General features: G+C 28.0%; 43 protein-coding genes, 2 pseudogenes and 1 riboswitch. Of the genes and pseudogenes, 36 read left to right on the forward strand and 9 right to left on the reverse strand.

What is annotated here, in order from left to right:
- Nucleotides 1-144: 144 nt before the first annotated feature.
- The 6 genes from CLPUN_RS16985 (at nt 145) to CLPUN_RS17010 (ending at nt 7,806) form a co-directional block, all read left to right on the forward strand.
- Nucleotides 145-1,755 (forward strand): response regulator, encoded by a 1,611-nt coding sequence (locus tag CLPUN_RS16985; protein ID WP_077848432.1) that lies wholly within the window; start codon nt 145-147, stop codon nt 1,753-1,755.
- A gap of 11 nt (nt 1,756-1,766) precedes the next feature.
- Complete coding sequence (locus tag CLPUN_RS16990; RefSeq protein WP_077848433.1) at nt 1,767-3,575, forward strand: sensor histidine kinase; 1,809 nt, start codon at nt 1,767-1,769, stop codon at nt 3,573-3,575.
- Nucleotides 3,575-4,555 carry a substrate-binding domain-containing protein gene (locus CLPUN_RS16995; RefSeq protein ID WP_077848434.1) on the forward strand — a complete coding sequence of 327 codons (981 nt, stop codon included), beginning with the start codon at nt 3,575-3,577 and terminating at the stop codon, nt 4,553-4,555. Before CLPUN_RS16990 ends, CLPUN_RS16995 begins: the two co-directional genes overlap by 1 nt.
- 79 nt (nt 4,556-4,634) lie before the next feature.
- A complete protein-coding gene (locus CLPUN_RS17000) occupies nt 4,635-5,687 on the forward strand; it encodes a galactose ABC transporter substrate-binding protein (protein WP_077848435.1) in 1,053 nt (350 codons plus the stop codon).
- Between the two features lie 354 nt (nt 5,688-6,041).
- On the forward strand, nt 6,042-7,091 hold the full coding sequence (locus CLPUN_RS17005; RefSeq protein ID WP_077848436.1) for a galactose ABC transporter substrate-binding protein: 1,050 nt from the start codon (nt 6,042-6,044) through the stop codon (nt 7,089-7,091).
- A 151-nt stretch (nt 7,092-7,242) separates the two neighbouring features.
- Nucleotides 7,243-7,806 (forward strand): beta-class carbonic anhydrase, encoded by a 564-nt coding sequence (locus CLPUN_RS17010; protein WP_077848437.1) that lies wholly within the window; start codon nt 7,243-7,245, stop codon nt 7,804-7,806.
- Between the two features lie 262 nt (nt 7,807-8,068).
- Here CLPUN_RS17010 and CLPUN_RS17015 read toward each other — a convergent pair whose 3' ends face one another.
- Nucleotides 8,069-8,818 (reverse strand): TIGR03915 family putative DNA repair protein, encoded by a 750-nt coding sequence (locus CLPUN_RS17015; RefSeq protein ID WP_077848438.1) that lies wholly within the window; start codon nt 8,816-8,818, stop codon nt 8,069-8,071.
- A 95-nt stretch (nt 8,819-8,913) separates the two neighbouring features.
- Entirely contained in the window at nt 8,914-10,341 is a 1,428-nt protein-coding gene (locus tag CLPUN_RS17020; protein ID WP_077848439.1) for a putative DNA modification/repair radical SAM protein, read from the reverse strand.
- A 256-nt stretch (nt 10,342-10,597) separates the two neighbouring features.
- On the opposite strand from CLPUN_RS17020, the gene CLPUN_RS17025 reads away from it, so the two are divergent.
- The 12 genes and pseudogenes from CLPUN_RS17025 (at nt 10,598) to CLPUN_RS17075 (ending at nt 19,000) form a co-directional block, all read left to right on the forward strand.
- A complete protein-coding gene (locus CLPUN_RS17025; protein ID WP_077848440.1) occupies nt 10,598-11,302 on the forward strand; it encodes a lantibiotic protection ABC transporter ATP-binding protein in 705 nt (234 codons plus the stop codon).
- A gap of 2 nt (nt 11,303-11,304) precedes the next feature.
- Nucleotides 11,305-12,054, forward strand: a complete 750-nt coding sequence (locus CLPUN_RS17030; RefSeq protein WP_077848441.1) for a lantibiotic immunity ABC transporter MutE/EpiE family permease subunit — start codon at nt 11,305-11,307, stop codon at nt 12,052-12,054.
- Between the two features lies 1 nt (nt 12,055).
- Complete coding sequence (locus CLPUN_RS17035; RefSeq protein WP_077848442.1) at nt 12,056-12,838, forward strand: lantibiotic immunity ABC transporter MutG family permease subunit; 783 nt, start codon at nt 12,056-12,058, stop codon at nt 12,836-12,838.
- Between the two features lie 70 nt (nt 12,839-12,908).
- Entirely contained in the window at nt 12,909-13,568 is a 660-nt protein-coding gene (locus CLPUN_RS17040) for a response regulator transcription factor (RefSeq protein WP_077848443.1), read from the forward strand.
- Nucleotides 13,559-14,929, forward strand: a complete 1,371-nt coding sequence (locus CLPUN_RS17045) for a sensor histidine kinase (RefSeq protein ID WP_077848444.1) — start codon at nt 13,559-13,561, stop codon at nt 14,927-14,929. Before CLPUN_RS17040 ends, CLPUN_RS17045 begins: the two co-directional genes overlap by 10 nt.
- A 109-nt stretch (nt 14,930-15,038) precedes the next feature.
- Nucleotides 15,039-15,560, forward strand: coding sequence for a dCTP deaminase (gene dcd / locus CLPUN_RS17050; RefSeq protein ID WP_077848445.1), 522 nt, complete (start codon nt 15,039-15,041; stop codon nt 15,558-15,560).
- 264 nt (nt 15,561-15,824) lie between these two features.
- Nucleotides 15,825-15,943 (forward strand): annotated as a pseudogene (locus tag CLPUN_RS28805) (glycoside hydrolase family protein); the annotation flags it as partial.
- A gap of 114 nt (nt 15,944-16,057) precedes the next feature.
- On the forward strand, nt 16,058-16,318 hold the full coding sequence (locus CLPUN_RS17055; RefSeq protein ID WP_077848474.1) for a hypothetical protein: 261 nt from the start codon (nt 16,058-16,060) through the stop codon (nt 16,316-16,318).
- Between the two features lie 278 nt (nt 16,319-16,596).
- A riboswitch (cyclic di-GMP riboswitch) is annotated at nt 16,597-16,681 on the forward strand.
- Nucleotides 16,682-16,716: 35 nt separating this feature from the next.
- Nucleotides 16,717-17,082 carry a response regulator gene (locus CLPUN_RS17060; RefSeq protein ID WP_077848446.1) on the forward strand — a complete coding sequence of 122 codons (366 nt, stop codon included), beginning with the start codon at nt 16,717-16,719 and terminating at the stop codon, nt 17,080-17,082.
- A 109-nt stretch (nt 17,083-17,191) separates the two neighbouring features.
- Nucleotides 17,192-17,419 (forward strand): YciI family protein, encoded by a 228-nt coding sequence (locus CLPUN_RS28810; protein ID WP_278281668.1) that lies wholly within the window; start codon nt 17,192-17,194, stop codon nt 17,417-17,419.
- An 88-nt stretch (nt 17,420-17,507) separates the two neighbouring features.
- Entirely contained in the window at nt 17,508-17,900 is a 393-nt protein-coding gene (locus CLPUN_RS17070; protein ID WP_077848447.1) for a VOC family protein, read from the forward strand.
- Between the two features lie 326 nt (nt 17,901-18,226).
- The gene (locus CLPUN_RS17075) at nt 18,227-19,000 is read left to right on the forward strand and encodes a radical SAM protein (RefSeq protein ID WP_077848448.1); all 774 of its coding nucleotides are present in this window, start codon (nt 18,227-18,229) and stop codon (nt 18,998-19,000) included.
- A 190-nt stretch (nt 19,001-19,190) separates the two neighbouring features.
- Here CLPUN_RS17075 and CLPUN_RS17080 read toward each other — a convergent pair whose 3' ends face one another.
- The 5 genes from CLPUN_RS17080 to CLPUN_RS17100 all read right to left on the reverse strand — a co-directional run bounded on the left by CLPUN_RS17080 (nt 19,191) and on the right by CLPUN_RS17100 (nt 25,023).
- Nucleotides 19,191-20,213, reverse strand: coding sequence for a LacI family DNA-binding transcriptional regulator (locus CLPUN_RS17080; RefSeq protein WP_077848449.1), 1,023 nt, complete (start codon nt 20,211-20,213; stop codon nt 19,191-19,193).
- A 12-nt stretch (nt 20,214-20,225) separates the two neighbouring features.
- Nucleotides 20,226-21,722 (reverse strand): UDP-glucose--hexose-1-phosphate uridylyltransferase, encoded by a 1,497-nt coding sequence (gene galT, locus CLPUN_RS17085; RefSeq protein WP_077848450.1) that lies wholly within the window; start codon nt 21,720-21,722, stop codon nt 20,226-20,228.
- 12 nt (nt 21,723-21,734) lie between these two features.
- Entirely contained in the window at nt 21,735-22,730 is a 996-nt protein-coding gene (gene galE, locus CLPUN_RS17090) for a UDP-glucose 4-epimerase GalE (protein WP_077848453.1), read from the reverse strand.
- A 167-nt stretch (nt 22,731-22,897) separates the two neighbouring features.
- Entirely contained in the window at nt 22,898-24,067 is a 1,170-nt protein-coding gene (locus tag CLPUN_RS17095) for a galactokinase (RefSeq protein ID WP_077848454.1), read from the reverse strand.
- Between the two features lie 503 nt (nt 24,068-24,570).
- On the reverse strand, nt 24,571-25,023 hold the full coding sequence (locus CLPUN_RS17100; protein WP_077848455.1) for an RNA-binding protein: 453 nt from the start codon (nt 25,021-25,023) through the stop codon (nt 24,571-24,573).
- Nucleotides 25,024-25,386: 363 nt separating this feature from the next.
- Between CLPUN_RS17100 and CLPUN_RS17105 the strand changes: the two genes are divergently transcribed.
- On the forward strand, nt 25,387-26,178 hold the full coding sequence (locus CLPUN_RS17105; RefSeq protein ID WP_077848456.1) for a hypothetical protein: 792 nt from the start codon (nt 25,387-25,389) through the stop codon (nt 26,176-26,178).
- Nucleotides 26,179-26,272: 94 nt separating this feature from the next.
- Here the strand turns inward: CLPUN_RS17105 and CLPUN_RS17110 are convergent, their stop codons facing one another.
- Both CLPUN_RS17110 and CLPUN_RS28180 read right to left on the reverse strand, forming a co-directional pair.
- Nucleotides 26,273-26,521 (reverse strand): spore coat protein, encoded by a 249-nt coding sequence (locus CLPUN_RS17110; RefSeq protein ID WP_077848457.1) that lies wholly within the window; start codon nt 26,519-26,521, stop codon nt 26,273-26,275.
- 19 nt (nt 26,522-26,540) lie between these two features.
- Complete coding sequence (locus CLPUN_RS28180; protein WP_198944361.1) at nt 26,541-26,714, reverse strand: hypothetical protein; 174 nt, start codon at nt 26,712-26,714, stop codon at nt 26,541-26,543.
- A 169-nt stretch (nt 26,715-26,883) separates the two neighbouring features.
- Between CLPUN_RS28180 and CLPUN_RS17115 the strand changes: the two genes are divergently transcribed.
- The 17 genes and pseudogenes from CLPUN_RS17115 to CLPUN_RS17195 all read left to right on the forward strand — a co-directional run.
- Nucleotides 26,884-27,072 carry a hypothetical protein gene (locus tag CLPUN_RS17115; protein WP_077848458.1) on the forward strand — a complete coding sequence of 63 codons (189 nt, stop codon included), beginning with the start codon at nt 26,884-26,886 and terminating at the stop codon, nt 27,070-27,072.
- A gap of 186 nt (nt 27,073-27,258) precedes the next feature.
- Nucleotides 27,259-27,951: a hypothetical protein gene (locus CLPUN_RS17120; RefSeq protein ID WP_077848459.1), complete on the forward strand. Its 693-nt coding sequence runs from the start codon at nt 27,259-27,261 to the stop codon at nt 27,949-27,951.
- Nucleotides 27,952-28,203: 252 nt separating this feature from the next.
- Complete coding sequence (gene speD, locus CLPUN_RS17125) at nt 28,204-29,022, forward strand: adenosylmethionine decarboxylase (protein ID WP_198944362.1); 819 nt, start codon at nt 28,204-28,206, stop codon at nt 29,020-29,022.
- A 17-nt stretch (nt 29,023-29,039) separates the two neighbouring features.
- Complete coding sequence (locus CLPUN_RS17130) at nt 29,040-30,503, forward strand: aminotransferase class I/II-fold pyridoxal phosphate-dependent enzyme (RefSeq protein WP_077848461.1); 1,464 nt, start codon at nt 29,040-29,042, stop codon at nt 30,501-30,503.
- The gene (gene speE / locus CLPUN_RS17135; RefSeq protein WP_077848462.1) at nt 30,504-31,358 is read left to right on the forward strand and encodes a polyamine aminopropyltransferase; all 855 of its coding nucleotides are present in this window, start codon (nt 30,504-30,506) and stop codon (nt 31,356-31,358) included.
- A 94-nt stretch (nt 31,359-31,452) separates the two neighbouring features.
- Nucleotides 31,453-32,655, forward strand: coding sequence for a saccharopine dehydrogenase family protein (locus CLPUN_RS17140; protein ID WP_077848463.1), 1,203 nt, complete (start codon nt 31,453-31,455; stop codon nt 32,653-32,655).
- Between the two features lie 301 nt (nt 32,656-32,956).
- Nucleotides 32,957-34,099: a carboxynorspermidine decarboxylase gene (gene nspC / locus CLPUN_RS17145; protein WP_077848464.1), complete on the forward strand. Its 1,143-nt coding sequence runs from the start codon at nt 32,957-32,959 to the stop codon at nt 34,097-34,099.
- 510 nt (nt 34,100-34,609) lie between these two features.
- Nucleotides 34,610-36,784, forward strand: a complete 2,175-nt coding sequence (locus CLPUN_RS17150; RefSeq protein ID WP_077848465.1) for a transcriptional regulator — start codon at nt 34,610-34,612, stop codon at nt 36,782-36,784.
- A gap of 66 nt (nt 36,785-36,850) precedes the next feature.
- The gene (locus tag CLPUN_RS17155) at nt 36,851-37,276 is read left to right on the forward strand and encodes a membrane-associated protease 1 (protein WP_077848466.1); all 426 of its coding nucleotides are present in this window, start codon (nt 36,851-36,853) and stop codon (nt 37,274-37,276) included.
- A 28-nt stretch (nt 37,277-37,304) separates the two neighbouring features.
- Nucleotides 37,305-37,730 (forward strand): membrane-associated protease 1, encoded by a 426-nt coding sequence (locus tag CLPUN_RS17160; protein ID WP_077848467.1) that lies wholly within the window; start codon nt 37,305-37,307, stop codon nt 37,728-37,730.
- A 105-nt stretch (nt 37,731-37,835) separates the two neighbouring features.
- Nucleotides 37,836-38,279 (forward strand): DnaJ domain-containing protein, encoded by a 444-nt coding sequence (locus CLPUN_RS17165; protein WP_077848468.1) that lies wholly within the window; start codon nt 37,836-37,838, stop codon nt 38,277-38,279.
- Between the two features lie 14 nt (nt 38,280-38,293).
- Complete coding sequence (locus tag CLPUN_RS17170; protein WP_077848469.1) at nt 38,294-38,863, forward strand: FHA domain-containing protein; 570 nt, start codon at nt 38,294-38,296, stop codon at nt 38,861-38,863.
- 159 nt (nt 38,864-39,022) lie between these two features.
- Nucleotides 39,023-39,523 carry an FHA domain-containing protein gene (locus CLPUN_RS17175; protein ID WP_077848470.1) on the forward strand — a complete coding sequence of 167 codons (501 nt, stop codon included), beginning with the start codon at nt 39,023-39,025 and terminating at the stop codon, nt 39,521-39,523.
- Between the two features lie 11 nt (nt 39,524-39,534).
- Nucleotides 39,535-40,416, forward strand: coding sequence for a PP2C family protein-serine/threonine phosphatase (locus tag CLPUN_RS17180; protein WP_077848471.1), 882 nt, complete (start codon nt 39,535-39,537; stop codon nt 40,414-40,416).
- 21 nt (nt 40,417-40,437) lie between these two features.
- Complete coding sequence (locus tag CLPUN_RS17185) at nt 40,438-42,291, forward strand: PP2C family protein-serine/threonine phosphatase (protein WP_077848472.1); 1,854 nt, start codon at nt 40,438-40,440, stop codon at nt 42,289-42,291.
- Nucleotides 42,292-42,317: 26 nt separating this feature from the next.
- A complete protein-coding gene (locus tag CLPUN_RS17190) occupies nt 42,318-43,604 on the forward strand; it encodes a normocyte-binding protein (RefSeq protein ID WP_077848473.1) in 1,287 nt (428 codons plus the stop codon).
- Nucleotides 43,601-43,799: pseudogene (locus CLPUN_RS17195) on the forward strand (hypothetical protein); the annotation flags it as partial. The gene CLPUN_RS17190 and the pseudogene CLPUN_RS17195, both read left to right, overlap by 4 nt.

The raw sequence follows: 43,799 nt of genomic DNA on the forward strand, positions 1-43,799 counted from the left end.
TTATATATACATTCTAATAAATAAACTACATACACTTGGCTAACATTCATCTAAGGTACATGAGAGTTTAATGTATTAAATTAATTAGAACTTATATATAATAGAATTTATAGATTTAAAAAATTCATCTTTAGGAGGTACCTAATGAATTTATATAGAATTATGGTTGTTGATGATGAAGAAGAAATAAGGCTCGGAATTATTAAGAAAATTGATTGGGAGTCTAATGGTTTTATTGTAGTTGGTGATGCAGAAAATGGTCAAGATGCACTGGAAAAAGCAGAAAAGCTTCAGCCAGATGTTATAATGACAGATATTAAAATGCCATTTATGGACGGATTGGAATTAGGGGAAAAACTTGCAGAATTAATGCCATCTACAAAAATTATTGTATTTTCAGGTTGTGATGATTTTGAGTATGCTCATAAAGCAATTAAGATAAATGTTATTGAGTATGTCTTGAAACCGATTAACTCAATTGAACTTATAGAAGTGTTAAGGAGATTAAAAGAACAATTAGATAAGGAATATGATGAAAAACGAAATTTACAAACCCTTTATAAACATTATGTTGAAAGTTTGCCTGTAATTAGAGAACAATTTTTAGTTGGAGCAATTGAGGGAAGAATAAGTGAAAGTCAGTGGGAAGAACAAGCAGAAAAATTAGATATAGATTTTAAAGCGGGCTATTTATCAGTAGCGCTAATTCATGCAGATGGAACATTAACGTTAGAAGAAAATATTCTTTCAATTCAAAAGGAATCAGCATTAGTATCTATTTCGATAAAAAAAATAGTAGATGAAAATATGGAGAAGTATTGTAAATTTATTAGTTTTCTATATTCTGATATGGTTGTAATTATAGGAAATTTTGAAAAGAAGGAAGATATATTATCATTTATTAAAGGAACTAATGAAGTATGTAAAATTTATGAACGCATTATGGGAGTAACTATAACATCAGGTGTTGGATATACTTGTGATAGTCCTGTAAATATACGTTTTTCCTACAGAAGTGCTCAAAATGCTTTAGATTATAGCTTTATACTTGGGACGGGGAAAGCCATCTATATTGATGATGTTGAACCGGATCATTCTATTCAGCTTCAATTTGATGAGCAGGAAGAACGTGCAATGTTAAATGCTATTAAAATTTCATCAGAAGAAGAAATAACAGAAGCAATAGATAAATTATTTAGAAAAATTGAAGATCTGCTTTTGCCATTCAATAAGTATAGAATTTATCTTATGGAAATTATGACTTCACTTTTGAAACTTGTACAAACATATAATTTAAATATAGATGAAATTTTTGGGGAAAATTTTAATTGTTATAGCTATTTAGAAACGTTTGATTCTATCAATGATGTAAAAGCTTGGTTTATAAGGAAGTCTATTAAAATAAATAGTTTTATAAAAAGAGAACGTATAAATTCTTCTATGTTGCTTGTTGAAAAAGCGAAGCAATACATAAAAGAAAATTATAAGGACTATGATATTTCAGTAGAAAAGCTCTGTTCAAAATTACATGTAAGTCCAACATACTTTTCTACACTTTTTAAGCGTGAAACAGAAATGAATTTTGTAAATTATTTAACGTCAATACGTTTAGAAGAAGCAGTAAAGCTTTTAAATACAACTGATGATAAAACATATATAATAGCAGAAAAAGTTGGATATCCAGAAGCTAACTATTTTAGTTATGTATTTAAAAGAAAATTTGGAGTATCTCCATCAAAGTATAGAAAGAATTGAGCTGATATACTGTGAAAGATTTAATAAAACTTAGAATACAAAAACTGATAAAAAGATGTAAAGATACAAGTATACAGCATATAATATCAGTTTCATTTACTGTAATTTCAGTTATTGGAATGGTTATTGTAGGAGGTGCTTTGTATTTTCGTTTCATAAATTCTACTGAATTTATGGTATCAGAAAATAATAGAGCCATGTTAGAACAAGTAAATTTAAATTTAGATAATTATTTGCGTAATATGATGAAGGTCTCTGATACTACCTATTATAGCGTTATTAAGAAAAAAGATTTAGCAACAGAAAATATAAATAAAGAAATGGATTTGTTATATGAAACTAATAAAGATTCACTTATCAGCATATGCGTATTTTCAGAGCTAGGTGAAGTAATATCAGCATCTCCAGTTGGTCAGTTAAAAAGTTCAGTTAATCCAAGAGATAGTGAATGGTTTACAAAAGCATTAATTAGAAAAGAAAATCTTCATTTTTCAACACCTCATGTTCAAAATTTATTTGTAGATCCAAGCTATAAATATAAATGGGTAGTATCCTTAAGTCGTGCTGTGGAGCTTACAAATAATAAAAAAATAACTTCAGGCGTATTATTAGTAGATATAAATTTTAGTGGGATTGAGCAAATTTGTAAGAGTGTAAATGTTGGAAAATCAGGTTATGTTTATCTGGTTGATAGAGAAGGGGAGGTTATATATCATCCAAGGCAACAATTAATTTATTCGAATTTAATAGAAGAAAATAATAAGGAACAAGCAACTTATGAAGATGGAAATCATATGGAGACTTTTCAAGATGAAAAAAGACTAGTTACAGTTAAAACAGTTGGTTATACAGGGTGGAAGATTGTTGGAATTACGCCAATGTCAGATATAACCTCTGATTATCAACAAATTAGTCTTTTTGCAGTATTTATTATGTTTTTTGCAGTTTTTATACTTGTATTTCTTAATATGTTTGTTTCTTCACGAATAGCTAATCCAATAAAATCATTAGAAAAAAGTGTAAAGAAACTTGAAAATGGTGTAAAAGATGTTGATATTTCAATTAGTGGATCATATGAAATTCAACATTTAGGAAAAGCAATTCGTTCTATGGTTACTCAAATGCATACACTTATGGATAATATAATGATAGAGCAGGAATCAAAAAGAAAAAGTGAACTTGATGCCCTTCAAGCACAAATTAATCCACATTTTTTATATAATACTCTCGATTCTATTATATGGATGATTGAAAATGAAAATTATGATGGAGCTATTATTATGGTAACAGCACTCGCAAGACTTTTTAGAATCAGTTTAAGTAAAGGAAAAAATATAATAACTGTAAGAGATGAAATTGAACATGCACGTAATTATTTAACTATTCAAAATATACGCTATAAAAATAAATTTACATATGATATTGAAGTGGATCAAAAGACTCTTAATTTTGCTAGTATTAAATTAATTATTCAGCCTTTAATTGAAAATGCCATTTATCATGGCATGGAATTTATGGGTGGAGATGGTGAAATTTTAGTTAAAACCTATATAAAAGAAGAAGATTTATATATTGATGTTGTAGATAATGGACTTGGTATGTTACAAGAAGTTGCAGACACTCTTTTAACAAATGAAGCAAAAATTGAAAAAAAGAGTTCAGGTATAGGTTTAAAAAATGTTCATGAAAGAATACAATTATATTTCGGAAAAGCTTATGGTCTAAAAATTTATAGTGAACCGGATGAAGGGACAACAATTAGTATTCATATGCCATGTGTTGATTTTTATGACCTAAAGAAAAAGGAGGGAATAAGATAGTGAGGAGAAAGAGAAAACAAACAATCGTGATCCTGTTATTGCTTGTAGTACTGTCTTTTCTACTTCTTTTAAGTGATACATTAGACCATGAAAAGGATAAGGGAATATATAATATTTCAATTATTACTACAGGGAAAAATAGTGAAGGATTAATGATAATGAAGCAAGGCATAGATCAAGCGTCTTCAGAAATGAATGTAAATGTAAGTTTTGTTACTTTATCAGAAGATAATAATTATATTGAACAAACTGAACTTATTGCCCGGGAAATCAAAAATAGAGCAGATGCTATTATTATATCTCCAGTAGATTATGATAAAATGGCCGAACCTATAGAAAATGCAATGAAAAATATACCTGTTATATTAATTGAATCAACAGTTAAATCCGAGCATGTATTACCAAGTATTTCATGTAACAATTATAAACTTGGAATAAGTTTAGCTGAGGAAATGGTGAGCAATGGTAAAATTAAATCTAATATTGCAATTATAAAGAACAATTTAGAATGTAGCAGCATAAAGGAGCGGTATGATGGTTTTATGAGTGTTATGGATAAAACTGAAAATAATTATATATTATGGGAAGAAGTGGATGATAAGCAAGTTACTCATAATAATGAAGCAAAAAAATTACTAGAGGAAAATAATGTTGATGCAGTAGTAACTTTTGATTCAGATATGTTAGAAGGAGTTGCTCAAGCTAAAAGAGATTTAAGTAGTATTAATAAAGATAAAGCATATATTGAAATTTATGGAACAGGAAGTACAAGCAGAATAATTTCCTTTCTGGAGGACAAGGTAATAAGTGCAACTGCTATTCAAAATGAATTTAACATTGGATATTTAGCAGTAAAGACGGCAATATATAAAATTAATGGTAAAAATATTAATAATAGTACTATTTCATCAACTGTTATTAATACAAAAAATATGTATTCAGAGGAAAATCAAAAATTATTGTTCCCATTTGTTAGATAGAAGGATTGAAAAAATACCAGTTCATTTTTAGTTTATATTCGTTTACGACTAATAAAATCACATTAAGGGGTGAGGTTTAGTGAGAGTAGTTAAGAAACCACTAATATTGTTAATGATGGTTTCAATTTGCACTTCATTATCAGCGTGTGCTGTTAATACTAAAAAGTATACTAGCGGTATTAAAGAGATCAAAGTAGGAATGACATTATACAAACAAGAGGATGTATTTGTTTCTTCAATTACTAAAAATCTTGAAGAGATAGCCAAGGAAAAAGAAAGTGAAGGGAAATATAAAATAACTATTAATATTTTGGATGCAAAGGGAAACTTGAACAATCAAAATAATCAAGTAGATAAATTTATAGCACAGGATTATGATATTATATGTGTAAATTTAGTTGATCGTACTGCAGCATCAGTGATTATTGATAAAGCAAAAGTAGCTAACAAACCTGTAATTTTCTTTAATAGAGAGCCTGTTGAAGAAGATATGGAACGATGGAATAGATTATATTATGTTGGTGCGCAAGCAGACCTATCAGGAAAAATGCAGGCTGATATTATTATAAACGCTTATAAAAAAGATAAGAGGAAAGTAGATAAAAATGGAGATGGAAAGATTCAGTATGTTATGTTGGAAGGGGAACAAGGACATCAAGATGCTTCAATAAGAACAGAATATTGTATTAAAACTATAGCTGAAAATGGAATTGAATTAGAAAAATTAGCTGATGATACTGCAAATTGGGAAGGAGCTCAGGCAACTACCAAAATGACCAATTGGATTAAGAATTTTGGAGATAAAATTGAAGTGGTATTTAGCAATAATGATGCTATGGCTCTTGGTGCAGTTCAAGCTTTAGACAATTTAAATATTACTGAAAATAGACCTTTAGTTGTGGGAATAGATGGATTACCAGATGCTTTATCTGCAGTGAAAAATGGTTCTATGGTAGGAACTGTTATAAATGATTCTAAAGCACAGGCAAGTTCAATTTTTAATATTGCATATGAATTGGCTACTAATGGAAATGTAAATTCAATTAAGGTATTAGAAAAGAGGAAATATATAAGAACTTCCCATGCTAGAGTTACAAATGATAATATAGATTTATTTTTAGAAAATAAATAATATATGTTTTAATAAATAAATTGCAAACGGTTAATTGATAGATATGGTTTTAATACATAAAAACAAGTCAAAATGTGATTTTTATTTTTAGATAATAAAGATAGTTTACCTAAATTATTTCTAGGAAACATGCTGATAGTGCTAAAAATATACATTATATTGGCTTGTTCTTTTTTGATTCATTTCTAATAAATTTTTATGTTTATTTTAAATTTGTTACCATCTATTAGTATAAACCATTAGATTAAAAACCATAATAAAATTATAAAATATTTTAAGTCAAAATATTTATATATAAACATTTTTAATAGATGTAAGTGTAGATCCGATGAGGTTTAAAACGGGAGGCTTAAAATGAAGAATTTAAAAAAATTGTCAGCAATTATTTTTATAATTATTATGAGTTTAACAATATTGAGTTGTAATAAAAATACTATTTATACTAATCAGCGTGTAGTCGAAGGAGAACCAATTAAGGTAAGTGTATTATTATATAGATTTGATGATGCTTATATTTCTCTAGTGCGTCAAAGTTTAGAAAAAATTCAAAAGGAAAATAAAGGTAAGGTTGAATTTACTTTTTATGATGGGAAAAATGATCAATTAATTCAAAATCAAACTGTTGATACATTACTTGAAAAAAATAATACTGATCTTTTATTAGTAAATTTAGTAGAAACTAATAGTACACAAGATGTTATAAATAAAGTTAAAGAGAGGAATATTCCAGTGATTTTGTTTAATAGAGAACCAGTTTCTATAGAAGCTATTAAATCATATAATAAATCTTGCTATGTAGGAACAGAGGCAGCAGAAGCTGGTGGAATTCAAGGAAAAGTTATTACGAATGCATGGAATAGCAACAAGCCATCTATAGATAAAAATAATGATGGAATATTACAATATATTATGTTAATGGGTGAAAGTGATAATCTTGATGCTGTTACAAGAACAAAATATTCTATATTATCAATTAATAATTCAGGAATAAAAACACAAGAACTTGCTTTAAAGGTTTGTAATTGGAATAAAGACGAAGCTAAGAATGCTACAAAAGCATTATTTTCACAACTTGGAAATAAAGTTGAAGCAATAATTGCGAATAATGATTCTATGGCAATAGGAGCAATTGAAGCATTACAAGAGTACGGTTATAATAAAGGAAATAAAACTCAAACAATAACAGTAGTTGGAGTGGATGCAATACCAGAAGCACAAAAATTAATAAAGGAAGGGATTATGACAGGTTCTGTACTTCAAGATTCTGATGCTTTAGCTAAAGCACTTTATCAAATTGGAACTAATTTAGTTTATAACAGAAATCCTCTTTATGATACACAGTATAAATTTGATGCTACAGGAGTTTCCATCCGTCTTCCTTATGAAGAGTATATACCTCAATAATTATTTTTGGATAAAATGTAAAAGAATTAACTTTACAATATCATAAAGTTAAATTAGTATATTAGTTAATAAAATATAATTTTCAATAAAGATTCTTCTTTTTTGGGATTATTTTTTGCAATAATTAAAAATTTAAGGATGTGGGGCTAAAATGAGTAAATTAGAACAAATAATTGCGTATAACAAAAACTTTATAAATAATAAAGAATATGAAGAATACGTAACAACTAAAATACCGAAAAAGAAAATGGTAATATTATCGTGCATGGATACTAGATTAACAGAGTTATTACCTAAAGCAATGAACATAAAAAATGGAGATGCAAAAATAATAAAAGATGCAGGTGCAACTGTTATTCATCCTTTTGGTGGGGTAATGAGAAGTATACTAGTTGCAGTGTATGAATTTGGGGCAGAAGATGTTTTTGTAGTAGGACATCATGGATGTGGTATGAGTAATTTAGATACAAAAAGTCTTGTTAATAAAATGATAGATAGTGGGATAAAGGAAGAAACTTTATCAACACTAGAAAAAGCAGGAATTAACGTTGAAAGATGGCTTCATGGATTTGAATCTGTAGAGGAATCTATAAGAGAAAGTGTAAAAATGATAAAGGAGCATCCTTTATTTCCTAAGGATATAAAAGTTCATGGTCTTATTATGAGCCCAGAAACAGGAGAAGTAGAAATAATAGTAAATGGGGATATGAAATAAATAAGTATAAATAAATTTTATACTTAAAAGGAACTATATTTAATAATGATTTTTTTATAATTATTAAATATAGTTATTTTATTTTCTGAGTGTTTTGATATGAGTTTGTTAAAAAAGTGGTGTAATTTTACTGTAGAAAATTTCAAATTTTGCACTGTATACTAAGTAATATGTAGCTTAGCAAGTAAATTACCTTGATTCGAAATAATCTATAATATAAAAATAATGGATCTAATCTTAATTAGTAAAATAATTTACATAATTAATTAAAGCTCGAAGTTTCAAGTATATGTTTCCAATATCTTTTGGGCATCATTCTAGATTGTAATTTTGGATTTCTCCGCTCTTCAATAGTAGTAGATTTAAAAAAGGTCTTCCAAAGGTCAGAATACTCATCGCTATGAGATTTGAGTTTTTCATAAGTTTCTTTATCCATATAAATAATCTCATAGGAAAGTCTATTATATATTAAAGCTTTTTCTCTAGAAATATCATGAATAATAAAATATTCTTTAGAAAATCTATCTTTAAAATGATCACCAAGAAGTTCTAAAATATCATTATCAGGTTCAATAGAGGAATATAAAAATTTTTGATCAATATAATTAAATCTAATAAAACCATTAAATCTATGACATTCAAACGAAATTCTTTTATTAATATCATCAACAAGTCTCACTTCATTGATATTTAAAAAACTATGAACATCATGTCCCAGCTTAAAAGCTATTTTCAAATATTTAAAGATAATAATAGCTTTATCTTTATCATCACTTAAAAAAACCATATATATTTTTTTTAATGCAAACAAATCTATTTTATTTATAATAGCATTTTTTACTTTTTTAAACTTATCATTTTCAGTTGAGATTTCAATTATTTCTCCAAGTAAAAGAGGAATATTAGCATCATTAATTCCATAAATAGAGGTAGGTGGCTCTTTGGAATAAAAACCATCGTATATAGCAGTTAATAATCCTTCAAAAGTATTATCATATATAAATAATTTCATAATTATATCAATCCTTTCTTGATAAGTAGAGACATAAAAGTGAGAGCCCAAAAGGTGAATGTGCAAATTTTATATTTAAAAATATTTCCAATGAATTAAAATTCGCCATGTATAGAAGTAAATCTATCATTTAATCTTAATAAATTTGTTTCAGGCATTATAATATTTGAATATTTCTCTTTTTTATTAGAATAAATCATACTTGGATAAGAAATATTTTCTTTAGGTATTATAATGCCAGATGCTGTAGTTTTTTCTTCTATTGATGAGGTGTCAAAAAATGATATTTGATTAGGATTTATCCCCTTGTTTTTAGGGAGATTTTGCTCTAAAAGCTTATTTTTTATTTTATTATCATCAAAGGAAACATCACCATAATATCTGCCACTGCAAGTAATAAAATACTTAGCCCTTTTAAGTACCACCCTTAAATTTTTCAAATCCTCAAAAGTTAAGTTATGAACACGTCGAGTTTTTAAAATCTTTTTAGCAGAAGTGACACCAATACCAGGTATGCGTAATAATTTTTCATAAGACGCTTTGTTAATTTCAATAGGAAAATCGTTTAAATTTGATAACGCCCAATAGGTTTTAGGATCGAAATTTAAATCAAAATTATCATCATCATTTTTTAAAAGTTCATCAGCTTTAAAGCCATAATATCTAAGGAGCCAATCAGCTTGGTAAAGTCTATGTTCGCGAATCATAGGTGGATGTATTATATCAGGAAGCAGTTTATTATCTTTAATAACAGGAACATAAGCAGAGTAGTAAACTCTTCTAAGGCTAAATTTGTTATAAAGTGCTTCTGAAAGTTTAAGTATTTTTCCATCACTTTCAGGAGTAGCACCAACAATTAATTGAGTACTTTGCCCTCCAGGAACAAAGAGGGGCGTATTTTTTATGCTTTTTTTCATTTCATCATGATTAACTATGGAATTCTTAATAATTCCCATAGGTTTTAAAATATTATCTTTAGTCTTTTGTGGCGCTAAAAGTTTAAGGCTGTTACTAGAGGGAAGCTCTATATTAACACTCATTCTATCAACATATGTGCCTGCTTCTTGAATTAATTTTTCATCAGCGCCAGGAATTGCTTTAAGATGAATATAACCATTAAAGTTTTTTTCCAAACGTAGTTTTTTTGCTGTCTTAAGTAAAAGCTCCATAGTATTGTTAGGATTTTTAACAATAGCAGAACTTAAAAAAAGCCCTTCAATATAATTACGTCTATAAAAATTAATAGTAAGTTCACACACATCATCAGGAGTGAAGCTAACCCTTAAAAAGTCTCTAGAAGCACCGTTTATACAGTATTTACAATCAAAAACACAATCATTTGAAAATAATATTTTAAGAAGAGAAATGCAGCGTCCATCAGGAGTAAAGCTATGGCAGATACCAGCTTCAGAAGCATTACCTATTCCATTATTAGAGTTCTTTCTCTTTGAGCCAGAAGAAGAACAAGATACATCATATTTTGCCGCATTAGATAAAATTTTTAATTTATCCATTAAATCCATTTTACTACACTTCCTTTTAAATAGAAATAAAAAAAGAACATATATTCGTTGATATAATTATATACGAATGTACGTTCTGTTGCAACTATTCTTTCGAATTTATAAAGGTTTTAGTGAATTAATAAAAATAAAATTAATAGAAGTTTTTGAAATTTTAGAATTAGAAGTATTGAAATAAATTTAGAATGTTTTCTATTTCCTTATAAATTCCTTATAATTATAATTTATCCTTATTGTTATGAGGGAGGATGAAAAAATGAATGAAATTATTTTAGAAACAAAAAATTTATGTAAAACATTTAAGAAACAAGAGGCTAATAAGGATATTTCAATCTCAGTAAAAAGAAATTCTATCTATGGTCTTCTTGGAGCAAATGGAGCTGGAAAATCAACTTTTTTAAAAATGATAACAGGTATGCTTAGACCAACTTCTGGTGAAATTTTATTTGATGGACACAAATGGAGTAGAAAGAATTTAAATTGCATAGGATCTTTAATAGAATCAGCTCCTTTATACGAAAATTTAACAGCAAAAGAGAACTTAAAGGTTCGTACTACAGTGCTTGGATTACCAGATTCAAGAATTAAAGAAGTTCTTAATATAGTAGATCTTAAAGATACAGGAAAGAAGAGAGCAGGTCAATTTTCAATGGGAATGAAGCAAAGATTAGGAATTGCAATTGCATTAATTAATAGTCCTAAACTATTAATTTTAGATGAACCAACTAATGGATTAGATCCTTTTGGAATACAAGAATTAAGAGAATTAATAAAGTCTTTTCCTAAGAAAGGTATTACAGTAATATTGTCAAGTCATATGTTAAATGAAGTAGAGCAGATTGCAGACCATATTGGAATTATTTCAAATGGTGTATTAGGATATCAAGGTGAACTTAAAAAGGGACAAGATTTAGAAAAATTATTTATGGATATTGCTAAAAAATATAGAAAAGAGGCTTAAAGATGTTTAAATATTTTTTATATGAAAACACAAAAATTAAACGTACTTTTATAAAAAAATTAATTTGGTTAGCACCAATTCTAGTAATTATATTTTCATTTATTAATCCATTTACTTTTCAGGCCAATGTGTATAATTGGTGGTGTGTTTTGATGTTTCCTGGCACTCTATCTTTAGGTTGTGCACTTTTAAATAGAATAGATGGTTGTATGAAAAACAGAGCTATAATAGCACTTCCATTAGAATTAAAGAAAGTATGGATTGCTAAAGTGCTTATAGGGGTAAAAAATATATCTTTTTCTTGTATTATTATTTTTGTGGCAGCACAATTAGGTGCGTTTGTATTTCCAATAGACTATGGAAGCAGAATTCCAGTGTTAAATAGTTTGGCTGGGATTATTATACTTATAATTACATGTATGTGGCAAGTACCATTGTGGATGTTTTTAGAAAGTAAAATAGATATGTTTCCAACTATAATTTTAAGTGTAGCAGTTAATTTTTTCTTTGGTGTCGTTTGGTCTATAGAAAAGTATTGGTGGATGATTCCATTTGCATATAAAGATAGACTTATGTGTCCAGTATTAAAGATCCTTCCAAATGGCTTGCCAGCTAAACCGGGTAATCAAACATTTACTCCAGAATTGCTTAATACTTCTGCTATACCTTTAGGCATTGGAGTATCTATTGTATTGTTTTTAATAGTTACTTATTTAACAGCTAAGTGGTATGAAAGGCAGGAGGCGGTATAATATGCTTACATTTTTTCGCCTTATGAAGGCAGACTTTATGAAAATGAAGAGGACTCCATTTTATTGGATTCACATTGTTATGCCTATTATAGGTGTAACAACATTTCTGGTTTATTATTCTTTCACATCATTAAATACTGTAACTAAGGTGAATTTATATTTAGACGCTTTAGTAATAACTTTTCCTGTATTAATTGGAATTATATGTTCCATGGTAGTACAACAAGAAGCTGTAGCAGGAAAATTTAAAGAAATGATTGGAACAAGATATGGAAAAAGTAAATGTCTTTTAGGTAAGATATTAATACTGCTGTGTACAGGTTTTCTTTCTTTTACTTTAGCAATAGGTGCTTTTTATATTGGGTTTCAATATTTATTAAAACAAAACTCATTACAGTTTTCTTTTTATGCTAATATAATATTAATTATATTTTGGTGTCAAATTTTTATTTATCTATTTCATTTATGGTTGAGCATTAATTTTGGAAGTGGAGCATCCGTAGGAATTGGGATATTTGAAAGTTTGGTTTCAGCATTATTTATAACAGGACTTGGTGATGGAATATGGCAATGGATACCTTGTGGATGGGGCATTAAAATTTGCAATAATTTTTTTATTAAAGAAACAAATTCAGCAGATATATTTAATAAGATTGCAGATATAAATGTTTGGAGTAGTAATAGTATGATAGGCATTAGAAATAGTGTAATATTTACAATTTTCTTTGGAGTTTTTTTGTTAATATGGTTTGAGTTTTATGAGAGTAATGGAGAAAAACAATAGATTACTATGTTAAATTAAAAATGATTAATTATTAAATTTAGTTATAGTAAAAGCAGGAGGTATCGAAGATATGGCGCATATTTTAGCAATTGACGATGAGGAAGGTATATTAAAAATAATAAAAAGTGCATTAGAAAAAGAAGGTCATAATGTTATGACTTTTTCGAATTCAACTTTATTACCAAAAGAGGAATATGTAAAATATGATTTAATTCTGCTTGATGTTATGATGCCGCAAATTGATGGATTTTCTCTTTGTAAAGAAATACGAACTTTAGTTGATTGCCCCATTATTTTTCTAACAGCAAAAACTATGGAACAGGATATTGTAATGGGACTAAGCTTAGGTGGGGATGACTATATAGCAAAACCTTTTGGAATTAATGAATTAAGAGCTAGGGTTTCAGCCCATTTAAGACGTGAACATAGAGAAAAACAAAATGCATTTTCTATTTCTGGTCTTAAATTTAATATAACTGGAAAAGAAATTTATTACAATCAAAAATTAATTAATTTTACAAAAAGTGAATATAGTATTTGTGAATATTTAGCTATAAATCATGGGCAAGTGTTTTCAAAAGAACGAATCTATGAAAATGTATATGGCTATGATGGAAACAGTGATACGGCAACAATTGTAGAACATATAAAGAATATTCGTAATAAGCTTAAAAATATAGGGGTGAATCCAATAGAAACAGTTTGGGGGATTGGATACAAATGGAAGTGATAAAAAGAGAAAAAAGCATTTCTAAGATTTTTGCAATATACATAATAATTTTTTGTATAGTAGTAGCTATTCTAATAGTATCTGATTCAGCTTTATTTCTAGTTGCAGCAGATAGAGGATTTATTTTGCCAGCTAATTATTATGAACAGCAGATTGAAAAGTATAGAGATGATATAGCTAAAGCACAAGATGTTAGTAAAATAATACCAAAGGAATGTGATTATGCAGTTTATAATTTAGAAGGCAAGATGCTGCAAGGAAATTTTTCAGAAGAGAAATCATTAAATATATGGCAGCTTGTTCAAAATGAAGAAATAATTAATGGCAATAAGTATTATAAAATTATACAGAGAAAAGGTGAAGTATGTGTTGTTGAGTATACTCTAGTAAGCAGTTTTGCTAATCCTACTTTAAAAAAATATATTCCTAACGCTGAGTTGGGATTTATAATTATATTTTTAATTTTATTTATTTTTGAAATAATTATTGTTTCCAAATGCTTTAGAAATAGGATGTTAAAGGAAATGCAAATTTTAAAAGATACTACAAAAAATATACAGATGAAAAATTTAAATTTTGAAATGAAATATTCAAATATAATAGAAATTAATGAAGTACTTTATGCCTTAGATAAAATGAAAATGGAATTATATGAATCTCTTAATAAGCAATGGGAAATGGAAGAAATGCGTAAAGAACAAATAGTAGCATTAGCACATGATATAAAAACTCCACTTACAATTATTAAAGGAAATTCAGAACTTTTAAATGAATTGGATTTAAAATCAGATCAAGCTGAATTTAATAAGCGTATTTTAATTGAAGTAAGTAATATGGAATCTTATATCAAATCTTTAATAGAAATTATGAAATCAGAAAAAGAACCTGCAATTGAAAAGAAAAAGATAGAGTTAAAAGCATTTGTAAAGGAAATTATTGAACAGGGAATTTCAATGAGTATGAAAAAACAATTAAGATTTACGAGTGAAATTAATGAACTTCCACAATTTGCATTTATTGATAAAGTGGAATTAAAAAGAGCTATAAATAATGTTATTTCTAATGCAATTGATTACTCACCAATAAATGGAGAAATAATATTTTATTGTGATTCTAATGACAAGTATATAAGGTTTATAATCGAAGATTCAGGAAGTGGTTTTACTAAAGAAGAATTAAAGTCAGCAACAGAGCAATTTTTTCAAGGAGATAAAAGCAGAAATTCAAAAAATCATTATGGAATGGGTTTATATATTGCAAAAAAGTTTATTGAAAGGCATAATGGAAGAATATACTTGAGTAATTCTGAAAAGTTTGGCGGCGCTAAAGTGATTTTAGAATTACCAAGTACACTTTATTAAAAGCAATAAATTAATTATATTTTAGAAAAGCATCCCAATGGAACTATTATAATAATGGAATGGAACTAGATATAATTCAGTTTAATTTATGTAAACAGGAGGATGAAAAATGATACTTTCAGGAAAAGAAATCAAAAATAAACTGGGGAAAGAAATTAAAATAGAGCCTTTTAGTGAGAACCAGCTTAATCCCAATAGTTATAATCTAAGATTACACAATGAACTATTAGTTTATGATGAAACAATTTTAGATATGAAAAAGCAAAACAAAGTGAAAAAGATAATTATACCAGAAGAAGGTTTAGTCTTAGAACCTGGAAAGCTTTATCTTGGAAGAACTTTAGAGTATACAGAGACGGATAAATATGTACCAATGTTGGAGGGAAGATCTTCAATTGGAAGATTAGGATTATTCATTAATGTTACTGCTGGATTTGGAGACGTAGGATTTAAAGGATATTGGACATTGGAAATATTTTGTATTCAGCCAATAAGGATTTATTCTGACGTTGAATTATGCCAAATATATTATCATGCCGTTGAAGGTGATTATGATATATATAATAGTGGGAAATATCAAAACAATGAAGGTGTTCAACCAAGTCTGCTGTATAAGGACTTTGAACTTTAATTTATTTTTGAAACGTCAAAAATTCAAATTTAAAATTTTTTCTATTATACTTTTAGCTGTTTTAATCATATCATCATTTACGTGTGAGTATGTTTCCATAGTTTTTTTGACATCGTGTCTAAGAACTTTGCAGCAGTTTTAAAATCTATTATTACACAAATTAGCAGTGCAATACAACTAGTGTTAACAGATACACAATAAGCAACAGTTTAACTTTTAATAGTAGCCTTTAAGATTACTATTTCATATTATGTAATGATTGAATTAGTCTCCATGTCTTATAATGTTGGCACAGGTGGTCTGTTAGGCTCTACATTATACAAAAATGTAGTTGCAGGCAAAGAGAGAGTGGAACTATAACAAGCAATTTTCAAGCTTGGTCAAAAATCTACCTTCATTTTTTTGTAATAATATATTAAGAAAAGGTTAACATGATTGACAAACAACTGACAAAATCAAATGATAATATGTTAATTAGAGAAAGGGTGTTTGATAATATGATAAAAGGAAATGATGAATTAGAAATTATGCACAAAGTTACATCAAAAGAGAAAAAAATATTAAAGAAAGCACTAGATGGAATAAAGGGATGGAACTTTAACCCTATAGACGTAGTTACTAATGGCATAGGAGATTATTATTTTATATGTAAAGTAAAAACAATAATAGAAAATCTGCAAATGAAAATGGCGAGAATATATATAAAAATACAAAAAGATAATAAGCCAAGATTATTAAGTATAGAAGAGATAGCATAAGAAATTAAAGATATTTATATAGTATTTTTACACGAAACATATAAATTAAATTATTCAGTCGGAAGAAAACAAACATAAAGTAGAAGAGATTATTTTTTATAGCAGAACTTTATCTGAAATAATTTCTTCTAAAAAAGAATCAATATATAATTTTTTTTGAAAGTTAAAGCAGTAGCCAGGAGTAATCCACTACTGCTTATTTTATTTAAAATGAATTGAATAAATGATATGTTATATAATGAGAATAAAGTTTTCAGCTTAAGAGTACGATAAATTTAATATAAAATTGGCAAAGCAGTTGAAAAACTGTGACGCAAAGCTAAAGGGCCTTTTCCTTTAAAAGGATGGCAGCCAGTTGCAAGTCTTTGCCTATTTGAAATGAATAGGAGGAAAATAAAATGAGCAAAAAAATTTTAATTTGTGATGACACTAAATTTATGAGAACCATGTTAAAGAATTCTTTGGAGAAAGAGGGGTATGAAGTAGTTGATGAAGCAGAAAATGGAGAAATATTAATTAAAAAATATAAGCAATTAAAACCTGATTTAATATTAATTGATGTTACAATGCCTGTAATGGATGGAATTAGCGCACTTTCATCTATAATGGAGATTGACCCCAATGCAAATGTGATTATGTGTTCTGCAATGGGACAAGAGGAAATTGTTATTAAAGCTATTAAAGTTGGGGCTAAAGATTTTATTGTTAAGCCATTTAAAACTGAAAGATTAATAGAATCTGTTAAAAAAGTACTAGGAAATTAAAAAGAATATTGATATATACGGAATATTCAATAAGTTATTGTGAAAATGAGGAGGGGAACAAATGACATATGTATATTTGATGAACAATGAAAAGTAGATAAATAATGATATAGTAAAAAGTCATGTGGAATATTTAAAAGAATTAAGTAGACAAGAGAAACTTGTGCTTTGTGGACCTTTTAAAGATTATCCTGGAGGAATGGTCATAATTTGTGCACAAGATCTTATTGAAGCAACAAATATTGCCAAATCTGACCCATTTATTGCATCAGGGTGTAAATCTTTTGAAATCAGAACGCTTGAATTAGCCAATGAAGAGAACAATTATTTACTTTAATCAAAGAGTGCGAATATTCTCTTTAGTGCACAATGGTAAATAAATGTAAACTTAAGATTATTTATATTTAAAAAAGGTGGATATTTATATGGGAATATTGTCTAACAGTGTACATACGGGGCTATTTGTTGAAGATATTGAAAAGATGGTGACATTTTACAGGGACATCTTGGGATATGAAACAGATTGGGAGGGAGGACAGTTTGTAAGTTTCAAAGTGAAAGATGGTGGTCTGTTTATGTTTGACAGGAAACAATTTGCTGAGGCGATGAATCAACCTTATTACTCACCAATGGGATTCAATCTGACAATGCAAATAGGTATAGGTGTTCCTACTAAAGATGATGTTGATAGAGAATATGAACGGCTAATGAAACTTGGTGTTAAATCACTCACAGGAGAGCCAGTTACACAACCTTGGGGGCAAAGAAATTTTTGGATTGCCGATCCTGAAGGTAATTACATTGAAATTGGTTGCTAAACTTATAGAGTATTCCAATAAGCAATATTAGAAATTATTTTACTTCGCAGTATGAAAATTGAATGTTTACAATTTATTATATAATTTTATAAACTATGGTAATAAATTATTGTGTATTAGTAAAAATAAATAATAATTTATAAATAAACAAAAAATCACTAGAAAACTTCTAGTGATTTTTTAAATACCTATGACATTATGATAACACAATAAAAATTATAAGTCTAGTAATATATGAATAGAATGATAAAATTTTATTATCAGGTTAACTTGCAAGTACATTTGATTATAGTAAAAAGTTTAAACTATAAAGGAGAAGAAGTATTATGATAAAAGAAATATTTGCTAAAGAACTTATTACATTTGAATATCCACCAGATGGGGGAATTGTTCCTATTATTGATCCTTATGATGGATGTACAATTGGATGTCCTTATTGTTTTCAATTAAATAATCCAAATTGGAATAAAGAATTACTTATTAAATTAAATATGCCACAATTAATTAAAGAACAATTAAAGGACTGGGATAAAAGAAAAATAATATATATAGGTAGTAAATGTGATCCTTACATGGAAATAGAAAAGAAATATAAATTGACTAGAAATTGTTTAATAGAATTAAGTAAACTTCATATACCAACAATGATTACTACAAAATCACATCATGAGATTATATTTAGAGACATAAATGTATTAAAAAATTATGAAGCAGATTTAACTATACTGTTAGGTCTATCAAATTTGAAGCAGTTGTCAAGTTTAGAGAAATCTCATACAGTCAAAAATATTGAATTAGCAAATACATTACATGAACAAGGAATAAAAGTGTGGACTTTTATAACTCCAATTTTACCAGGTATTACAGATGTAAATAAAATGATAGGAAGTTTAAATAAAGATATACCAGTGTTTTTAGATAAGTTGAGGATAAAAAAAGATAGTATACCAGCAGAAAAAATGCTTAAATATATAAATAATAAATATCCAAATTTAAAATCCATATATGAAGATATCGTATTAAATGATACAAATGAGTACATTAATGAATTAAGAAATACATGGAAAAATAATTTTCGAATAAAATTTGTATTTGATTAAAGAATTAAGTGTTAGTTAACGCACAATCATAGAATATGGTAAATATGATTTGATATTATAATACTAATTCTATCAAATTTTAATATAGAGATTTGATATTGAAAAGGCAGTCTCAATTAAAGACTGCCTGTTTTGGGTTTATACATACGAATGAATTAAGTGAACAAAAATTACTAATGTAATTTCTAGGTTAATTCTTTTGTATAGGAGTTACAGTATCACGCTCAATTAAAGAATTTATAAGTATTATTCGTTTACTATAAGAATTATCAAACTCAATTTTTTCTAACAACAATGTTGCTGCATTAGTTCCAAGATGAAACATATTTTGATCTATCGTAGTTAATTTAGGTTCAACAAATTTACTTAAATCAATATTATCATATCCTATAATAGATATATCCTTTGGAACATCTAAATTTAACTTTTTGCAGGCATTAAGAACACCAACGGCCATAAGATCATTACATGCAAAAACAGCAGTTGCAGAAGATTTTTTTAGTATATCAAGAAATATGTTAATAGTATTATCAACAGTTTCAGAACTATTTCCATTTCCTATGTTAATAATATTTTTGCGATTAAAATTATTTAAGTCATTCATGGTTTCGATATATACTTTTTCTTTTACATCATAAGAATAACTGTCTTTTCCTCTAACAAATAATATATCTTTATGGTTATTTTCTAGCAGATAATTTAAAGCCATACTTGCACCCATTGCTTCATCATTGATAACTGATGAAATATTGCTAGACACTGAATGACCATTTACAAAGACAATAGGTGTTTGCTTTGAAATACCATGATAAAACTTGGATTTAACATTATCTGTATTAGGGTCAATAACTATTATTCCAGATACATTTCTAGAGAGTAAATTGTTAATACATAGTTTCTCATCTTCACTATCATTATTACTGCAGGCTAAAACTAAAGATAACGAATTAAGCTTTAAGCTGTTTTCAATACCAGTTATAACCTCAGGGAAAAACATGTTATTAATACTAGGAACTACAACACCTATAGTAGCTGACTTTTTTTGTGTGAGCTCACGGGCCTGCATATTAGGTATATAGTTAAGTTCTTCTATTACTTCTAATACTCTCTTTTTTGTTTCAGCTTTTACAGGGTAATTTCCGTTCATTACCCTTGAAACTGTTGCAACTGATACATTTGCTTTTTTAGCCACATCTACTATGGTTAATTTCATAATTACTCCACCTTATAATGTATTTATATATTTATCAAAGGCTGCGAGGCCTGCTTCATCTCTTTTGAAAACGCCAGCATGACATAATACTTCTAGGAATTTAAGTCCAACTTCCTTTTGTAATATATTATAAGCATTTTCTTCAGATATATCTGAATATTTTTCTAAAAGATACTTATACCAATCAGCATGAACCGCTATTGTTTCATTGGCTGAAACATCAGGTACTTTATTAATTAAACAATCTTTTAAAATATTTAACTCTTCTTTTAATCTAGCAGGAAGAACTGCAAGTCCCATAACTTCAATAAGTCCTATATTTTCCTTCTTTATATGATGAACTTCATTGTGAGGATGGAAAATACCAAGGGGATGTTCACTGCTAGTTCTGTTGTTTCTAAGTACTAAATCAAGCTCGTATTTGCCATTTTTCTTTCTAGCAATAGGAGTGATAGTATTGTGGGGCTCATCACTTGAATGACTTAGTATACCTACTGATTCATCAGAATAACTTCTCCAAGATGTTAATATATGATCTGCTAAATCTAATAATTTATTTTTCACATTTCCTGAAATTCTAACAACAGACATAGGCCATTTAACTCTGCTTACTTCAAGATCTTCATAACCAGCTATAGTATATTTTTTATCAACAGCAGCTTCAGCCATAGCAAACGTATAGTGACCACCTTGATAATGATCATGGGAGAGTATAGAGCCTCCAACTATAGGCAAGTCTGCATTAGATCCAGCAAAGTAATGAGGTAATATATCTGTAAATATTAATAAGTTTCTAAAAGTATCTTTGTTGATTTTCATAGGTATATGCCTATCATTAAATATTATGCAATGTTCATTATAATAAGTATAAGGAGAATACTGCAAGAAATACTTTTGCCCTAAGGTAAAGTCTAAAGGTATAATTCTGTGAGTTTGTCTAGCTGGATGATTTATGTGTCCATAAAAACCTTCATTTTCTTTACATAATAAACATTTAGGGAATGAACTTGATTTTATTAATTTGGCTTTTGCTATATCTCGTGGATCTTTTTCTGGTTTTGATAAATTTATTGTTATATCTAAATCACCATATTCAGTCTTAGCTTTCCATACAATGTTTTTATCGATTCTATCTTTTCTTATATAGTTAGAAGCTATGCTTAAATTGTAATAATATTCAGTAGCCTTTTCAGGATCTTCCTTATATAATTTGTTAAATTTATTTATAACTTCTGATGGTCTAGGCATAAGACAATTCATTATTAAAGTATCAAATAAATCTCTTTCTGTAACAGTATTTTCAATTAAATTTTGCTCAGCTGCATAATCTAATATATTTTCTAATATAGGGGTAGGTGTTTCTAATCTCTCATTAACTTCTTGAGGATCAAATTCATTTAATTTAAGTGTTCCAAGAAGTAGGTTAGTAGAGTAGATTTTATCTTCTTCTGTTATAAGATTTTGCTGAAGAGCAAAATTTATAAGCCTGTTTATTTCATAATTTATCATTTTGAATCCCCCTTATTTACGGTCTCCATAACCATCGGGATGAGATTTATGCCATCCCCATGCAGTGTTTATTACATCTTTTACATCTGTATATTTTGGATCCCAACCTAAGATTGTCTTTGCTTTTTCATTTGAAGCAATTAATCTTGCAGGATCTCCAGCACGTCTTTCCCCAATAACAACTTTAATATCTTCATTAGTAGCTTCTTTTGCTGAAGTAATCATTTCCTTAACGCTGAAGCCAACTCCATTACCAAGGTTGAAGATATTACTTTCATTACCTTTTTGTAAATATTCGACAGCTTTTATATGTGCATCTGCTAAATCAAGCACATGAATGTAATCTCTAATACATGTACCGTCTGGAGTATCGTAATCTTCTCCGAACACAGTTATAGCTTCTCTCTTCTTTAATGGAACTTGAAGAATTAATGGGATTAAGTGAGTTTCAGGAGAATGATCTTCACCAATACTTCCATCTTCAATAGCACCAGCTGCATTGAAATATCTTAAAGAAACATAATTTATTCCATAAGCTTTACTAACCCATTTCATCATTTTTTCCATAGTTAACTTTGTTTCACCATAGGTATTAGTTGGATTTGTTTCGTCTTCTTCAAGAATTGGAATTTTTTTAGGTTCTCCATATACTGCAGCAGTTGAAGAGAATACTATATTTTTAATATTATGTTTTACCATACTTTCAAGTAAAATTTGCATTCCATACACATTATTATTGAAGTATAATAATGGTTTTGTCATACTTTCACCAACTAGGGAATTAGCAGCAAAATGTATTATAGCTTCAATATCATTTTCAGTGAAAACTTTATCTAAAAATTCAGAATCTCTTATATCACCTTTATAAAATTTTGCCTCTGAATGTACAGCTTTCAAATGACCAGATTGTAAATTATCAATTATTACAACTTCCTTATTTTGTTTTATAAGTTCATACACTGTATGAGAACCTATATATCCAGCACCACCACAAACTAATATTGACATATTAACATCTCCTTAATATATATTTTAAAATTCTAATATGATAAAAATATAAATAAAATATTAGATAAGTATCATTTAAAAATTAAATTCTAAAAGAAGAGAAGACCTATGGTTTTCATCCACAACTCTTAATTCTCCACAGGGTATCTTAAAAAGGATATTAAATCTTAACCGAGTTTCCTTGTTCCATCAGAAATACTAACTACGTAGAAATCTGGTTCATAGCCTATTCTTTCTTTATATTTAACTGCGATAGTTTGTTTAAAATTATCAATACATTCATCTTTTACAATGCTAACAGTACATCCGCCGAAGCCTGCTCCAGTCATACGAGAACCAATTACACCTTCAGTTTCCCAAGCTAATTCAACTAAAGTATCTAATTCTATTCCAGTAACTTCATAATCATCTCTTAAGGAAATGTGAGAATAATTCATAAGTTTACCGAATAATTCTAAGTTGTTTTCTTTTAATGCTTTTACAGCTTTTAAAGTTCTTTGATTTTCATATACAGCATGTTTAGCTCTTTTTGCTTTGATTGGATCGCCGATACAATCTTTTACTTCTTCAAATTCTTTTTCAGTAAGTTCTCCTAAAGCTGTGATATTTTTAACTGTTTGTATTTTATCTAAGGCATCTTCGCATTCACTACGTCTTTCATTATATTTAGAGTCAGTTAACCCCCTCTTTTTATTTGTATTTCCAATTACTATTTTATATCCATCAAGATTTAATTTGCTGTATGAGTATTTTAAAGTATTACAATCTAAAAGTATAGCACAACCTTCTTTACCCATTCCAATAGCAAATTGATCCATGATTCCACAATTTACACCTATAAATTTATTTTCAGCTTCTTGACACATTTTAACTATATCAACCATATCAATGTTTAAGCTAAAGGATTCATTTAATATAGTACCCATTAAAACTTCAAGTGAAGCAGAAGATGATAATCCAGAACCATTTGGAATGTTACCATAGAAAATTATTTCAAAACCATTTGGAATGTTAAAACCATGACTTTCAAAAGTTTTAATTACTCCCTTAGGATAATTAGCCCAATTATGTTCTTTTTCATAAACCATATTGTCTAAAGAAAATTCTATAACTCCTAATTCTTTAAAATTTAAAGAATGAACTAAAACCTTATTGTCATCTCTTTTAGCAACGACAGCATAAGTTCCAATAGTTAATGCACAAGGGAAAACATTCCCACCATTATAATCAGTATGTTCACCAATTAAATTAACTCTTCCTGGTGAAAAGAAAACACTTTCAGAGTCTTTTTTAAATAGTTCAGTAAAATCACTTTTTAATAAATTAATATCGTACATATTTAACTCCTCCTTCTTTTAATTTTATAGTAAGCGATTTCTATTGAAAAGTAAAGAGGGAATCGAAAAAAATTAATAATATCTAAATTCTTAAAGGCGAGAATTGCATTAATATCTATAATTAAACTTAAAAATTACGTTTACATGTGAAATTGTTAATATATATTTGTTTTTTAAAGTACAGCATAATTACAATTGTGTAAGAGGAATATGTAAAAAATATATTTAAAATAGAAAAGGGTTACTAGATATATATTATGTAGCAAATAAAGATTATTATACATAAAGGTTAGAAGCAGATATTCATAGTTTAGATAGTGTGAATAAGTTAAAAAACATAATATGTAATTGGGATTAAAAGAATTAGCTTAAAATACTCAATTTAATAATATTTAATAGGCAACCTATAAATTTATATGCGCCCTTCATAGTAATAGTTTTATTATTTTAACTATCTACTGTAAAAAGAGCATATCAAATTAAGCTGCCTATTGGTATTCTTATTATTTTTTTGAGTGAGATTTCTTATAGGAATTGTTATTAGGATTCATGCTATTCATATTGTTCATCCCCATATTATTTTGATTTCCCATTAACATGCTTAAAAGTGAATTAATATCACCCATATTAGAATTAGCACTGTTCATATTAGGATTGGCACCATTCATGTTAGTATTATTACCATTCATATTATTATTATTGCCCATGCCACCCATAAGCATATTCAATAAAGGATTTCCGCCCATGCCAGAATTCATGTTTCCACCCATAGCTCCCATAAGCATATTTAATAAGGGATTTCCATTAAACATATTCATATTAGGGTTCATACCACTCATTTGATTTGAGTTATTTCCCCTATTTTGGTTGGACATAGAGTTCATCATATTATTTCCAAGTCCTCCACCCATACCAGAAAAGAGAGAAGCAAGAATCATATTTATTAAAGGATTCATTTTACCACCTTTTAATTAATTGCTTTAATATAATCTATTGCAGTTAATACCAAAAGGGTACAGATAAATTCTTCTTTTAGAATTTAAATCTATAAAAACTTTCATTTTATTCAGCTGATAAATTACTAACGCTTTGAATTAATTTGCAAATTCAAAACTTAATTTTTCTTATGAAGGATAAAAATATACTTACAACATATGAAATTAAAAAAAATTGATATTTCTATGAAAATTTAAATTACAATGAAACAGTATTATATGCAACATTTTCGGTAGGTATAAATAAAAAATTAATGTATATAAAACAATGAAATAAGGAAAAACAAAATATAGAATATATTTTTAAGAATCTGGGAGTTATTTATGAAAATTGGAGACGTTGAAATAGCTATAATCGATATAATAACATTTATAGGAATAATAATTACTTTTTTAACTGGTGTTTTTAACTTATTTCAGAATAAAAAAAGCCTTTATATAAATAATATTACAAGGTTTAGGGTTATTTGGATTACTACACTTCGGGGCCATATTGCTAATCTTAAAGAGTTAAGCAATATAACTAATTTATATATAATAGCTAAGGATGGAACTAATAAGATAAGTTATAGAAGAGAACTAGAGAAAAATGTGTCATTAATAAAGATGTATCTTAATTTTATGTCAAAGTTAGATAATGAATTGATATTTAAAATAGAAGATTTAAAAGCTACAATTAATAGTTATTTATTAATGTCTTTTTGTAAAAATTCTATTAAAGTTGTGGAGAATAATGATGAACTTGTGAGTAAATTTAATGAGGTTGTGGATATAATAAATGAAAAAAAAGTATTAAGGGAACTTCTGAATATAGTACAAGGTAATGGAACTGAAATTAAAGGTAATGACTTATTAGAATTAAGAAAAAATATAAAAGCAGCTTATGGAGATGATTGTGCATTAATAAAAGAAATTCTTAATCATAGTGAATATATAATAAATAATTTAGAAAATGAGATTGAGAATTTAAATAAAGATATAGATGATATTGTGCAGATATATTTGAAATCAGAGTGGATTAAATGCAAAATAGAAACTAAAATGTGGCCTTTTAGCAGGTATAATGAAGAGAAGATAGTAAGTAAGTTAGAAAAGGAGTATAGTCGTAATAAATAAATAAGCAGGTTTTAAAATATAGATATTTATCTATATTTTAAAACCTGCATTTATTTTAGGTGTAAATTAGAAAATTAATATGTTAGGAAGACTTTTATTGTTGTGCTGAAAATTTTTGCTTAGCTTGATTTATTTTATTTTGATCAGCTTGTTCTGATGGATACCAGCCTTTTGCAGCCATCTTACTATAAATTTGATTTTGCATTTCTAAGGAATCACATAAGGCTTTATCAAATGCAGAATGAACATTTGGAGTAGAGGACTCTATAGTTCCATGCAAATATAAATCAGAAGCACCTTTTACTGTTAATAAAATATCTTCAAGTAAATCTTTATCATTCATAACCATTTCTCCTTATTTCCTATAATAATTGATAAAATTGACTGAATATTTGTTGATGAGTATTAACTAATTGATTAACATAAGATTTAAGCTCAGCGTCTTGAATTTGGTTTGCATAATCTGTGCATTTTGTTTTCATGTGTTTTTCATGATTTAAAGCATCTTGAATATATGATAATTCTTTTGGACTCATGAAATCACCTCCTTAATTAATTTAAAATAGCTTTTACAAATGTATTATGTGATAAATATAATTTTTTATACTATAGACTTATTGATACAAAAAAATTATAGTGATATTATTTTAATAATATTAATGGCTTTTTGAGAAAATAAAAATTAGTTAGAAAGATAGATCAAAAATGATTAAGAGTGAAATATTTTATATTGAAAATGTGCTCTTAGATTTTAATCCTAAATCATATGATGCCTCAAAAATTGATAGCAAAAAAACAAAGGGAATATATATGAATATATTTCAAAGTGAAGAAGGGGCAATACTTAATAGAGGAAACATAAATAAATATGAGAATAAAAAATACTTTCATTAATATAATGTAAATATAAAATTGCAATAATTAAGGTTAATTGAAAGACTCATATCATTCAATGAAATGATATGAGTTTTTTGATAAAAGTGTTAAAATAATAATGAGATATAAGTTATGAATAGATTATATGTCTAAAGGAAAAAAATAATAAGTATAACACCATAGTTAATGTTAGGAGATGTAGAAATGAGCGATTTAAGCGATTTAAAAGAATTGACAAAAGCTAAAGCAGAACAAGAAATGAAGGAATTAAAAGATAAGATAATTGAAAGATTAAGCTCTATTAAAAGAGATGGAATAGATGAATTAATTAAATACCTTGAAGAAAGAACGGATTATTTTACAGCACCAGCCTCTACAAAATTTCATTCGAATTTTGATGGAGGATTAGCATACCATTCAAATAATGTTGTTGAATTATTAATTCATAAAAATAAACAATATAAACTTAATTTAAGTGAGGATACAATTTATCTAACAGGATATTTACACGATCTTTGTAAATGCAATTTGTATGAAAAAACAATGAGATTAAAAAAGGATGAGATGACGGGGAAATGGATAGGTTATGCGTCTTATGAATTTGATGAGAAAATTCCATTAGGTCATGGAGAAAAAAGTGTAATATTACTTCAACAATTTGTAAAATTAAGCTTAGAAGAGTGTTTAATGATAAGATGGCATATGGGGGCATATGTACCTAAAGACGAATATAGGGATTATAATAAAGCAATAGAAATGTATAAATCAGTTTTAGCATTTAGTAATGCAGATGCAGAAGCATCACATTTTTTAGAAGAAGTAAGAGAGCCTGAACTTTACACAATAGAAGAATATAACCAATATGTAAAAAATAAAGCTATGAAAAAGAATAATTAACTATATTTACATTTATATGCATAAGAAATACGTAGTATTTTACAAGAAAATTAAGCATAAGTGACTTTAAATAAAATTATCCCATATATACAAGAAATATTGTCATAAATAGTAGCAATTTTAAAGATAATATAGTAAAATGTCAATGTTGTATGATAAAAGTGCTTCAAAAGAAGGTATACTAAAAGGAATAACACGCCAATAATGTTGTGCATAATATACAACTATAATTTAATTTGAACTAGAAAGGTTGTGATGTTAGGGTTGGAAAACAAGCTGAAGTTATACGGCTTTAACAACCTCACAAAAACACTTAGCTTTAACATCTATGATGTATGCTATGCAAAAAGTGAGCGAGAACAAAAGGACTATATTGCTTACATCGATGAGCAATACAATTCAGAAAGACTTACAAGAATTCTGTGTGATGTAACAGAAAGTATTGGCGCCCATGTACTTAATATTTCAAAACAAGATTATGATCCTCAAGGAGCAAGTGTAACTATTTTAATATCAGAAGAAACTTTAGCAGTTAAGGAAATAGACGCATCTTGTAATAAAGGTGAAATTGAAATTATGAAGACGAGGGAAACTGTTGTTGGGCACTTAGATAAGAGTCATGTAACTGTGCATACTTATCCAGAATATCATCCAGATAATTCAATTGCTACTTTTCGTGTGGATATTGATGTAGCCACTTGCGGAGAAGTTTCTCCCTTGAATGCATTAAACTATCTTATAGGAAGTTTTGATTCAGACATCATAACGATAGATTATCGTGTTAGAGGTTTTACTCGAGATGTTGATGGTAAGAAATTGTTTATAGATCACAAGATGGCATCAATACAAGAATATATTGATGAAGTCACTTTAAAGAAATATGATGCGATGGATATAAATGTATATCAATCAAATATATTTCATACTAAAATGTTAATAAAAGAAATTGAACTTCAAAATTATCTTTTTAACAGGGATGTTTATGAAATTAGGCCAAAGGAAAGGCTTGAAATAGAAAGCAACCTACGCAAAGAAATGATTGAAATTTTCAGTGGAACTAATATATATTAATGGGGGGATTAATAGAGATGAAGAGGAAAGATATGAAATCCCACTCAAGAGCACCAATTTATGAAGCATTAATTGAATATAAAAAGGCTAGAGTGGTTTCGTTTGATGTACCAGGACATAAGCAAGGTAAAGGAAATGCTATGCTTAGAGAGTTTTTAGGAGAGCAATGTTTATCTGTTGATGTAAATTCAATGAAGCCACTTGATAACCTTTGCCATCCAGTATCAGTTATAAAAGAAGCAGAAGAACTTGCAGCAGATGCTTTTGGTTCAAAACATGCATTTTTTATGATAAATGGAACAAGTTCTTCAGTTCAAGCTATGGTTATGAGCGTTTGTAAAAAAGGCGAAAAGATTATAATGCCACGTAATGTTCATAGAAGTGCTATAAATGCTTTAATAATTAGTGGAGCTATTCCAGTTTATATAAATCCAGGAACAAATAAGAAGTTAGGAATTCCTCTTGGAATGTCAATTGAGGATATAAAAAGAGCGATTAAAGAAAATCCAGATGCAAAGGCTGTATTGGTAAACAATCCAACCTATTATGGAATTTGCTCGAATTTAAAAGAAATTACTAAAATTGCACATGAAAATGGAATGTATGTCTTAGTTGATGAGGCACATGGAACTCATTTTTATTTTGGAGAAAATATGCCAATGTCAGCAATAGAAGCTGGGGCAGATATGGCTGCAATCAGTATGCATAAAACTGGAGGATCTTTAACTCAAAGTTCATTTTTGCTTCTAAACTGTGATTTAAATGTTGGATATGTTCGTCAAATAATAAACTTGACTCAAACTACAAGTGCATCGTATCTATTAATGTCCTCACTTGATTTAGCAAGAAGAGATTTAGTACTTCATGGTAAAGAAATTTTCCAAAAGGTTGTTCAAATTTCAGAATATGCAAGAAGTGAAATAAATAAAATAGATGGTTACTATGCGTTTTCAAAAGAATTAATTGATGGGGATGCAGTTTACGATTTTGATGTAACTAAGCTTTCAATATTCACAAGAGATATAGGACTTGCAGGAATTGAAGTATATGATCTTTTAAGAGATGAATATGGTATTCAAATTGAATTTGGTGATATTGGAAACATATTGGCAATCATTTCAGTTGGAGATCGTAGTCTTGCAATTGAAAGGTTAATATCTTCATTATCAGAAATTAAAAGACTACATTCAAGAGATAAAACTGGAATGTTTGATCATGAGTATATTAATCCAGGAGTTGTACTTACACCACAAGAAGCGTTTTACTCACCAAAGGTTTCAGTGCCAATGAGTGAGAGTAATGAAAAAATATGTGCTGAATTTGTAATGTGTTATCCACCAGGAATACCGATTCTTGCTCCAGGAGAAAAAATAACTAAAGAAATTTTAGATTATATAAGTTATGCAAAAGAAAAAGGATGTTTTTTAACTGGAACAGAAGATCCTAAAATTGAAAATATTAATATTGTGGAGGAAAAATAGATGGAGTTATGGTATACAGAACAACATACTGAAAATGTGAGATTTTCAATTAAAGTTGAGAAGGAAATTCATACTGAACAAACTGAATTCCAAAGAATAGACGTGTTAGAAGCTAAGGAATTTGGTAGATTTTTTACGTTAGATGGATTAATGATGGTAACGGAAAAGGATGAATTTATTTATCATGATATGATAGTTCATGTACCAATGGCAACTAATCCTAATATTAAAAAGGTTCTAGTTATAGGTGCTGGAGATGGTGGAACAATAAGAGAACTTACAAGATATAACTCAATAGAGAAAATTGATATGGTTGAAATTGATAAAAGGGTTGTGGACATTTGTAGGGAATATTTTGAGCAAACAGCATGTAAACTTGACGACGAAAGAGTTAATAAATTCTATGAAGATGGGTTGAAATTTGTCCGTGATAAAGAAAATGAGTATGATTTAATAATTGTTGATTCGACAGATCCTTTTGGACCAGGAGAAGGATTATTTACTAAAGAATTTTATGGTAATTGTTATAAAGCATTAAAGGAAGATGGAATTTTGGTAAATCAACATGAAAGCCCATATTATGATAATGATGCGGCAGCAATGAAAGAAGCTCATGAAAAGATAAGCCAATTCTTTCCTATCATTAGAGTATATCAAGCGCATATTCCAACATATCCATCAGGGCATTGGTTATTTGGGTTTGCTTCAAAAATACATCACCCAATTAAAGATTTAGATGCAAATGCTTGGAATAAGTTAAATATAAAAACAAAATATTATAATACAGATCTTCATGTAGGGTGTTTTGCTTTACCTAATTATGTTAAGGAAATGTTACCAGGAATGACAGAATAAAATTAATGGATAAGTTCTAATTAAAATTGAATATTGTTAATTAGAATCTGTAGTTATAAAGTAAATAAATTATAAATAAATGGAGGAGTAAAAAATGGGAAAAGCGTTAATTATTGGTGCTGGCGGTGTTGCTAGTGTTGCTATTCATAAATGTTGTCAAAATTCAGAGGTATTCGAGGAAATTTGCATTGCTAGTAGAACTTTATCAAAATGTGATGCTATAAAGGCTTCATTAGAAGGAAAGACTAAGACTAAGATACAAACAGCAAAGGTAGATGCTGATAATGTACCTGAATTAGTAGAACTTATTAATAAATTTAAACCAGAAGTTGTAATAAATCTTGCCCTTCCTTATCAGGATTTAACAATAATGGATGCTTGTCTAGAAACAAAAGTTCATTATGTTGATACAGCTAATTATGAACCACTTGATACAGCTAAATTTGAATATAAATGGCAATGGGCATATAGAGAAAAATTTGAAAAAGCAGGTATAACAGCATTACTTGGTAGTGGTTTTGATCCAGGTGTTACAGGAGTATTTAGTGCTTATGCACAAAAACATTATTTTGATGAAATAAACTATATCGATATATTAGATGCTAATGCAGGAGATCATGGATATCCTTTTGCAACTAACTTTAACCCAGAAATCAACATTCGTGAAATTACAGCTAAGGGTAGTTATTGGGAAGAAGGAAAATGGGTAGAAACAGAACCTCTTGAATTAAAAGAAGTTTATGATTTCCCAGAAATAGGACCAAAAGATATGTATTTATTACACCATGAAGAATTAGAATCTTTAGGCTTAAATATTAAAGGAATTAAGAGAATTAGATTCTGGATGACATTCTCACAAAAGTATATAACACATTTAAATGTACTTGAAAATGTTGGTATGACTTCTATTGAACCAATTGAATATGAAGGACAACAAATAGTTCCATTACAATTTTTAAAAGCAATTTTACCAGATCCAGCATCACTTGGACCAAGAACAAAAGGTAAGACTAACATAGGTTGTATCTTCCAAGGTAAAAAAGATGGAAAAGATAAGACTTACTATGTTTATAATGTATGTGATCATGAAGAATGTTATAAAGAAGTTGGTTCTCAAGCAATTTCATATACAACTGGAGTTCCAGCTATGATAGGTGCCAGCTTAGTAATGAAAGGGTTATGGAAAAAACCAGGAGTATATAATGTAGAAGAATTTGATCCAGATCCATTTATGAAAGAATTAAATAAATGGGGATTACCATGGAAAGAAGATTTCGCTCCAACTTTAGTTAAGTAGATAAGTGAGAGTCCTAAAAGTGATGCTCCAAATTTTATATTTGGTCAGCAGAACTTTCTCTGTGAACAGCTATGATTTAATGATGGTCACTTACTCTGTGAGTATTCAGTAAGTTTATACGAGTCCAGTTTCCTATAAAGGAAAATAGACTCGTATGTTGACTTGTTATTTGTGAATATAATTTAATATAGGAAATTAAAATAGAAGAAAGTCATTGACTTTCTTCTATATCTTTTCAATGGTATTTTTATACAGGCTATCCTAAAGTGGATTAATTGTTAACTAAAAAGGAGGAATTTTAATGATAGATATAGATGTGAGTAAATTACCATCCCCATGTTACGTGGTAGATGAAAGACTTATTACAAAAAATTTAGAAACTTTAAAATATGTTCAAGATAGTACAGGGTGTAATATTATTCTTGCAACAAAGGCATTTTCAATGTTTTCAACTTTTCCTTTAATCGGAAAGTATCTAAAAGGAGTTACTTCAAGTTCTTTACATGAAGCTAGACTTGGATACGAAGAAATGGGCAAAGAAGTACATATTTATGCTCCAGCATACAGAGAAGATGAATTTGATCAGATTATAAAATATTCTGATCATATAGTATTTAATTCATTTAATCAATGGAAGAAATTTAGAGATAAAGTTAAAAACGTTCAAGGGAAAAAAATTGAATGTGGTATACGTATTAATCCTGAATATTCAGAAATAGAAACGGATATATATAATCCATGTTTTGAAAATTCAAGGATGGGAGTTACTTTAGCTAATTTTGAAGAAGATGAGCTTGAAGGAATAGATGGATTGCACTTCCATACTATGTGTGAGCAAAATTCTGATACTCTTGAACGTACAATAAAAGTTGTAGATGAAAAGTTCGGAAAATACATTAAAAAGATGAAGTGGATTAATTTTGGCGGTGGTCATCATATTACTAGACCAGATTATAACATAGAAACTCTAATAAAATCTATTAATGTTATAAAAGACAAATATGGAGTAGAGGTATATCTTGAACCAGGTGAAGCTATTGCATTAAACACAGGTTTTCTTGTATCGACAGTTTTAGATACAATGAAAAATGGAATGGATATAGCGATACTAGATACTTCAGCAGAATGCCATATGCCGGATGTGCTTGCAATGCCATATAGACCTAATATTATAGGAGCAGGAAAACCAAATGAATTTGAATTTACTTATAGATTTGGAGGACCAACTTGTCTTGCTGGTGATATAATTGGAGACTATTCATTTAAAGAACCATTAAAATCAGGAGATAAACTTGTATTTTGTGATATGGCTATTTATTCAATGGTTAAGAACAATACGTTTAATGGAGTAAACCTTCCTGCAATTGTAAAGTATAGTGAAGAAAAAGGATTAGAAGTAATAAAAGAATTTGGATATGAAGATTTCAAAGAGAGGTTATCTTAAGAATAATATATACGAAATTTACCCAAATATAGAAAAGCATGTGATATTAGATATATCATGTGCTTTTTTCTTTTTTTACTTATATGATATTTTTTGTATAAACTGTTATTTATTTAAAATATAAAATAAATTGACGTTTTATGTTTGTTTATTGATTATTTTCTTTGAGGTGTATGGTCAATATATAATAGTAATTTAATTATACTAAAGAAATTTAATCATATACAGTCATTTGATTTATTATTATAAAGTTTATTGATTTGAAAGTCAATATAATTATAGTAAAAGATGGAAAATTAATAGTAAAATGAAGAGAAAAAAGTAGAATGATAGTAAAAATGCTTTTACGACTTAATTTGTGCATTTTACGATAAAAGTATTTATTTAATTAAGTATTATGCGAAAATTTCTAAATGTGACTCAATTAAAAATATGTTGAAATAAATAGTATTATGGAAAATAATGTTATTTGTAAAAAATAAATTTATTGTATACAAGGGGGATTTAAAAGTGGATGTAATTCAGCAAACCAACAGAACAATATTATTTGAGGAAATAAATCCAGAAAAATTAGATTTAATTACTGTTGTAGGAGATACAAAAGGATTAAATAGTTTAAATGACGATAAAATAAAAGAAATTAATGAATTTCTTTTAGTAAATAGCTTTGATGAATTTTTAGATAAATTCGCACCAGTTGTATATTCCTTTTATAACGCAAACAATCAAAAGGTAATGTACACATTAAAAAAACCAGAAAATTTTCCACCTGAATTAATAACTGAAATTCCAATTAATAAATCTAATGATTTCTTAAAAATGTTATTCACTTTAATTGATACAAAACGTGCACAAGGAATAGCTAATGTTGATTTTAAATTTGAAAATCTATTAGATATGATATCTCCTAAAAAGGTAATGGACGATATAAGACAAACTAGAAAGGAAATTCAGTATACATACAGTAAATATGACGTTTTAGATGATGAAGATCCGAGTAAATTAGATTTAGGTGACAAGCTTAATATTATGTTTGAAGATGCAAGTTTGAATTATAACAACATAATGGCAATGCTACCTCTTGCAATTGAAGATATAAAAACTAGATTATTGCTTGGAGCAGATGATAATGGGAATTCTAATGAACCTCTTAAGCTTGGAGTTTTAAGCATGGGAGAAAATGGTGAATTAAAAGTATTAGAAGCTCCAAAAGTGGAGAAGAATGAATTAATTGCAATAGATGATAAAGCTAATGTAGGTTTAATTGGAGCTTTTGAAGATGATTATGATGAAGTTAACGAAGTTAAGTCAGATTATGTAAAAAGTTTAGTTGTAAGAACATTTTGTCCTTTAGCATCAACAATGGAAAGTTCTGTTGATTTAGATTTAGAAATAAGCAACTATAATACATATTTAGAATTTTACAAAAGTTCAAAAGATGATTTTATAAAAACAGTTAAGCCACTAATAGAAAAAATCATGGGTGTAAAAATGTTCTTTGATCAATATCAAACAAAAAACAAGGGAATGAAGCCAAGCTTATTAGTTACAAATACAAAGCTTAGCAGATTAGTAAATTCTCAAAATATTCCAAGATTAAATACTTATTTAAGTTCAGTAAATGATAAAAATGATTTTGACAATACTATTTGGTTTGGAATAGTTCCATCAATAGAACTTGAAGCGCAAAGTAAGAAGCAAGTTAGAGAAAGATTTAAAGCTAATAAGCAAGTTGAAAAAACAGATTCAAATTCTATGGAAGATTTAGCAATGCTTTTAGATACAGTTCAAAAATATCGTCTGCAAATATTCTTTAGTTTTGAACCAAGAGAAGATACAACCTTTAATCATATAGCTACAGCAGGCGTTGAAAAATTTATAGATAAATGTGAACCTTTATTACGTAAGACTTACAGTGAATTTGCAATTCCATGTATACCAAACTTTACTGTTATTCCAAAAGAAAAATCGGGAGTTGTCTTAGATAAGAGAATGATACTTTCAGAAAATGGAGTAGCAGAGTTGTCTAAGGAAAAAGAAGATATTTTAAAACTTTGGATAGAAGGCGTTTATATTGGAAGCTCATATATAGCAGCAGGGATTGTAGCTGCGTATCAATGTCCAGAATATTTAAGAGAACAGTTTAAAGATGTATATAGTGAATATCCAGGTGTTAGATTTGATATTGAGTCAGGATCAAATGCCTTGATGATTACAACAACATTAGCTAAAGAAATATCTGGCTTCACAAATGAAATCAAAAATATGATAAATAGAAAAAACTTTGGTTTTGTTTTCTCATCAGAAAATGCAAAACTTCAAGGTAAAGATATAAAACAAATTACTGTCTATAAAGCAAGAAGCTTACAAGCTACTGAAAATGATTTTGAATCAGTATATAAGACATTAGTGACAACATATATAGAAAGAATCTTAAGATTCTACACTAATGATTTTAAAGAAGATAATATTATTAAATTCTTCAGTAATAATCCAACAAGTGTTAAGAGTAAGTGGATGGCACATAAAGGTCATAGCAATGCCATTATTAAAGATGGTGATGATATTAACTTTGTAATAAATGAAAGAACTGGAACATGTAATATCGACTTAGTATTTAACGGAAATGTTAAGAACTTAGAAGTTGAAATTACTCGTAACGATGCACATGGAGAAGTAAGCTAATTATAGTAGATGTTTAATTTAATATCTATTTTTAATTATAAATAAAAATTAAAGGGAGGACAAAAAATGGGATTTAGAGTAAAGGTTGAGGGTGCTGAAAGCATTGATTTAAACATTGAAAGTATCGAAACTGTAGAATTTAAAACAGATACTCCAGATGATTCAAATGCACGTTCAACAGATTTAGGAACTTCATTAATTATTACTGGTAAAATATTAACGCCAGTAAATGGAGAAGCAGCAGACACTACAATTAAATTAGCACAATGGTCTCTTGTACCAGCAGAAAAAGCTGATTGTTATAGAAATATAAAAGTAGATGTTATTTCAGCTTCACAAGTAGTAAGACAATTCACATTACCTAATGCTTTTGTAGTAGACTATGAAGAAAACTATGGGGATGTAGAAGGTGTAGGTACATTTAAATTGTACGTTAAACAAAAGAAGGACAAAACAGCAGCAGTTAAATTTGAAGGCGGTTTTGGTGAATAAAAATTAAAAATAAGGAGGATGTTAGTAAATGGGATTTAGAGTAAAAATTGAAGGTGCAGAAACAATAGATCTTAGTATAGAAAGTGTTGAAACTGTAAAGTTTTCTACAGATACTCCAAAAGACACAAATGCAAGATCAAAAGATGTAGGAAGCACTATGATTGTATCTGGTAAAATATTAACAGCAGTAGATGGAGATCCATTTGATAGTACAAGAAAAATGGGTACATGGTCATTAGTACCAGCAGAAAAAGCTGACTGTTATAGAAAAATAACTGTAGAGGTAATTTCAGCAGATCAAGTTATAAGAAAAATAACATATCCAAATGCTTTTGTAGTAGATTACAAAGAAACTTTTGGAGATACTGAAGGAATAGGTACTTTTGAACTTGTTGTAAGACAAAAAAAAGACAAGCTAAGTACAGTTACAATAGAAGGCGGATATAGCGCTTAATATTAAAGTGATTATTGATTTTTCTTTTGGAGTTTTACTCCAAAAGAAAAATCTTTTACTATAATACGGGGTATTCCAAAATATTCCTAAGGGATGAGGTATAAGGTGAAAGATTATTATAAGATATTAAACTTATCAGTTAATTCCAACAATGATGAAATAAAAAAAGCTTTTAGAAGTTTAGCAAAAAAATATCATCCAGATAGAAATAAAGATGATAAGGAAGCTTTAACAAAGTTTCAAGAGATAAATGAAGCTTATGAAGTTTTAAGTAACGAAGATTCAAGGAAAAAATACGATAATGAAAGATCCAATAATCAAGGAAATAGTAACAAAGAAACAAATAATAAGAATAATAAATCTTCTAATAGTAATAAAAAATACCAAGATAAAGGTGAAAGTATAGAAAACTTAAACAAATATTTTGAAAGTTTTTTTGGATTCGATGCTAATTCTAATAGCATTAATAAGGAGAAATTAAAAAAGGAAAAGAATCCAATAGATACAAGTAAAATGTTTGAGAGCTTTTTTAATATAAAAAGAAAGTAATGGAGTGAGTTACTTTGAATGAAGAAAATAATATGAATTTTAATAATAAATTATTGGTCACAATGCAGATAATTAATGTATTTATAGGAGTTATAATTGCTTTAATATGCGTAGTTGCTTATATGACAATAGAATCAATTTATATAAGAGGTCTAATTATATTAATTTCAATAAGTTTTGGAATAGTATGTTTTATTAATTTATATAAAAGATTGCACAAAGAAGAGATAATACAGGATGATAGTAACATTAGCAGAATTGTACTAGTTAATGAGGATAATGAAATTATAAGGACTTGGGATATAGGAGATAAAATATCATTTCTTATTGGAAAAAATTCAATAGATAATGATGTATTTGTAGATTTGGCAGGTTCTATATATTCAAAGTTTGTAGAAAACAATCATGCAGTTTTAAATTATGCAGCAGGAAAGTGGTATATAGAAGATTTGTCTGAAAAAAGTGGAATTAGTATAAAAAAAAATAATGATGATATAAAATATAGAATTGTAAAAGATGCTCCTTGTGAATTAAAGAGAGGAGATATTCTATTTATTTCTAATATTAAATTTTTACTTAAGTAGAGAGCCCAAATCTATGATATGGTGCGAATCACTTACTCAGCGACTGAAAGGAGTCGAGTTTCATAAGTAGAGAACCAAAATCTATGATTTTGTGTGAATCACTTACTCAGCGACTGAAAGGAGTCGAGTTTCATATATATAAAAGAAGGAGAGATATAAATGGGACTTATTAGATGTCCAAATGGACATATGTTTAGTGAAAGACGTTATGGACCCATATGCCCATATTGCAATATAGATACTTCAAAAAAAGAAAGACCAGAACCAGTTGAAGAAAAATTCGAGATAGAAACTAATCTTTTATATCAAGAAATAGAACCGGTCTGCGGATGGCTTGTATGTATTGAAGGTTCAAGGGTTGGTAAAGACTATAAAATAAAGAATGGAAAAAACTTTATAGGAAGATCAGATGATATGGATATACAGATAATAGGTGATAATGATATTGCGGCTAGAAACCATGCAATAGTAGTTTATGATCCTAAGAAAAAGAATTATGTATTATTACCAGGAGATTCTTCCGGGATTGCTTATTTAAATGAAGAACCTGCTTATATGCCGTCAGAACTATCTGGTTATGATGTAATTGAGCTTGGGAAAAGTAAATTTTTATTTGTACCATTTTGTGGAGAACATTTTGAATGGCAAGATAATGAGTAGGAGCATAAGATATGCTGAAGGTTAATAATTATTCAAATTTAAATTTAATACTATTACTTGGAGTAAGCCTTTTAATTTTATTTCTTATAAAGAGTTTCTTACTTGAAAAAATAAATAAAAAAGACTTAGAAATAGCAAAAGAAATAAGTATCGGATATGAAGAAATTCAAGAAGATTATGGTGAGGTATTGACTTCACCTAATGGAACTTTGGCTGTTCTAGCAGATGGACTTGGTAAGAATGAAGCAGGGAGAATTTCGAGTATTACATCAGTTAAAACGATAATAAAGATGTTTAAAGAAGAGGGCAGCAAAGAGAGATTGCTTTACTTTTTTAAAAAAGCTTTTAATAAAGCAAATCGTGAAATTATAAAAAGAGTTGAAAAAGATAAAGGGGGAGCAAGCGTACTGTCTGTAATTATAACTAATAATTTATTAAATTATGCTTTAGTTGGAGATGTTATGCTTGCTATTTTTAGAAACAAAGAACTTGTTAAATTAAGTGAAGGACATTCAATAAGTGAAATAGCAAAAAGAGAATATTATAATGGAAAGCTTGAAAAAGCAAAAGCATTATATGCAATTAAGGAAAAGAAACTTTTATATTATGTTGGACAAGAATCATTTAAAGATATAGAAATTTCAGAAATTCCAATTGAGCTTTATAAGGATGATATTGTTGTGCTTATGACTAAAGGTATATATGAAGGTTTAAAGTGGGTAGAATTTGAAAAAATTTTAAATAATAAGAAAGTTCATGTAAATGAAATATGTGAAGAAATAATGATAAGCATTGCAAATAATAATAAAAGTAATTGTAATGGCAGTATTATACTTATAAAATATTGTGGTAAAAAAAGAAAAGCTGCTGCTACTAACCAAAATAATTATTAAAACTAAGTTAGGGTGAACAAAATGAGGAAGCTAAACTCCAAATTTAAGACAAGTTTCATATCAGAAGAAGGAACTTTCTTGCAAAATAAAGATTACTTTGCATTTATTGAACTAGATAAATATGCATGTTATGTAATTGCGGATGGAATAGATGAGGATAAAGAATTAGAAAGTGCAAAAATAGCCGTAACAGCATTTATAAGAAATTTCACTGCAAAACCTACGATGAACAAATTTACTATAAGAAAATATTTAAAAGACGTAAACAATGAATTAATAGGAAATAGTAGAAATGTTAGATTAAAAGCATCAATTACAGTGGTGATAACTAATTATAGTAAATTAATTTATTCAGTCATAGGAAATAGTAGATTTTATTATTTCAAGGACGGGTATTTAAATCATAAAAGTAAGGATCAGTCTTTAGCTCAACAGTTAACAGATGATGAAATGATTCCATTAGATGCAATGTCAAAGCATATTGAAAGGAATAATCTTTCAGCTTACTTAGGGCAAAATGATTTAGTCAAGCCTTACATATCAAAAAAAATTAAACTTTCAGACGGAGACGTATTTGCACTACTTACAAAGGGAATATGGGAAAATTGTGATGCTAAAGAAATAGAAGATTCATTAGAAGGTGCAAAGGAGCCTAAAGAGGTTATTGATAATGTTGAAGATATGATTTTATCAAAGCAGTTAAAGGAAATAGAGAACTATACCTTAGCAATGACCTTTGTAGAAAAAGCATACTTAGATCCTAAAAGAGGCAAAAAGATAAAAATAGCCATAATAGTTGCAATACTCTTACTCTTAATTATAGCAATAGGAGTAGGGGCATTTATAATTTATAAAAATAAGAAGCAGGATGATATTTCTGCTATGGCTGAAAACAAAAAAAATGCTGAAGAATATATAAAGAATGGAAATATGGAAAAAGCTGATGAAGAATACAAAAATGCTTTAGATATAGCAAAAAAATATAAGCTTGTAGATGATTCAAGGATTTTAGATGATGATTATAAATATGTAGGATTAATAATTGATGGAGATAAAGCTTTAGACAGTAAAAAATATGAAGATGCCTTAGATAAGTACGTTTTAGCTTTGGAAAGAGCTGGTGATGCTGAAGATATAGGTAGGAATTATATATTAAAAAAGATAGATATGGTTAAGAATTGTATAAAAGTAGCAGATTTATTGACCTTAGCAGATAAACAATTAGATGCTGGACAAACAGATGATGCTCTAGCAAATTACATGGTAGCTAAGGATTTAGCCTTGGACTCTTATTTAAAAGACGAAAAGAAAGAAGCTATGGATAAAATACAAAAAATATATGATCAAAAGGCTGCTGATACAAAACAAAAAAAAGATGATGAAGATAAAGCAGCAGCAGATAAAAAACAAGCAGATGATGATACTAAGAAAAAAGAAGATGATGCAGCTAAAAAGGCAGAAGAAGACAAAAAGGCAGCTGAGGAAAAGCAAAATAAGGCAATAGATTTAAGAAAAAATGGAGATTTAAAATACACCCAAGGTGACTATGTAAGTGCAAAAATGTATTATGCATTAGCTAAGGAAGGTTTTGAGGAAATAAATTGCCATAGTTTAGCTGATGAATTAGAAGAAAAAATAGCTCTTATGGATAAAAAAATTAATGAAGTGGCAGATAAAAAAGGGGAAGCAGATAAATATGTACAAGAAGCTGATAAAAGATATTCAGCAGGTGACATAGCATCAGCAAAAGTATTATATCTTTTAGCTAAAGATGTATATAGCAGCTTAGGTGATACTGATAATGTATCAAAAGTAACTGAAAAAATAACTGCTATAGACCAAGCTTTAGCTAAAGCTCAAACAGCAGCAAAATAAATTAATAGTTAAAAGTAGGTGAAAAAATGGATGATAGAATTTATGAGAAATTAAATGAAGTGAAAGACTTAAATGATAGAGTGTTGCTAAAACAAATAATGAATAGTGTATTTGAGTCTTTAGAACAATATTCAAAGGATAGACTTTATGAATTAGAAAAACGAGTATTCAATGAAGTGCCATATATAAAAGAAAAATATAATATTTATTCAAGCATAGTTAAAAGAGATAAATTAGATATAACTGATAAATTTTTGCATCCAATGTTATATGAAGATACTGAAGAAAAGGTTTATGATACATTAGAAATTTTGAAGACTCTTGAGAATAACGAACCTAAGAATATGTTTAAAGTTTTTCTTAAATGTGATTATTTAATTGTTAAGGAATTTTTGAAGAATAACTCAAATATAAAAGGAGTTATAGAAACTAATAAAAAAGTTCATGAAGCATATTTCAAGGTTGCAGAAAACAAAAAATATACAAATAAGATATGCAAAATATATAAAAGTTTTATAAATAGTAATATAGCATGGACAACAATTAATAATCCTTATATTAATAAGATTGCAGATGTAGTTTTAGTAGGATGCGAAGATAAAATTGAGGATGACGAAGAGATAGTAAAAATTGAAGTGGATTTTGGAGAATGCAATAAATATGTTGAATATGACATGGTTCCTATTTGGAATGTGAAAGAAATAAGATTAAAGAGTGATGGATATCCAACACCTTGCATAGACAGAATCAATTATGAACATAATGTTTCAATTGGAAAAGAAGGAAAACATAATGGATATTTAGTTGATTATAAAAATCCACATATTAATTTTGTCACATTCACAAAAGAATCAATAGTAATTACTTCTGCGGCAGATATAGATACAACGGTATTTTGGAATTTTTGGTGTATTGTATCACCAAATGAAAGACAAAATGAGAAATATCAATATGAACTTATGACTAATGAAGTTAATATGAATTTTGCAAACAAATTAGCCTTCCAAAAGCCATATGCAATAAAAACAAAAATGGAACTTGCAAGAGTTATAAATTCTTTTAACGTATCAAAATATTTAATATTCAAGGAGTTTAAATTGCAAGAAGGTTACTCAGAAGAGTTAAAGCAAACATATGAAGTAAATGACTTTATAATTGATGAAATAAGAGATGAAAATATAAAGAAAGTTCTTATTCTATATTTTGAACCAGTAAATAAAAGAAGTTATTTAAATAAAGATATTTTAAGTTTTTTAGTATCTGAAATTCAATATCTTTATCCGGAATATGAATGTGAAGGGAAATTAACATGAATTACATTTGGGATATATTATTAAAAGCGGATAAGCAAAATATTCCTAGAAAAAGTTTAAAATTTATACAAGCTGGGATACGTAGTCCTTATATGGAACTTGCTTTTGAATATCTTAATTTAACTTCATTGCCAGAAGATAATGTTATCGAAGTAAATGAATGCTATAGATTTTATGAGATTTTTAAGGATTTAT

This window comes from Clostridium puniceum, from assembly GCF_002006345.1.
GTDB classification, from domain to species: domain Bacteria; phylum Bacillota; class Clostridia; order Clostridiales; family Clostridiaceae; genus Clostridium; species Clostridium puniceum.

Coding starts and splice junctions, on each gene's coding strand:
- CLPUN_RS16985 (WP_077848432.1), top strand. CDS start 145: ATGAATTTATATAGAATTATGGTTGTTGATGATGAAGAAGAAATAAGG.
- CLPUN_RS17005 (WP_077848436.1), top strand. CDS start 6,042: ATGAAGAATTTAAAAAAATTGTCAGCAATTATTTTTATAATTATTATG.
- CLPUN_RS17010 (WP_077848437.1), top strand. CDS start 7,243: ATGAGTAAATTAGAACAAATAATTGCGTATAACAAAAACTTTATAAAT.
- CLPUN_RS17015 (WP_077848438.1), bottom strand. CDS start 8,818: ATGAAATTATTTATATATGATAATACTTTTGAAGGATTATTAACTGCT.
- CLPUN_RS17020 (WP_077848439.1), bottom strand. CDS start 10,341: ATGGATTTAATGGATAAATTAAAAATTTTATCTAATGCGGCAAAATAT.
- CLPUN_RS17025 (WP_077848440.1), top strand. CDS start 10,598: ATGAATGAAATTATTTTAGAAACAAAAAATTTATGTAAAACATTTAAG.
- CLPUN_RS17030 (WP_077848441.1), top strand. CDS start 11,305: ATGTTTAAATATTTTTTATATGAAAACACAAAAATTAAACGTACTTTT.
- CLPUN_RS17035 (WP_077848442.1), top strand. CDS start 12,056: ATGCTTACATTTTTTCGCCTTATGAAGGCAGACTTTATGAAAATGAAG.
- CLPUN_RS17040 (WP_077848443.1), top strand. CDS start 12,909: ATGGCGCATATTTTAGCAATTGACGATGAGGAAGGTATATTAAAAATA.
- CLPUN_RS17045 (WP_077848444.1), top strand. CDS start 13,559: ATGGAAGTGATAAAAAGAGAAAAAAGCATTTCTAAGATTTTTGCAATA.
- dcd (WP_077848445.1), top strand. CDS start 15,039: ATGATACTTTCAGGAAAAGAAATCAAAAATAAACTGGGGAAAGAAATT.
- CLPUN_RS17055 (WP_077848474.1), top strand. CDS start 16,058: ATGATAAAAGGAAATGATGAATTAGAAATTATGCACAAAGTTACATCA.
- CLPUN_RS17060 (WP_077848446.1), top strand. CDS start 16,717: ATGAGCAAAAAAATTTTAATTTGTGATGACACTAAATTTATGAGAACC.
- CLPUN_RS17070 (WP_077848447.1), top strand. CDS start 17,508: ATGGGAATATTGTCTAACAGTGTACATACGGGGCTATTTGTTGAAGAT.
- CLPUN_RS17075 (WP_077848448.1), top strand. CDS start 18,227: ATGATAAAAGAAATATTTGCTAAAGAACTTATTACATTTGAATATCCA.
- CLPUN_RS17080 (WP_077848449.1), bottom strand. CDS start 20,213: ATGAAATTAACCATAGTAGATGTGGCTAAAAAAGCAAATGTATCAGTT.
- galT (WP_077848450.1), bottom strand. CDS start 21,722: ATGATAAATTATGAAATAAACAGGCTTATAAATTTTGCTCTTCAGCAA.
- galE (WP_077848453.1), bottom strand. CDS start 22,730: ATGTCAATATTAGTTTGTGGTGGTGCTGGATATATAGGTTCTCATACA.
- CLPUN_RS17095 (WP_077848454.1), bottom strand. CDS start 24,067: ATGTACGATATTAATTTATTAAAAAGTGATTTTACTGAACTATTTAAA.
- CLPUN_RS17100 (WP_077848455.1), bottom strand. CDS start 25,023: ATGAATCCTTTAATAAATATGATTCTTGCTTCTCTCTTTTCTGGTATG.
- CLPUN_RS17105 (WP_077848456.1), top strand. CDS start 25,387: ATGAAAATTGGAGACGTTGAAATAGCTATAATCGATATAATAACATTT.
- CLPUN_RS17110 (WP_077848457.1), bottom strand. CDS start 26,521: ATGAATGATAAAGATTTACTTGAAGATATTTTATTAACAGTAAAAGGT.
- CLPUN_RS28180 (WP_198944361.1), bottom strand. CDS start 26,714: ATGAGTCCAAAAGAATTATCATATATTCAAGATGCTTTAAATCATGAA.
- CLPUN_RS17115 (WP_077848458.1), top strand. CDS start 26,884: ATGATTAAGAGTGAAATATTTTATATTGAAAATGTGCTCTTAGATTTT.
- CLPUN_RS17120 (WP_077848459.1), top strand. CDS start 27,259: ATGAGCGATTTAAGCGATTTAAAAGAATTGACAAAAGCTAAAGCAGAA.
- CLPUN_RS17130 (WP_077848461.1), top strand. CDS start 29,040: ATGAAGAGGAAAGATATGAAATCCCACTCAAGAGCACCAATTTATGAA.
- speE (WP_077848462.1), top strand. CDS start 30,504: ATGGAGTTATGGTATACAGAACAACATACTGAAAATGTGAGATTTTCA.
- CLPUN_RS17140 (WP_077848463.1), top strand. CDS start 31,453: ATGGGAAAAGCGTTAATTATTGGTGCTGGCGGTGTTGCTAGTGTTGCT.
- nspC (WP_077848464.1), top strand. CDS start 32,957: ATGATAGATATAGATGTGAGTAAATTACCATCCCCATGTTACGTGGTA.
- CLPUN_RS17155 (WP_077848466.1), top strand. CDS start 36,851: ATGGGATTTAGAGTAAAGGTTGAGGGTGCTGAAAGCATTGATTTAAAC.
- CLPUN_RS17160 (WP_077848467.1), top strand. CDS start 37,305: ATGGGATTTAGAGTAAAAATTGAAGGTGCAGAAACAATAGATCTTAGT.
- CLPUN_RS17175 (WP_077848470.1), top strand. CDS start 39,023: ATGGGACTTATTAGATGTCCAAATGGACATATGTTTAGTGAAAGACGT.
- CLPUN_RS17180 (WP_077848471.1), top strand. CDS start 39,535: ATGCTGAAGGTTAATAATTATTCAAATTTAAATTTAATACTATTACTT.
- CLPUN_RS17185 (WP_077848472.1), top strand. CDS start 40,438: ATGAGGAAGCTAAACTCCAAATTTAAGACAAGTTTCATATCAGAAGAA.
- CLPUN_RS17190 (WP_077848473.1), top strand. CDS start 42,318: ATGGATGATAGAATTTATGAGAAATTAAATGAAGTGAAAGACTTAAAT.